Below are 57,671 nucleotides of genomic sequence, written 5' to 3' on the forward strand. Positions count from 1 at the left end.
GAGATTGCCATTAATCGCCAATTAAGATTTTCATTATGATTCCAAGTGTTAATTACTTTTCTTGTAGCTTCTAGACCTTGTAATTTGGCGAGATCTATTTCCTCTTGTACATCTTCTTCTAGCCACATATCCATTTCGGCTTTTTGTTGTTGTACTAATACACCTACTAAATCTCTTTACCACTTAACAGGAACAGTTATTCTTTCCCCTAACTTACCATCATCTAAAAATTGAATAGATATACTATCGTTTTTGGTTAGTTTCTCAAATAATACTTTATGTTTTATTTTAAACTCTTTTACCGTACCTATATGTAAAGTGTCTTTATTTTCTGCTAGCATTCTTTTTATATAAGACTTGAATTGTTTTTGAGTAGATTCTAATGAATCTAAACGATATCTTGAATATATTATATACTCATTAGAAGTATATGGAGTTATATTTTTCTTTAGATTATTCTTAACTTCAATTAGTTCTTTTCCTTTAGAAATATAAATATCTTCACCTATCCCTTTTGAATATGGAGTATACTTATAATCTATTGTGATAAATGATTTATTTAAAATTGATTTATTTTTTACGCTCAATCCTATTGGAATATTTATCCTAAAAATTTTTTTGTATTTTTTACCTAGTTTTATAACAACTGGATTTTTTTGTTCAAAAGAGGATAAAGATTCTTTTTTATTTGCACAGGCACTTAAAATAAATATAAGTGCATATATTAATGTTTTATTCATGTATAAAAATAGTTTCAATAATATAGTCCTTTTTGTCTACATTGAGATTTTTCATTTCTCTATATAATATCTCTATCTTAGAAATATCAGAAAACTCTAAATCATTTTCAAAATTCTCAAGTTTTTTAAAAGTATCAAAATCACCTCGTAACAATTTATTAGCTGTTTCATTTGAGATTGCCATTAATTGCCAATTAAGATTTTCATTATGATTCCAAGTGTTAATCGCTTTTCTTGTAGCTTCTATACCTTGCAGTTTGGCGAGGTCTATTTCCTCTTGTACATCTTCTTCTAGCCACATATCCATTTCGGCTTTTTGTTGTTGTACTAATACACCTGCTAAATCTGCAATAGGTGAAAGTGGACCGAAATCTAAAGGTAGGGGTTTTGTTGTGTCTAAATCTTCTCCAACAGCTTTGGTTAGGTTAAAAATATCGAAAACATGACCTAAATTTTTAACCATACCTAATACAGTAACACGTTTTCCGCTTTTAGAAAAATAATCGTATTGACTAATCCCTTTAGTTGTAATATGTGGTTTATTAACGTGTTTATAGCCAAAATCTTTTCCTTTTTGTACATTCTCGAAAGCCTCTCCTATATTGTCATAAATACGTTTGTATTCGTAAATTAGTCGTCTGCCTTTATACACTTTACCTAAATTATCGACCATATAGCCTTTTTTAAGTTTAGCAAAAGCAATTTTTTTAATTTGCTTTTCGGCTTGTTTTGTAGCTATTTCTAAGGCTTTATCTTTAATTTTTTTTGAAGCAAATTTCTTCCCAAATTCCATGAGTAACATTGGGTCTCCATTATAGTTAATAAATTCTGGTAGATTATGTGTAGGTGTTGGCGTTTTAAAATAAAGTGTTCTGGTAGATTGGAATACATCTAAATAGTTGTTTGTACTTTCTGGAAGGCTTTTTTCTAACTCATCTTTATAACTAACTTCCCAATACAATTCTATACTATGATCTAAAGGAACTGCATTGTCTTTATCATCTTGGATTAAACTATCCCAGTTTTCTTGTAAAATAAGTTCTACTGTGGCTTTGTTGTTTTTAACTGTGGCTTTTTTTATAACTTCTTCTTCTGGAAATTTTCTGTCGTCGGGATCTATAACATCTTTTAAAAGAGGTCCAAAAAATATATATGTACTATGGTTATAATCATATTCGGCAAGACTTAACTTTATTTTTTCGCCATCCTTAATATCTTTAGTTTCTACATGAAAATAAGCCGTTTTACCAAGATTAGATTTTCGCAAAGGTTTTTTTCCTTGTTTATCACTTGTCCAATACCCTTTAACTAGTTCTGGGTTCTTTTCCTCTTCTACTGCATTTACTGGCGATTTATATGTTTTATCTTTATCAGATTGTGTTAGCCACCAACCAAATATATTTTTGGTTGCTCCATTATTAATAATTTGGGTTGCAGATTTAAACTCTATATTTACAACGTTATTCGTTTCTTCATTTTTAATATTTTCCTTTACTGCATGAAAAACCTCTTTAAAATTAGAAATATAACTATCTAGTAGTTCTAGACTGCGTATGTTATAATCTTCATCATCATAAATATTAATGAAAACTTTTTTATAACTTTCACTATCTGTTGGATTTTCTAAGTCCCAGTTTTTATAGCGTTCGTCTATAGATAAAATTTCTTCTAAAAAACGCATGGTTTCATAATTGGCTTCTAAGGTTATTTTTACGCCACCGCCTAAAACCATTGTTTTGGGTTTACCTTTTTTATCACATTTTCGCTCAAACTTATAGGATAGTTTAAGAGGCGCTACTTGTAGTCCTAAATAAATTACTTCACATCTCATTTATATGCTCTTATTTTCACTCACAATTTTTCGTAAGTCTTATTGCCAAAAATAGAGTATATATCTTATTTACAAACACACTTTTACCTACAATTAAAATAATTAATGATTCTTAAATAAATACATATTCCTATTGAGAAGAAATAGATAATTATGCTATAATAATTTGAATAATATTAAAATTTAGTAATATAATACACAAACAAATACCTGTGATTATGGGATATAACGTAAATTAACATAAAACACTGTAATGACTTATATAAACTTACATGTTGTTATTACAATAATAATCTAATAGCCTCTTTTTTGTAGCTTAATTTTTAAGCTTTTTAATTTTTAATAATTTTTATCAAAAAACTCATTTATTACAATCTGTTTCTCATATGATACACAACATACAACTACTACTCCCCCAACCCTTTCAAAGAATCAATTTGCCTTTGGAGTCTTTCAATAGCTTCTGTTTTCTTATTTTCTTGTACTTGTTTCAATGAATCAATTACAGGAATAACCACTATAGAATCCATAGATTGTTGCATAACATCAATACTTTTAGTTTCTTCTTTAAAATAGTACCCAATGCCTTCACTAGAGCGCCATGCTTCATTTAATTGATCGTACACCGTTTTATCCCATTGGCTTGGGTGTTTTACATCAACCCAAACCACATCTCTGTATTCGCTATCTACTAAGGCTAAATCTGGAGTTGCCGATCCATCAAAATTATCTGATCCTTCTCGTACAGCAGAAATGGTACCTAAAAAAAACATACGCTTTCTTCCTGCTATGTCTTTAATATAAGGTCTAAACTCTACAGGTTTATTTACAGACCAATCAAATTCCTTACGAGATTCTATAACTTTTAATGGCATTGCAGAAACACCTGCGTAGCCTTGCTTTTTTGATGCATGATCGTAGTAATAGAAGTTATTACTACCATCTGCAGGTACAAATACACTATACGTTAAACTGGTACGCTCGTTTCCTACGGGCTCTAAACCAAACCAGTGGTATAAACCACTATAAGCATTGGTATCTGTGTCTGAAAAATTAAAATCGGTAACAAATGGTTGCTGATTTTGGTCGTCTGCTAGATCTGGAATTTTTACAGCGGTTTTCATATTCCAAGGTAAAGGATCGCTAAATCCTCCTAAAAACTTTAGAGATTCGGCTTGTAAACGCGATACTTTTTCTGCTAAGGTATTTTGCCCTATTAAATAAGGATAATTATTCATCTCTTCTGGACTTATATAAGTGCCTTTTCCTATTAAAATACGCTCTATATAATCGTTAAAATCATGTGCTCCGTTTTCAATAACCATAACACCTCCAAAGGTTGGATATGGAAATAAAAAACCTTTCCATTTAATTAGACTAACCACTTCTACCCATTTTCCAGAATCGTTTTTCATGTAATAGGTATCGCTAGGCTCTAAAGTGAATAACTGAAATATATTAAAACGCTGTACTACGGCATTATATGTATTTCTACTAAACTTTAAAGATTCGCCTATAGAAAAGGTTACTGGAATTCTATTTTCACTAGAAAACCTAGGAAATGGCGTGGTGCTGGATACTGCAAAAACTTCTTCGGTATTATCTGTCATACCTTGCCAAACATACTTTTCGGTAGGTTGTATGGCCATAGTCCATTTGTTTTCATTACCAACTCTTACTAAATGTGGTAAGGATACATCTTTGGTTTCTCCCACACTTTCGTTTGCCATAGAAAACACGTTACGTAACGGTTGGATGCGTTCGTTTTGGGTTAACGGTAATTCGTTAATTTCAATACGGTTTAAATTATTAAAAACATTGTAAGTTTTCATATAATCATACATTTTAAAATGCCAACCTACAGCATATAAAACACCAAAGAAAACAACTAATAAAGCTAAAATACCTAGTCGCCCTCCTGTGCTTGCAGATTTTCTAAACTTTCTTAAACCCAAAAACAGTACAAGACCACTTAATAAAATTATAAAGATGAATTTTCTAATGAATAACAATGCTGGTTGATAATCGTCTCGTAAAACAAATAATGCTATTAATAAAATTAAAGCAGCAATCACCGTTATTCTTTTTTGCTTCTTCCCTTTATTCCAGTAATTTTTTATCATTTTATTTTGTTTGTTATTGCTTAAATTTTAATGCTCTAAAAACTCTAGCAATTTATTTTCTGTTAATTTATATAAGAAATTTTTTTAGTCTTGCGCAAGATTAAATTATAACAATCCTTTGTCTTTTAAGCGTTCTCTAGCACTTTTCTCTTCTGTTTTTAGTGCTTTGTCTTCCTTTAAGGTTTCAACTGGAGACTCACTTACTTTATCGTCTCGCTTTAAATCTTCTATAAAATCTTTTCCTTTTTCAATGGTATCATGAACCATATCTTCTATTGAGTCTGATTTCTCTTCAATAACTTCGCTAGATTTTAATATGAAATTTGCTAAATAAGTACCTATTAGTGTCCCTACAATTAGTGTAGCAAATGCAGAAATACCATTATAGCCCATAAAAACAGCAAATGGTGTTAAAAACTGAATAATAAGACCTAATAACAAAAAGAAACTAACCACATAAATTAACCTTGGTAAAAAAGCTTGTTTGTATACAAAGCCTTTTTTATTTGTTGATTTCATTTGAAGTGCTTTGCTATTAAACAACTTATTAAAAAACCGATATATTTTATTGCCTTTAGATTCTCTCCAATACAAAAAGATTCCAAATAATATAGCTGCTATAAAAATTACTAATTCTAATCCCATATTTTTTCAATTTTGAAGTTATCCCTTCTTCACGCTACTTTATTAGTCTATAATTACTATATATTGTTACTAATGGTTTCTATAACCCATTCTTTAAATGAATCGTCCCAGGTTTTAAAACTATTATAAAAATCTTCTTTATCGTACCAATACCAGTATAAAACATCTTTTGGTGATATATTTACTAGTAACTTCCATATTAAATCTTGGTGTTTTGCTTCTAACGATGAATGTGGTTTATGTAAAGCTTCAAATAGTTTTATATCTACAATATCTGCTATTTTATATTGATTACTAGTTTCTAATTTTTCCAAATAACGCTCTACACCCATGACCTTTTTACGAGATTCAATATCTAATTTATTAAGGTAACTTTTATATAAAATAGGGTCACTTAAAATATCTCGTGTTGGATGTTGTAGGTCTTTTAAATGCAAAAACATCTCATATTTCTTAATACGTTCGTAACGTTTTGTTTTAACTTCTTTTTCTAGATTGTATTCAATAATCATATGGTCCCGTAATTTATCCATTAATTGGGGCTGATCGATATGGTAAATCAATACATCGTAACTTGTGTCTTTTATGGCTTCGTTATGCCATGTTTCATTTTCAAAAACAACTATTGGAGAAATAAAATCTCTTAATAGATACACGCCTCCAAATGCTTTAGTATAAAAGGAATCTGTTGTAAATTGAAGTTCGTGTAAATCTAAATCTCTATGACGTAAATCGCCATATTTTTTTGCTGATTCTAAAAGTTTTTTGTGTAATGTCTCGTCAATAAAATTATTTCCTTCATTAAAAGTATCAATCAACTCTAATTGTTGTTTTTTTACTTTTTCTAAATTATTAATAAGATGAAAACTTATGGTTACTTGATTGTATTTTAAAATATCTAATGGTTCGTAAAAAGCATCAATATTTTGATCGAAATCAATACAAATCGCACAATCTCTGGTAATATCTTTTATTTTATTGCCATGAACTTTAAATACAAACTTCATCATGTCCCTATCGAAAGTATGAAAGGGCGAATACACTGGTTTTCCTTTTTGTAATGGCGAAATAATAATACCATGCGGGTTGGCATCGCCATTATTTAAATATTTAAAATCTTCCTTTTCTTCTGCAACTTCTGGGCTCCAGCCCATACCGTCTATATGGAATGCTTTTAATTTTGTTTCTGTAAAGCCAAGTTTAACCAAGCATTTATTATAGCGTTCTACCAGCTTTCCGCTTACAGGAATAAGTTCACTTCTATATAAATTGGCTTCTTTTAGTTTGTTCATTTTATTATCAAGTTAAAAGGCTATAAATTAATAAATTTCATTTCTTTATTAATTTAACAAACCTAATGTCTTTATGACTAATTTTATTAATCTAATAACTTATGTATTTGTGCATACTGCAATAACACAATGGTTCTGGTATCTTGAATTTCGCCATTATTTAGCATTGTAATAACACTTTTAAAGGGCATTTCTAAAACTTCAATATCTTCATGTTCACTTTCTAAGCCTCCTCCTTCGTTTACCTTCATATCATCTGTATATTCACCTATAAAAAAGTGCATTTTTTCTGTTAAAACACCTGGAGATGAATATGCTTCAAATACTTTTTTCACATCTTTTATTCTATACCCAACTTCCTCTTCGGTTTCTCTAATAATACAGTCTTCTGGATTGTCTTTATCTAGCATACCTGCACAAATTTCAACTAAAAAACCATCTTTATTATCATTTAAATGAGTGGGCATTCTAAACTGCTTTGTTAAAATAATGGTTTTCTTTTGGGTATTGTATAACAAAATACCGGCACCATCTCCTCTATCGTAAACTTCCCTATCCTGTGTAACCCAATTGCCGTTAGTTAATTGATAATCGAATGTGAGTTTTTTTAGAATATAGTAGTTATCCGATAATAGTTTACTTACTATATTTTTAATACGTTTAATTGCCATTTCCAAAGGTTTCTCTTGCCTTTAAATCTATATTCATTTGGTTTACTCTTGCATCTACTTTTCGTTTAAAATCTGTATCTGCTATAGTTGCTACGTTATCTAAATAACGAACAACTTCTTGTCTTCTAATTTCTGAAAAATCTAAACCTTTCATATTTGCTTTCATTACTTCCTGAAGCATATTAAATTTGGTTTCGTAATTCTGTTTAAAATAAATTTCTGGATTTTCAAACCAATCTTCTTCTAAATTAAAATCGGTTAAACGTAATGATATTGCAGATTGAATATTTCTAATATCTCTTGAAGAGAAAAACGGAAATATACTCTGTATTTCTTTATATAATGTTGCATAAAACAAATGGCTATTTGTTTTATGTTTTAGTTCTGCTTTATCGTAAGCCTCTAATACACGAACTTCTGATGGTTTTTCGATAGCACTTAAAATATCTCCCATATTTTTTGCTAAACCTTGATCTTGCAAAAACGTATAATCATTAGGACTTGCCATATTCACAAAATCTGGCATAGTCTCTTCTAATTTACGCCACCATAAGTGATCTTGATCTAAAAAATCGTGTTCTGTTCTAGCACCGTCTATTTTAAAACGACCTTGAACACGAGAAATCACGGCTTTATCTAACATTTCTGGTAAATTGGTAAATAGACCTATAGAACTGTTTCCGTAGTTTACAGCATAAGCACCTTCTGTATATCTTAAAAAGACACCTATAACCTCTTTAACACCTGCTGATACACCTTGAGATGTACGTTCTTGCAAGTTGTTTTCGGCATCATCTATTGGTGCAAAAATTAATTTTGATGGATCTTGTAAAGGCTTCATCCATTCTACCATTTTTTCTGCCGATCCGCCTTGAAAGGTACTAATTAAAGTATCTGGCATGGGATGAAATAAAAATGGAATCTCTAAATTATCACAATGTTCTTTTAATCGTGTTGCAATAGCTGCAATAAGCATACTTTTTCCTGTTCCTGGAATTCCATACCCCATAAACACGGGCATGAAACCACCTAATTCTTGGAATGGGTTTTTCTTAGCTTCAAAATCGTAACTTAACATACGTTCTGTTAATCGGCGAGAAAAATGTTTTGCATCTCGATTACCTACAATTTGTTCGAACTCAATTTTATTAAATTCTACACTTTTTGCGGTTCCTGAAAAAACATTACTCCAACCTGAAATTGCAAATTCTGATTTTTCTAATTTATAAGTACGGTCTTCAATGGTTTCGGTATATTCTAAACTGCTTTTTCTAAGTTGTATTTCATCTATTAAAGCTTCAAAATATACAACTGCAAAATCAATTACATCTTTATCTGAGTTTACAATATCTGGATGCTCTAAATATTTATCAAAATAGAATAAACTACAAGCTATTCCTTTTAAAGGTGATAAGAAAGAAACTTCTGGAATGCCAGCAAACTTCTGTTTCATCACACTTAAATCGTCTGATGCATGTGGTTTTAAATGATGTAATATATGGTATGCTGTAGAAAATAACATGAAAGCGGTTGCGGTATGCATTTTACTTTCAAATTCTCGTTTTCCATTAGAATCTAAAGTCGATTTACGTTCATTTAAAGCCGATAAACCTGAGGCATCATAATAACTTTCTTTAATCCAAATACCTAATGCCAATCCTTCTTGAACAGCATATAATGTCTCATTTAAACGTTTTGGTAAGGCTACAGAATCTGGCAACAATCGCTTTTTTAATGCTAGAATAGTTTTAGAGACTGATGTTATTTCTATTGCTCCACTTCCGTTATTTGCTCTTGATAGAAACAGCAATATAGATTCGTCTTTAGCATCTTTGTCTTTATTTTTTGCTCTCTGGCCTTGCTCCCATTGTATACTTTTTAAATAGCCACTGGCTTCCTCTCGAAGCATATCTAATTCGTTAAGTTTTATTGGGAATGTTGAGTTATGTTCCATGTATTAAATTAAAAATTGTAGGTAAAAGTTATAGGTTCTATTAATTAAAACTTCGAGATTCTATTTAAATTCAACTCTTTTTTATTTCTAAGTTAGCTGTCTCAATTGGTGGTTTAGCTAATTTATTCATGAGTTTTGGTGTTTTATTATATAATAATTGGATAATTCTGTGCGGCGCTAATACATAACGTTGCTTTAAAATATCATCCCACTTTTGTAGTATTTGTTTATTGAAAAAGCTGCCTTCTTTAAATTCGCTGTCTGATTTAACTTCTTCTACCTTTAAAGAAATGGCGTAAGATTCTAACAGTATTTCTTTCTTAGCAATACCTTCTAATAGAGTGTGCGTTATTTCGTTTTCATCTTTTGCAAAAACGTTGTGTATAGGTCCCAAATCTATACGTTTAATTAATTTAGGAGATACTTTGGGTAATTTTCTATCTATAGCATATGCCATAGTATCTAGAGCCATGTCTCTATCTGCAGTTGTTTTTAAAACATTGTAAATGTCGTCTTTATGTTCTTCAATTTTATTGCCATCGTAATTAAAATACATAAAGCAAATAAAGGGACGATTGTGAGATACATCGTAAAAACTCCAGCTCGTCATGTAATCTGCATCTATCTTTTTGGGTGCCTTTATAATTTTCCCTTGTACAAACCTGTTAAATATGTGTTCTTTATTTACTGACGTATAGTAAATTATTGAGGCCGCTTGAAAAAGCTTGGCTTTTTTAATAGGTTCTTTTTTATGTAAAAGAGATTTTAAAAAAGATTCTTTTAGAGTGCTAATTGGTGTTAGTTTATCTAAATACTCATCGCGTAATTCTAAATCGTTAAATAAATATCTAAATTCTAGATAATTAGGAAGACCAGAATCTGTTAAATCGACTTTCATATTATCCTCTTCATCATACATATATTTAATACGCATAGCTTCTATAGAGTATAATAAAAGGTCGCAATATTGCTTAAATAATAATACCTCTTGTTTATTACAAAGCTTTTGCTGTTGTACAGCAACAATAAGTTCTTTAAAAGTAAAATCAACCATTTTATGATAGAATACATAATGCTCTTTGGAATCTAGTATTGCAGAATCTAATGGTGTTACTATGTGGTTTATGGACATTTATTTTAATTAAAAATGAACAATCAAAATTTAACAGATATTAATCAAATAGTTGTTGTATTAAATATTACAACATTGTTTATTTAACATGAATTTCACAAATACTATTTAAATAATACTTCTCCTTACGGATAGCTCAAGTTAAGAATTGAGGACTTATCGGAACTACTTTCTGAGAACCTTCTAATTTCGTTCAAGATAAATTTACTAAAAGTTTAACCTTCTTTTGCTTTTTTTAGCAAAAGAAGGAAACACTATAATTATTTTAAGACAATAAATCGTCTTCAGAGTCAGCAGGTTTTGGTTTTACTGCAGGCGCTCCTTTATCGCCTTCTCCAGAAGGTTGATTTGCATCGGCTTTATAATAATCTTCGAAAAGTTCTTTCATATCGATACCATAACGCTCTGCAAAATTCTTTTGTATTTGACCATCTTTAGCTCTTATTTCTTGTAAAGCCTCTGCATAACTACTGTAAACACCTTGCATTACTTTTTCGTGTACTGGAATATTATCCATCATATCTTGACGTGCTTTTGCGCTTGCTGTATGCATAGATGCTAATGTTTCTCCAATATGCTCATCTGTTTTCACACCTAAATGTTCTAAAATAGCTGCAAATTCTTGATCTGTTCTAGCTTTTAAGGCAACTACATAGCCATCATAATATTTTAAACGCTCTTCTGTATCAGACTTTAATTTAGCTCTATGTGTTTGCAAGTTGCTACGTAAAGATGTTAATACTTTAATTGTTAAATTATGTTTATGTACAAAACTATCTTTAGAGGCTGCTAGAGTTGTATATGCGTTTTTAAGTCCTTCTAACTCTTCTACTTTTTGCTCTAAAGCGGTCATTTTACCAATAGATTCTGAGTATTCTGTAGATTGTTTATCTGCTATATCTTCTAATTCTTGACGTGCTTGTTTTAGTAAGGCATATTGTGCTTCTAGTTTTTCTTCTACTTCTTTCTTTTTCTCTAAAGCCTTGGTATGATTTTTAGAAGCTTCTACTATAGCGTCTTTTAATTTCTCTTCTACTTCTTTTATTTCTACTTCACGGTTTTTTAATCGTGTTACTGCTGCTTGCGATTTATAAGATAGCTCACTTAACAGTGTTTGTATATCTGCACTTTCTATACGTTCTTGGAACATAGCTTTGGCTTTATTATCTGCCCCAGCTCTTACCTTTTCTGCTGTTTTAAGTGCTGCTTCTGCTTTTGCTATTTTACTTTTACGTCCCCAAAGGTTATTCCACCAGCTATCTGGTACTTTTTGAGCATCTTCTAATTCTATTTTTCCTCTTTCTACAGCTTTTTGAGCATCATCAATTACTTTTTGTTCTGTAGGGTTAAGGGCAGAGAATTTTTCAAAAATAATACCTACCTCGTCTTGATAATCTGTTAAATCTTTAATAGCATCTAAAAGGCTGGTTCTATCCTTTTCTGCCATATTTACTACATCATCCAAAGTTGCGTTTAATATTTTTTGACGGCTCTCTGGATCATCTTCTTGAGACAGTTTAGATTTCATAGTGTCAATGGCTTTTCCCCAATTAACGTCTACTTTTTCGGTTTTCTCGTTAGAATTAGTTTCTAGTAAATCAAAATCATCTGACATTTTGTATATTTTTTTTTATTGTTCAAATATTAGGTAAGCAATTTCGTTAAAATATCTCAATTTTAAAAGCAAACAAATATTTACTTTCGAGAGATTACAACTACACATTCAACAAGTTACATTTAATTTATTTTGCTCAATTTATTAGTATAAATAATTATATAAATGTTACATTATTTTACTCTTTTGTTAACTTTCTCTAAAAAAAGCTAATCAATATTCTAAAAATTGTAAAACAAATATTTTATTCTATATTTGGAAATCTATTAATCTAAATATCTCTCTTTAATTTATGTCTATAAATCAGTTAACTTCAATTGTTTTAGGCTCCTCTTTAATAAATAAATATAATATTTTGACTATACTTATTATAGTTATGGTCATTTTTGGAACCTTATTAATTTTTGGTATTAGAAAATCTTATAAACTAAAAAAAGATAATGAACGATTAACTAATTTAAACACCTCAACTCTTAATAAAAAGGAAACGTATAAAGATTTTACTGAAGGACATATGTATGATAACAAATAAAAAATGCGCTCTTTTGGAGCGCATTTTTTATTTACTTTATCTTACTAGTTTTTTATACTTTATCCGTTTAGGCATTAAATCTCCGCCCAATCGCTTTTTCTTATTTTCCTCATAATCTGAGAAGCTTCCTTCAAAGAAATAGACTTGAGAGTCTCCTTCGAAAGCTAAAATGTGTGTACAAATTCTATCTAAGAACCAACGGTCGTGACTAATAACAACTGCACAACCTGCAAAATTTTCTAAACCTTCTTCTAAAGCTCTTAGTGTATTTACATCAAGATCATTTGTTGGCTCATCTAACAACAGTACGTTTCCTTCTTCTTTAAGCGTCATAGCCAAATGCAAACGGTTACGCTCTCCTCCAGATAGAAGTTTTACTTTTTTATTTTGTTCTCCTCCAGAAAAATTAAAACGACTTAAGTACGCTCTTGAGTTTACTTCTTTTCCTCCCATCATTATCAACTCTTGCTCATCACTAAAGTTTTGCCAAATGGTTTTTTCTGGATCTATATTGGAATGCTTTTGATCTACATAAGCTAATTTAGCTGTATCTCCAACTTTAAACTCCCCTTTATCTGGAGTTTCTTCTCCCATAATCATTCTAAAAATAGTAGTTTTACCTGCACCATTAGGTCCAATAACGCCAACTATTCCTGCTTGTGGTAAGTTAAAATTTAAATCATCGTAAAGTAATTTATCATCATAACCTTTTGCTACGCTAGAAGCTTCAATTACATTAGTTCCCAAACGTGGACCATTAGGAATGTATATCTCTAATTTTTCGTCAAGTTGTTTTTGATCTTGACTCATTAACTTATCGTAATTTTTTAAACGTGCTTTTTGCTTAGTTTGACGCCCTTTTGTTCCTTGACGAACCCAATCTAACTCACGCTCTAATGTTTTTTGACGTTTAGAGGCTGTTTTACTTTCTTGAGCCATACGTTTAGATTTTTGATCTAACCATGACGAATAATTACCTTTCCAAGGGATACCTTCTCCTCTATCTAGCTCTAAAATCCATCCTGCTACGTTATCTAAGAAATATCTATCGTGGGTTACTGCGATTACTGTTCCTTTATATTGTGCTAAATGATGCTCTAACCAATGTACAGATTCGGCATCCAAGTGATTAGTTGGTTCATCTAATAATAACACATCTGGTTCTTGTAAAAGCAATCTACATAAAGCCACTCTACGTTTTTCTCCTCCAGATAATACACCTATTTTTTTATCGCCATCTGGTGTTCTTAAAGCATCCATAGCTATTTCAAGCTTCGTATCAAGTTCCCATGCTCCAGCTGCATCAATTTCATCTTGAAGTTCTGCTTGACGATTCATTAACTTTTCCATCTTATCTGGATCAGAATAGACTTCTTCCAGACCAAACATATCGTTAATTTTATTGTACTCTTCAAGGATAGCTACAGTTTCAGCAGCACCTTCACGTACTACTTCCATTACCGTTTTATCATCATCAAGCTTAGGCTCTTGCTCTAAATACCCTACTGAATAATCTTGTAAAAAAGTAACATCACCTTGAAAATTTTTATCAACGCCTGCTATAATTTTTAATAATGTAGATTTACCAGAACCATTAAGTCCTAAGATTCCTATTTTCGCTCCATAAAAAAAGCTTAAATAAATATTCTTTAATACTGGCGTATTTGCACCTTGAAATGTCTTGGTTAAACCAGACATTGAGAAAATTACTTTTTTATCGTCACTCATTGCTTTTTAATTATTTTCCTTAACCTATTTTTATTTTTTATTAAAACTACAGGTAATATTTTAGTGATGTAACTAAATACTGTAAACGCTTTAAACGCGTCCTTTTAAAGCATTGAAAACCCATGCTACGGCAAAAAAGCCAATACCAACAGCTCCAAAGCCATACCCTGCCACATCATCGTACCTAAAAGCTCCTAACGCTATTAATAAAAGGCCCATTAAAATCATTATCCATGTAGCCCAAGCTAAAACCGTATTTTTATTCATTGCCATAATCTATTCTTATTTTTTGGTAATTAGTTTAAAGGCAAATATCGTAGTTTTTAAATAAAAAAGCACCCGATTAGAGTGCTTTTTCCCATTAATCAATGATAAGATTTTAATTCATAGGTACTTCTATAATGATTATTTTAGAATTTTCATTTGCCTTAATAGAAATAGTTTCAATTTCTGAAACACCAATAGCGTCTTTTGATTTCAAAATAGCCTCATCAACTTTAACCTCGCCTTCAACAATAAACAAATAAAAACCATTGTTACTATCTTTAATAGTTAAGTCTATTGATTTTTCGGACTCTAAATTAGAACGATAAATATAAGCTTGCTGATTAATGGGCAACGCGTCTCCTTCCAGCTTATCTTTTGGAGCTACAACAGTTTGAAACTTGTTTTTTTGATTATTAGAATGAAACTTTCTTTGCTCATAATTAGGTTCGACTCCCATCTCTTGAGGAACGATCCAGAGTTGTAAAAAGTTAACTTCATCTATTTTACTATCATTAAATTCTGAATGTGTCAAACCTGTTCCTGCACTCATAACTTGTACTTCATCAACTTCTATAGCACGTGTATTCCCCATACTATCCTTATGTGATAATGCACCTTTTAATGGAATAGAAATAATTTCCATATTTTGATGTGGATGTGTACCAAACCCCATTTTAGGCTGCACAATATCATCATTTAAAACTCTAAGCGCTCCAAAATTCATACGTTCTGCATTTTGATAACTAGCAAAACTAAAAGTATGGTGTGATTTTAACCAACCGTGATTGGCAAATCCTCTGGTTTCTGATTTGTGAATTATTGTTTTCATAACATACTTCTTTTTAATATTAACTTACTGGAAGAAACCCCATTTTTCCCATTTGATAATCGCGCATAGCTTCCATTATTTCTGTTTGTGTATTCATAACATATGGACCGTATGTTGTTACGTTTTCTTTTAAAGGAACTCCAGATAGAAATAAGAGTTTACTGGTTTTATTTGCTTTTATTGAAAAACAGTCTCCGTCTTGATTAAACTGAATTAATTGATTTTTATTTAACTCTAAATTTTCATATTTATTTATTAAAACATCACCTTTTAGTAAATACACCATTGATTGATGCGATTCTTCTAACGACATATTATATGTTCCGCCCTCTACAGCATCAATCATATAAGCATTCACAGGTGTTTGCGTTGCTATTCTACCATAAACACCTTTTAACTCTCCTGCTATAATTTGAATATGTACTTTATCATCTTGAGAAGATATCACATTAAAATCATCATTTTTAGCATGCTGATAATTTGGTGAAATCATTTTTTTTGCTGCTGGTAAATTCAACCACAATTGAATACCTTCTAATATCCCTCCTTTTTGCACAAATGCTTTTGTTGGTGCTTCGGCATGAATAATCCCTCTCCCAGCAGTTGTCCATTGTACATCTCCTGCTTTTACAACACTTTTATTACCTAAGGAATCACGATGTAATTGTTCGCCTTGTATTAAAAAGGTTATAGGTTCAAAACCTCTGTGTGGATGCGGTCCTAAATCAAACGGATTATTTCGTTCTGAAATTTCATAAGGCCCATAATGATGTAGTAGCACAAATGGATCTATACCGTCTATATCCAGAGTAGGAACAGGTTGCCTCAATTTTATTGGCCCCATGTTAACAAAATGACTTTTTCCTATATGCTTTATCGTACTTAGTTTCATGATATTTATTTTTTAATTTCCATGAAGACAAATATCTTTTGTAATAAGCTAAAAGGATTGGATTATCATCTCATTTTATCTAGCAAATTACTTAATTGCTCTGCTTCTTCTTCTGTTAAATTCTTAATTAAAAAGTTATTAGGATTATCTTGTATAGCTTTCAAAATTAAATCTCCTTCTTTAGTAATCGCTATTTTAACGACACGCCTATCTTGCTTTGACGGCAAACGTTCTATATATTTTTTAGCACATAACTTATCCATTAAACGCGTTGCATTGGGAGAACGCTCAATCATTCTATTTTTTATTACCTGAACATTTAAAGGTTCTTTTGCTCCTCTTAAAATTCGTAAAACATTATACTGCTGAGGAGAAATCCCATAAGACTTAAAAAACTCAATTTGATTACTATTTATCCAATTAGCGGTATAAATAATATTGATTAACGCTTTAACTTTATTATTATCAAATTTTGAATTTATATCTTTTGAAATATCTCCCATTTTCAATATGCTTTAAATCGTTTTTATAGTGCTTTTTGAAAAGTATCTACTTGCTTAACTAATTTAGATTTCAATTCTTCATTAACAAGTTTATCTTCAGAAAAATTATCTCCAAAAAAAGGTAAACTAAAGTCTGCTACTATGTTTCCTCCCATATATGGGAAACGCCCTTTAGCAATCTCTAAAACTGTTGTTCCACCTCTTCCTCCTGGTGAAGTTGCCATAAGTAACATAGGCTTATCGCTCCAAAGCTTTCCATCTATTCTAGACATCCAGTCAAAAATATTTTTAAATACTGTCGCATATGCTCCATTATGTTCTGCTAAAGAAAGTATTATGCCATTTGATGATTTTATAGCTTCTAAAAACTTATGAGCATTTTCTGGTATACCATATTCGTTTTCATAATCTATACCATAAAGAGGCAATTCAAAATTGTTTAAATCTAAAACTTTAGTCTCAACATTCGTTACCAAACTAGCAGCATAAATTGCTAACTTTTTATTAATTGATGCTTTACTATTAGTTCCTGCAAAAGCTATTATGTTTTTCATTTTTATATGATTTTAATATAGCAAATATAAAAATAAAACATTTATTTTCCAAGGAAACTATTTCCGTGTAATCATTTTGTGATTTTATTAACAACATTACTATGAAAAACAATCTCAATGTCTAACTAAGAGTAAGTAATGTCCTCTTTTTAAGCTTATTTTAATTCATAATTGGTATAACGTTTTTTTATTCAAAAAAAAAAATCTTCTTTATATATTAAAGAAAAGGGAGCTATAAAGCTCCCTCTAAAAATAAAACATAAATGATACTATCTCTAACTCGATGGTCCATTATCTATCCTAGATTCCAAGACGGACTCTATTGAATTTGGTATATTTTCTAATAAATCGTAGCCTGTTAAACTTTCTATAGCATTTACAGAAGTTCTAAAACTTGTCCAATCTCTACTAATGTTTTGACTGTTAGGGACGTTTATAGCAATAACTCTTGTTGAGGTTGTTACTCTATTAATGTCATTAGTGCCATTAGGTAATATCAATGCTACTTTCCAAAAAGAACTTGGCACAGTAATTCTTCCACTACTAATTGTAGATGCAAAACCATTTCTACCAGTACCACCACTTCCTGCAACTCCTGCTATAATATGTATTTCATTACCTCTAGAGGTTAGAGATCTTAAATAGTTTTCGAAGCTATTCCAACTTTTTTGATTATTATCTGGAGATTGGGGTGCTATATTACTAACATAAAAAGTATTAGAATTAGATCCTGATGCATATGTTCTATCTCCAGATGGACATAAATGACCGCGATCGAAACCAGAACCAGTGTAATTGTTAGAACTAGGCTTAAAAAAACTATTTGGTAGTGCTGTATCACTTCTAAAACAATCACACCTAACGGTACTACCAATCCATGCACTACTTAAATGCCAACTTACCCAATTAGCCGTTCCTCTACTATTGTTATAAGATAAACTATAATCTGGTCTAGATAAATAGTAATTAGATGAGCTAGTACCTGCATTAGACGGATTACCAAATGTGATATTACTATCTCTTGATGGATTACCACTATCTCCACCACTATCTCCACCACCGGTAGCCCCCGTGGTAACTTCAAAATTATCTATATTAATACGATTAGAGCCTCCTGAAATTTTATAAATACCATAACGTACACTTCTCGTCTCGTTTACGTTAAAAGTTACCGTATTTAATCTAGTAGAGTTTGTATTTACAGTATTTCCTATGAAGAACCAATTAGCACCATTATCATATGATGCTACTAAACGCCAATTGGAACTTCCATCATTTCCATATTTAGCATGACGTATACTTATCTTTTTTACTCCATCATCCATGTTAAAGCTCATGGTAGCATGTCCTGTATTTCTAATTCTTATAGATTTAGAGCCAAATTTTCGGTCACTTGATAATACTCCAATTAAAGCATCAGATAGACTCCAACTACCAGAACTAAGGTTTACATTTCCAGTAGAGTAACTTTCTTTTTTTCCTGATTCATAAGTTTCAATAAATCCAGAACTTCTTCTAATAAGAAGATTATGCTCATGAGGTCCCTCATTGTCGTAAAAATTTGTTTGAACATCTATACTGCCATTAATCTCTAACGGAATAGATTTTGTTACTTCGTAAAGCGGTTCTTCATCTGTGTTACAACTAATTAATAATAACGACACAAAAATGAATGCTAAATAATAGTTAAAGTTAAAAAATTTCATAATAAATTAGATTGAGTTTGTAAAAAAAATCACGTAAATTTAGGATAAAATTCTCACTTTAATTATTAACTTCATAATAACAAAATGTTATGTAGTTGTTATAAATTAGCATCTTATGTAAATAATTAGTTTTATTTTTAAAATATTATTCCTTTATTTTTTAATATCATTAAAATTCCTTCTTTTTTGTATTTTCGTGCAAACAATACATACTAATGGATATCAACTTCAATAAAAACGAAGATCATAATAAACTCTTAATTTCAGAACTTAATAAAAGGCTCTCAAAAGTTAAATTAGGTGGCGGAAAAAGTCGCATTGAAAAATTACACAGTAAAGGTAAAATGACTGCCAGAGAGCGTATTGATTATTTATTAGATTCGAAGGCTAAATCTATTGAAATAGCTGCTTTTGCGGGAGAAGATATGTATAAAGAACATGGTGGCTGTCCTTCTGGAGGTGTTGTTATAAAAATAGGTTATATAAAAGGTAAACAGTGTATTGTTGTAGCTAATGATGCTACTGTTAAAGCTGGAGCTTGGTTTCCTATTACAGGTAAAAAGAACTTAAGAGCTCAAGAAATTGCCATTGAAAATAAACTTCCTATTATATATTTAGTAGATTCTGCTGGTGTATTTTTACCTCTTCAAGATGAAATTTTTCCAGATAAAGAGCATTTTGGACGTATTTTTAGAAATAATGCTATTATGAGTAGTATGGGAATTACGCAAATAGCTGCTGTAATGGGGAGTTGTGTTGCTGGTGGTGCTTACTTACCTATTATGAGTGACGAGGCTTTAATTGTTGATAAAACTGGAAGTATTTTTCTTGCAGGGAGTTATTTAGTAAAAGCTGCCATTGGTGAAAGTATTGATAATGAAACTTTGGGTGGTGCTACGACGCATTGTGAAATTTCCGGAGTTACAGATTATAAGGCTAAAGATGATAGTGATGCTTTAGATACGATAAAGAACATTATTGATAAAATAGGTGATTTTAATAAAGCAGGGTTTAACAGAACTGAAGTAAAAAAACCTAAGGAAAACCCTGAAGATATTTATGGTATCCTACCAAAGTCTAGAGCCGATCAATATGATATGTATGAAATAATCAAACGAATAGTAGATAACTCTGAATTTGATGAATACAAAGCGGGCTATGGACAAACCATTATTACTGTTTATGCCAGAATTGATGGTTGGGCGGTTGGTATTGTTGCTAACCAACGTAAATTGGTTAAAACAAAGCAAGGGGAGATGCAATTTGGAGGCGTTATTTATAACGATAGCGCAGATAAGGCTACACGTTTTATTGCCAATTGCAATCAAAAAAAAATACCTTTAGTTTTCCTTCAAGATGTTACTGGTTTTATGGTAGGTAGTAAAAGTGAACATGGCGGTATTATAAAAGATGGTGCCAAAATGGTAAACGCTGTTAGTAATAGTGTAGTTCCAAAATTTACCATAATTATAGGTAATAGCTATGGAGCTGGTAATTATGCTATGTGTGGTAAAGCCTACGACCCAAGGCTAATTATTGCATGGCCTAGTGCCGAACTTGCTGTAATGAGTGGTAATAGTGCCGCTAAAGTATTATTACAAATAGAAAAAGCTTCTCTTGAAAAAAAGGGAGAAAAAATTACTCCAGCAAAAGAGGCTGAACTTTTTGATAAAATAAAAAATAGATACGATAACCAAGTATCTCCATATTATGCAGCTTCCAGAATTTGGACTGATGCTATAATAAACCCTTTAGATACCAGAACATGGATTAGCATGGGTATTGAAGCCGCAAACCATGCTCCCATTGAGAAACCTTTTAATTTAGGAATCTTACAGGTCTAATAAAAAACTCCCCAACCTATTTTTATAATAACAAATGAAAAAAAGAAACATTCTTTACCTACTACTTACCTTAATTATTGGATTTATTTTATACCAGTTATGTGTATTTTATTTTGATAATAACGACAACATACAATCTATTTATTTAGTTCCAAAAGATGCTGTTTACCTTATTGAAACTCAAGAGCCCGTAGATAATTGGGAAGCAATTAGTAAAAGTGATATCTGGAAACATTTAAACTCCAATACTTACTTTAATGAATTAGCTGAAAGCCTTAATAAATTAGACACAATTTTTAAAGAAAAACAAGGTCTTTTTGATAAAATAGGAGACAGAGAAATATTAGTTTCTGCACATGTATATGCGCCACAAAAATATGATTTTTTCTATGTGGTAGATTTACAGAAAATAGCAAAACTTGATTTACTAAAAAACCATTTAAATACATTGGTTGATAGTAATTTTAAAGTAAGTAAGCGTAAATATCATGAACATGAAATAACAGAAATTCATGATATAAAAACACGTGAAACCTTATACATAAGTTTTATAAAAAACCAATTAATAGCATCTTATGTACACACATTAGTTGAAGCCTCTATAGATCAATATTTAGAACCAGATTTAGGGAGGAATTTTGATTTTATAGAAGTTAGAAAGCATGTGGGTTACGATGATATGTTTCGACTTTATTTTCAATATAAATACCTAGAAGACTTTATTAAAATATTCTCTAACGATACTGGTTACATTGGAAAATCCTTAAGTGAAAGTTTCGATTTTAGTGGTTTTAGTTTCGATTTAGATGATAATACCATTTTAGCCAATGGAGTTACTAACACCAACAATCAAGCTAATACATATTTACAAGCACTTCAAGAATCTGGAAAAAGCTCACGAAGCATTAGTGAAATTGCTCCAAAGCAAACTGCTTTATATTTAAGTTTTGCTTTTAATAGTTTTGATGATTTTTATACCAATTTTGAAACTATCCTAAAAGAAAACCCAGAGCAATTTAAAAGTTATTTAGATGGTACAGAACAAATAGAAAACTTTTTAAAAATTGACTTGAAAGAACATTTTATGAGTTGGATAGATGATGAAGTTGCGCTTCTCCAACTCCACTCTAGCGTTTCCCAATCTAAAAAAGATGTTGCCTTCGTTTTAAAAACAAAAAATAATGAGGATGCAAAACAGAATTTAGATTTTATTTTAGAACAAATACGTAAACGAAGCCCTGTAAAATTTAAAGAAGTTAACTATAAAGGGTATCCTATTAATTTTATGTCTATCAAAGGTTTTTTCAAACTGTTACTAGGTGGTTTATTTAAAAGCATTGATAAACCTTACTTTACTATAATTGAAGATTACGTTGTGTTTAGTAACCATCCAAACACTTTAAAAAGTATTATAAACACATATATAAGTAGTGAAACTCTAGATAATTTTGATGCTTACACAGATTTTGACGATAAATTTGATAACCAATCTAGTGTTTTCGCATATATTAATATGCCTAATCTTTATAATAGTACTTACCAATTTGTAAATGCTACAACCAAAAAACAAGTAAAAGCAAACAAAGATTATCTTATTTGTTTCCCTCAAATTGGTATTCAATTAACTCCTGAAAAAGACTATTTTGAAAGTAAAATAATTGTTGATTACGAAGATCCAGAGGTTGTTAAAGCTAAATATGCAATAACAGACAAAACAATCTCTAATAAAACAAGTAAAAACACTAAACCTATAGAGGTTACCGAAGACAATATAAATAAGAAAACAGTTTTTAATATTCCTGAAATTTACCCATCCGATTTAACTGCTAAAACCTTTACAAGAAAATATGCTAATGGAACTATTCGTTTTTCTGTTGAATTAAAAGATGGTTTAAAACATGGGCGTTACAACGAATATTACCCTAATGGTACACTTAAAATTTCTGGCAAGTACGCAAACGATAAACAGGTTAAAACTTGGAGCGTTTATAATTATCAAGAAGATTTGGTTTATAAAAAACGATTTTAGCCTTTTCTAAACCTTGTACAAATAAAAAAAGGAACGCGAGAGTGTTCCTTTTTTATTTAACAATACATCTAAAACCAATTATTAACCAACCTCAAAATTACTGACTTATTGTTTTAACCAACCTGTTAAATTCTGCTCTATATCCATCTTTATCTTCTCCTCTTCCTTCCTTTGCTAGCTTAATAACATCTTCTATTTTGGAGTTATTGTGGTATTTCGACAGCCTTAACTGCATACCAAATAACGCTACTGCAGATGCAAATTTTAAATCCTCAGATGCTTCTTGAACTTCATCTTTTTGAATATGCACCATCTCTATACTCTTATCTCCATCTGGCTTTTTATATCTAAATTTCACGGTAAACAATTCATCTGAATACGCTTGACCTACAGCAGATTTAGTATATTTTAAATCTGACACTTCTTTTAAATAATCACTTTTAGTACCTACAGGAATCACTTCGTATAAAGCGGTTACAGTATGTCCGCTACCTAACTCGCCCGCATCTTTAGTATCGTCTATAAAGTCCTCATCTTCCAACATTCTATTTTCATAACCTATTAGTCTATAAGCTTGAACTTTATTTGGGTTAAACTCCACTTGAATTTTCACATCTTTTGCTATAGTAAATAAAGTGCCTCCAAATTCTTTCCCAAAAACTTTTTGGGCTTCCTGCATATTATCAATATAGGCATGATTTCCATTCCCTTTATCTGCCAAAATCTCTAATTTTGAATCTTTATAATTTCCATATCCAAAGCCTAAAACCGATAAAAATACTCCGGACTCACGTTTTTTCTCTATAAGTTTTTCCATAGCTTTATCACTAGAAGCTCCTACATTAAAATCTCCATCGGTTGCTAAAATCACTCGATTATTCCCTTTCTTTTTAAAATGCTTCGCTGCCAATGCATAAGCCAATTCTATACCTTCGCCCCCAGCTGTTGAACCTCCAGATTGTAAGTTATCTAAAGCTTTCATTATTTTCTTTTTATCCTTTCCAGAAGTTGGCTCTAAAACAACTCCTGCAGCACCTGCATATACTACTATAGACACTTTATCCTTTTCTCTTAATTGATTTACTAATAGTTTAAAAGCCGATTTTAATAATGGTAACTTGTTTTGTGAGCTCATAGACCCTGAAACATCTATTAAAAAAGTTAAATTAGATGCTGGCAAGGCATCATTACTAAACGTTTTTCCTTGCAAGCCTACTTTAACAATTTTAGTATCTTTATTCCAAGGTGTTTTTGCTACTTCTGTATTTATAGAAAACGGATGTTTACCAACAGGTTGCGGATAATTGTAATCAAAATAATTAATCATTTCCTCTATTTTAACAGCATCAGGCTCTACAACTACGCCATTATTAATCATACGTCTAATATTACTGTATGATGCTTTATCAACATCTATAGAAAAAGTTGATAATGGAGAAATCGAGGTCCTTTCAAAACTATTTTCCTCAATAACCGTATAACTTTCATTATTATGAATTCTAAAATTCCCTTGATTTGTTGTGATAACAATACAGCCATTTTTAGCTATTTTTCCAAACTTCTTTTTCGCTTCAGATTTGTTATATTGTTTTTTATTGTCTATATCAGATTTAGGTAAGTTTTTAATAATATGATTATTTTCCTTTTTAATAGGCACACCGTCTACAATATATAAAGGTTCTTTAATCGTTTTATTTTTATGAGCGTTTGTTGATATTAAAATAATACCATTACTTGCTCTAGCTCCATATATTGCAGATGAAGATGAATCTTTTAGAACATCTATAGCCTCAATGTTATTAGGGTTTATTTGTTCTAAATTTTTATACGAACTAACCACACCATCTATAACCACTAAAGGTGCTCTATTTCCTGATACTGAATTTATACCTCTAATAAGAATTTGAGAATTAGGCTTACCACTATTATTAGCTACATTAACTCCAGCAACCTGACCTTGTAATGCCTTTACTATAGAGTTAGATTGAATTTGACTTGATAATTTATTATGATATGCCTTTTGTTTTTGGCGTTTTAATTGCGATTTTGAAAGCGATACCGAAGCTGTAACTTCTTTTTTATTTACAACCCCATATCCAACTATTACAACTTCATCAAGTTCTTGAGAATCTTCTTCCAATATAACAGAAAGCATAGTTTGTTTTCCAACTGTTACGTCTTTTGTAATAAAACCCAAATAACTAAATACTAAAATATCCGACTCTTTGGCTTTTATCTCATATACCCCATCAAAATCCGTTATAGCCATTACTTCGGTTCCTTTTATTTTAACATTTACTCCTGGTAATGGTAAGTTATCATTAACTGATGTTACTATACCTGAAATAATTCTTTCTTGCGCTTGCAACTGGATTGAAATCATCAATATAATGACCGCTTTTAATATTCTTTTCATAATAGCTGATTTATAAGTTTAGCATAAAACTACCTTTAAACTGTTTAAGAGAAAACCAACAATGAGTGAAGCGTATTTTTCGTTGAGTGAAGACATAAAAAAAGAGGCTTTTATAAAGAGGCTACTGAAAAAGTAATCGTATTTTGAAAACGCGAACTTCATTGTAAGAGATTTCACGAATTAATTTTGTGAAATCTCTTTTTGATTTTAAGCTTTTTATAATTCAATTTGCACTTTTATACTCTCTATTTTGGCTCAAATAATGCTTATTGCTTCCTTGGTCTTAATTTCTTTATTTTGACTAGCTTAATTTTAGAATTCTTTTCAAATTCACAGCAAATATTGTTAAAGCACTTTGCATTTGCATATTTTCTATACCATAAGATATAGCTTTAAAGTAATGGAGTACGATTTTATTTTTGCTCCTTCTTTATAACACCCCTCTTTTAAAAGGACAGCTTTTGCATTTCTCAACATCAAAATAATAAGTGATTACTTGATTTTTAGCAACATTCTTTTTGCCTTGTTTCACTTTTCTTATAGCTAAATGACCTGCTGGACAGACAAACATATCTGCATCTTTATTATAATCAAATTCATCTTCTTTTTTTCTAAAACCTTGGCAGATTGCTGGGTTTAACTTGGCTACAATTTTAATATCTTTTTCTTTGGCCAGTTCCAAATTCTTTTTGCCCGAATAGGCAGCATCCCCTATGACGGTGTCTACATCAATACCACGTTGTTCACTTTGTTCTATTAGCTCAGGTAAAATAGGACCATCTCCTTTTTTTCCTGAAGTAACAACTGCTCCTGTGATAATTCTCTCTTTAGTCATTGCCAAATGAGTTTTGTAACCAAAAAACGGGCTGTCCTGTGATTTGTGACCAATCTTTGCATCCTTATCTTTTGAAACAACATCTTGAGCCGCGTGTTCAATATCATCAACAGATTCTTTAAGTAAGTTCAATTTTTATTTTATTACTGGAACTTCACTAAGTGTAGGAGTGCCATCTAATAAGGTTCCTAATTCCTGGCAGTAAGCTAGTTCTTTTTCTAAATCATTGCCCTGATTCTTGACCGGCATTTTACCAACCCAATCTTCTTGATAGTTGTAAATTGATTTGCGTAGTTGTTTGGAACGCTCTCTTAAAACATCTATAGCTGAAATAGGGTTCGATTTTGATAAACTATGGGTAGCATCTACAATAATTGATCTGGATTTTATGATGCCTTGTTCAACAGCAATGCTAACTGTTCTATTGATAAGCATATCCAGCAAATTGGTGTCCTTTAAATGTTGCCTACGAAACTTAGTTAAAGACTTGGGGCAATAACATCTTCTTCGGGTAACATCTCTAAAAAGTATTTGAAGGACATGTCATAGCGTGAACGCTCAACTACATATACATCTGAAATGGTATAAATTACTTTTAGCAGAAGATATTTGAATAGTCTTATGGGACTTTCTGCTTTTCTGCCTTGAGTTTTAGAATATTTTGATTGAAGTTCTTCATAGATGAAATTAAAATCTATTAAATCATTGATACGCCTTAACAAGTTGGTACTTGGAACGATTAAATCATATAAAGAACTGTACTCGCTTAACCGAAGAGATTCCTGTTGAACTATCAGGAATACAAAATACAAAAAAAACGGCAAGTATCTAAAATACTTACCGCTTTTATTTAAGTTCGTGACTTTTTCAGTAGCCTCTTTATAAAAAGTCTCTTTTTTTAATGATGTTCCTGATTTAACAGGAATTTATACCTATTTAATTTCTGTACTAAAAGGAAATCTTAATTGAACACCTTTTCGTTGAGACATCGATTTTACTTCTTGAAGTAATTTATAAGTATCTTCCCCTAACTCTTCTTTCAAAATAGTTTCTTTAGCTTTTATTATTCCAAAATCTTGTAACATTTTATCAAAATCTTTTTCGAAAATTGGAAGTTCTTTAATTTTATAATCATTTATTTCGGCTGCTTCTGCAGCATATTTTAAAGCCAAGTCTAAACCACCTAATTCATCTACCAAACCATTATTTAAAGCATCAACCCCCGTCCAAACACGCCCTTGAGCGATTGCCTTGACATCATCTTGAGTTAAATCTGCTCTTCCATCTGCTACACGTTTAGTAAATAATTCATAAATATTAATAATACCTTCTTTTATAAAGGCGCGTTGTTTATCGCTTAAAGGTTCAAAAAAGCTATAAGTCACTGCATTTTCATTAGTCTTTACCTGTTCTGCATTAATTCCCATATTATCTGCTAAAGCTTTCCCATTAGGTAATACACCAAAAACACCTATGCTTCCTGTAATAGTTGTAGGTTCTGCTATAATTCTATCCGCATTACATGCCATATAATACCCACCAGAAGCTGCTAAATCTCCCATAGATACAATCACAGGTTTTACTTTTTTAGTAAGCTCTATTTCTCTCCAAATTAACTCACTAGCTAAAGCACTACCTCCTGGCGAATTAATACGTAATACAATAGCTTTAACTCTTTTGTCTTCTCTAGCTTTTTTTAATGAAGCATTCATATACCCATGGCCTATATTTTTTTCATCGCCTTCTCCGTAAATAATTTCACCTTCAGCATATATAACCGCTATTTTATTTTTGCTAGAATTTACTCTTAATTTAGTTGCTGCATATTCGGCATAACCAGCTATATCTATAATCTCTAAATCGTCTTTAGCCTTAATACCTACGGCATACTTTAGCGCACTTTTGTATTCATCGTAATAAGCAATTTCATCTATAAGCTTAGACTCTTTTGCTAAACGTGCATTTCTAGCAAGTAAACTGTCTGCTATTATATTTAATCTATCTTCCGAGATATTTCTACTTTCTGCAATGTCTTGTTTTATTTCTTTCCAAAGAGAATTTAAATACACAGAAATTTGCTCTCTGTTATCATCACTCATTTTATTATCTAAAAATGGCTCTACTGCACTTTTATATTTCCCAAACCTTATAACTTCCATTTTAAGGCCAGATTTTTCTTGAAAGTCTTTAAAATACAAGCGTTCTGATGATAAACCTTTAAATTCCATCATTCCTGCGGGGTTTAAATACACTGTATCTGCTACCGAACTTAAATAATAATCTTTTTGGGTATAAATATCTGCATAAGCTGTTATAAATTTTCCTGAGGCTTTAAACTTTAATAAAGCATCTCTTAATGCTTTTGTTTGTGATATTCCTGCATTAATAAAATTATTCTCTATTGAGATTCCTTTTATCTTACTATCTGTTGCTGCATAATTTATAGCATCAATAATATTAAATAATCCATTTTTCTTATTTTCATTTAAAAACGGATAATCTTTAAACTCTGTTTTACCAGCATAATCTTTTATAGGGAAATCTAATTTTAAATTTAAAATAGAATTGGATTTAACCTGAACGATTTCATTTGAACCCGATCCAAATAATAGTCCTATAATAAATAATCCTAAAAAACAGATCATGAGAAATACAAAAATCCCTGTTACTGTTGATAATACGCGTTTTATAAAGTTCATATGTTATTTTTTCTGTTTGTCTTAAAAAAGGTTTCAAAGTTACAATTAAACTTATAAATTTAATTGCTCTAGTGTTTTTTTACGTTGTATTTTTCCTGAAGAAGTTTCAATAAACTGAGGTACACTATAAACCTGTTTAGGTATTTCGTATTTATTTAATATCATGTCTTTTTTTATATTTTTTAAAATGACACTAATATTAATGTTTTGTCCTTCTAATACCAAAATAACTTGTTCTCCAAACTCCTTATGAGGTATTGATGTAACAAAAAACCGTTGTTTTATATTTTTTTGAAGTTTTATTTCTATTTGCTCAGGGAATATCTTTATGCCTCCAGAGTTAATTACATTATCGTAACGTCCTAACCATTCAAACTCTGTTTTAGAAAGTAGTTTAACAATGTCGTTAGTTATTATCTCTTTTTCTGAAAGTTTAGGAGCTTCAATTACCAAACATTCTCGTTCATCTTGAGAAATGATTACATTAGGTAAAGTCTTAAAATAGCTTTTAAAAGCTTGTCTCTGTCCTCCTTCTTCCAATAATAAGTTATTGTTTATTTTTTTAATAGCAATATGAGTCACCGTTTCGGTCATTCCGTAAGTCTCATAAATGCTAGATTCTATATATTGGATAGATTTTTTTAATTCGGGGGACATTGAAGCTCCTCCAACAATAATAGCCTTAATATGATTACAGTTTTTTAAAGAATTTTGCATCTGTAAAGGTATCATAGCACAAAAATCATACTTCTTATTGCTATTTAATTGTGGTCTTGATGTTGGTTCTACCAAATCTAATTCCAACCCAAGAACTAAAGCTCTTACAAGCATCATCTTACCTGCTATAAAATTTGAAGGTAAGCAATGTAATGCGCTATTTCCTGACTCCAATTTAAAAAAATGTCCTGTTGCTAAAGCCGAATTGACCATAGCTTTTTTTTGTATTGAAATAGGCTTTGGTTTTCCTGTAGAACCTGACGTATATACAATTACAAAGTTATTATTATCTAGCCAATTGCTTAAAAACTGACCTATAACTTGCTCATAAGGCTTTCCCTTTTCTACAAAGTTATTTGCAACTTTTAGTAAGCTTTCAAAAGTATAATGAAAACCATTTAGTTTAAACCTTGGATGTATTTTTTTATAGCTTAATATCACTACTTACTTCCTATTTCTTCTAAGGTTCTATAATCTTCTTTTTGTGGCTTAATGACTTCTCCAAACAATTTGTCTTTCCAATTTTTCCAATTGTATTTTTTAGAAAGTATAAAAAGTAGTATTGGAAAAACAACAAACACAGGAACAAATATTTCCATGACACCCATTTTTTCTGGATCCGACATATCTTTTAATATAGAATGTGTTTGAAAAGCGGTCCAATCTGCTGTTACCAAAAGTGCTGTAAACAAATTATTTGCGGCATGAAAACCTAAAGCTAATTCCATACCTTCGTCCATTAGTGTTAATATACCTAAAAACAAACCTGTACCAATATAATAAATCATAATAACTGATCCTAGTTTATCTACTTCTGGATTAGCTATATGTAGTAAACCAAAAACTAATGACGTTATTATTAAAGGAACCCATTTATTCTTAGCTACAATACCAATCCCTTGCATTAAATAACCTCTAAATAAGTACTCTTCAAAACTTGTTTGCAAAGGCACTAATATTATAGCTATAACACAAAGAATTAAAAACGGGACTAAATTAAAGTTTAACTGAAAATCTTCTGGATTAATATAGTAATGTACTAAAACAAAACTACTTGAGACGGTTCCCCAAACTAAAAATATGAACCAAAACCGTTTCCAATCAATCTTATCTCTTGTTGTAGTTAAATGCTTGATTGCTTGCTTGTGTAAAAACTTAACTGCTAATAATAGTAACAATAAACCTCCCGTAAAAGGCAATAACACAAATACTAAGTTTAAATTAGGCTCAAATAACCCCATAATATAACTTGCATCATTCATTTTAGATTGATCTATATTTCCTTTAACAGTCTCTATACCTATGGCTACAAAGTGTGGTAATGAAAAAATAAAAACTCCTGTAACTGCAATTATCACTCCTACAATGTAACGCCACCAGTCGTGTAAAATATTATAAGCTTGAGCTATATACATAGTTTATAAATTATATTTCCAATTAATAATTTTATTATATTGTAAGGTACCTCTTTTTACTTCTAACGGACTTTGAAAATTATTGGTAAATAAACTTCCTGTACCAAGCCCTTGTGGTAAATCACTATTCTTAGTGTAGGTATATTGCGCTATGGCATTAAGCCCTATATTACTTTCTAAAGCACTGGTAATCCACCAACCAATATCTTGTTTTTCTGCTATAATAGTCCATTCATCACTGCCTTTAAAACCTCCTACTAAACTAGGTTTTAGGATTATATATTGAGGTTTAATAGTTTGTAGCAATTCTTGTTTTTCTGTTACAGAAAACAAGCCTATTAATTCTTCATCTAAAGCTATTGGTAAAGGTGTCTTTTCGCATAATTCTGCCATTTCTTGAATTTGCTTCTGTTTTATGGGTTGTTCTATAGAATGCAAATCGAAATCTGATAACACTTTTAATTTTTCTAATGCTTCAGAGGGAGAAAATGCGCCATTAGCATCAACTCGTAGTTCTATATCTCTAGAATTGAATTCTTTTCTAATGGATTTAATAAGGTTAAGTTCTGTTTGAAAATTGATAGCACCTATCTTCATTTTAATACAAGAGAAACCAGCTTCAATCTTATCTTTTATTTGTTGTTTCATAAAAGCTTCACTCCCCATCCAAATAAGCCCATTTATAGGAATAGAATCATTGCTTTTTGAGAATTCTGAAGGAAATAATTCAAATGTATTTTGACTTTCTAAAGATTTAAAAGCCATTTCTAAACCAATCTGAATACTAGGAAATTCAATTAACTGAGGCAATAATTTATCTTGCTCTTCATTAATATGATTACAAAGCCATTTTAATTTATCTTCATAATCAGGCTTATCATCAATGGAAAGTCCTCTAAATAATCCGCATTCTCCTATACCTTGCTTGTTTTCTCTATTTAGAATAAGAAACCAAGTTTCTTTAGTTTTTAAAACGCCACGTGAGGTACCACTGGCTTGTTTGAAATTTAAAATGTATTTTTTATAAGATGCTTCTATCATCTATAAATCAATAAAAGCACCAATTTCTAAAAGCATCAAATCTTTATCCCTTTTAAAAAACTTTCGTTTTGCAGCTTCATGGTCTATTTCAATATACCCAAAGGTATCGTAGTGATATCCTAAAATCTTGTCGCATTCTACAAAATCACTTGCTAAAATAGCATCATCAATTCCCATCGTGAAATTATCTCCAATTGGTAAAATAGCCAAATCTAACTTGGTTTGTAATGGGATTAATTTCATATCAAAAGTTAATGCTGTATCTCCAGCTATATAAATATTTTTGTGCTCACCTTCAATAACAAAACCTCCTGGTTGCCCACCGTAACTACCATCTGGAAAAGAAGATGTATGAATAGCATTCACATATTTTACAGAACCAAACTCAAAATCCCATTTTCCACCGTGATTCATGGGATGGCCTTCAACGCCTAACTTTTCGTAATGTGATACTATTTCGAAATTTGAAATAACAATAGCTCCTGTTCTTTTTGCAATGGCTTCTACATCTACTATGTGATCTTGATGTGCATGGGTTACTAAAATATAATCTGCTTTAAGCGTATCTATATTAATTTCTGATGCTTTTGGGTTTGCAGATATAAAAGGGTCTACAAGTATATTAATATCATTAATTTGAATACCTAAACTAGCGTGACCGTAAAATGTGATTTTCATGAGTTAAAAAATTAAAATATTAAATTACAAAAGATCTAAAGTATATACCCTACTCCCATTAAAACAGCTAATAAAACAGTAGTTAGCGCTAATTTTTTTAATTCAGGGTCTAATAATTTAGGCTCAATATTCGTGTTTACAGTTTTTAAATGAATCAATAAAGGAACATAAGAAACCATAAAAATTAAGTTATAAGGTGATGTATAATATAGCACACCAAATAACCCAGATAATACGATAGCTAATATAATTAGAATATTATGATAAGTTCTAGAGTATTTTCTACCTAATTTTACGGCTAAAGTAATTTTATTAGATTTTTTATCTGAGTCTAAATCCCGCATATTATTAAGATTCAATACTCCTGCACTTAAAAGTCCTATTGTGCAAGCTGGTAAAAACGTAACAAAATCTATTTGTTTTGCAAATAAAACATAACAACCAATAACACTAACTAATCCAAAAAAAAGAAATACAAAAATATCTCCCATACCTTTATATCCATATGCATTATTACCCATAGTATATTTCATAGCTGCTACTACAGATGCTATACCTAAAGAAAAGAAAATTAGAGTTAGTAAAACATGCTTACTCCCAAAGGCACTAAAAATAAGCATAAGTGCTAGGGCTATAGAAATTAATACATTTATTTTAATAGCATTAAATAAATCTTTTGGTGTTATTTTTCCAGATTGTATGGCACGCTCTGGACCAATCCTGTCACCGTTATCTGTGCCCTTAACACCGTCTCCATAATCGTTAGCAAAATTTGATAGGATTTGTAAGCTTAAAGTTGTTAAAATAGCAAGTATGCATATACTCCATTTAAAAACGTCATTATAATAGGCTAAACATGAAGCTAAAATAATTCCTGAAACTGATAATGGTAGCGTTCTTAAACGCATGGTCGAAATCCAGATAGAAATGTTTTTCATCTGTTATATATTGTTTTTAGTTATTAAAAAAATAACATGTATGTCGTTAGGCTTTTTGGTAGCAAATTCGTGAGGCAGTTATCACGGTATCCATTTTTTATCAAAATTTGGCTTACGTTTTTCAAGAAAAGCGTTACGACCTTCTTTGGCTTCTTCAGTCATATATGCTAAACGAGTTGCTTCACCTGCAAATACTTGTTGTCCCACCATACCATCGTCTGTTAAATTCATTGCGAATTTTAACATTTTAATAGAAGTAGGTGATTTTGCTAATATTTCCTGAGCCCATTCATAAGCTGTACTTTCTAATGCTTCATGAGGTATAACAGCATTTACCATCCCCATTTCATAAGCTTCTTGAGCCGAATAATTACGTCCTAAGAAAAAGATTTCTCTGGCTTTTTTCTGTCCTACCATTTTTGCTAAGTAAGCAGATCCGTACCCTCCATCAAAACTTGTTACATCGGCATCTGTTTGTTTAAAAATAGCATGCTCTTTACTTGCTAGAGTTAAATCGCAAACAACATGTAAACTATGTCCTCCACCAACTGCCCATCCAGGAACTACAGCTATAACTGCTTTAGGCATAAAACGTATTAAACGTTGAACCTCTAAAATGTTTAAACGGTGATAACCATCTTCTCCTACATAACCTTGATGACCTCTTGCTTTTTGATCGCCACCGCTGCAAAATGAATATATACCGTCTTTAGTAGAAGGGCCTTCGGCAGATAACAATACAACGCCAATATTAACGTCTTCATTAGCATCATAAAAAGCATCATATAATTCACTAGTCGTTTTGGGTCTAAAAGCATTACGAACATTTGGTCTATTAAAAGCTATACGAGCGACACCATTACATTTCTTATACGTTATATCTTCGTACTCCTTAACCGTTTTCCAATTAACTTGACTCATATCTAATTATTTTGGTCAAAAATAAATTTTATTTCACTAATTCACTTATTTCAACTTGAAAATAATAGTTTATTTTAACTAACCTGAAAAAAATAAATATTCACACAACCTTAACTTATTAATAATTTCTATAAAAACACAAACATATATTCATCAAACGTTATCTAATCTTATCTGAATAATATAAATTAGAAGTGAATAATACGTACAAGTACGTATTGTTACGTGGTCTTTTATTTATTACCTTTGCGGTAAAATTAGTTTTTTAGTGTTAAAAACATTACAAACAATAGAATTTATAATTTTAGTTTTAAACCATTTAATTTGTTTAATATTTTTAAGCCCTAAAACCTATGTTATTAACAATCGCTATTTCTGTTTCTTTTCTTGTGATTATTAATTTTTTACTTTTAAAGTTTAGCTGTAATAAAACGGTTAAGGAAAATAAAATCGACAAAAAACCTGTCGTATTAAGACCTCATATGGTTCTCAAACCTAAAATAGAAGTACTTGCTCCTACTGGGAGTTAATTTACAAACTTTTATTGTTTTAAAACAATAAAGTTTTTATTTACTTGTATTTTTAAGTATCAAGTTAAAACTTAACTTTGTATTAACTCACCCTTAATTGTTATTTATATAAATAGATAACAATCCAATTACAAAATAAGTTTTTTTATTAAATAACATAAACTACCAAATAATTGGAGTATCATTATTCTGTTTAAGCAAAGAATTAGACTCACTAAAATGCTTATTACCAAACCAATAACCCCTATTAGCGCTTAAAGGTGATGGGTGTCCTGATGTTAATATTTTATGCTTCTTATTATCAATTAATTTCATTTTTTGTTTAGCATAACCACCCCAAAGTAAAAAGATAATATTATTTTTTTCGTCACTAATCGTTTTTATAACTGAATCTGTAAAAATTTCCCAGCCTTTCTTTTGATGGCTTCCCGCTTGGTGTGCTCTAACCGTTAAGGTTGCATTTAATAATAATACCCCTTGATCTGCCCAACGCATTAAATTACCACTTTTTGGATATACCACTCCTAAATCAGATTCTATCTCTTTAAATATATTAATTAATGACGGTGGATGTTTAATACTATCATTAACAGAAAAACACAATCCATTAGCTTGTCCATGACCATGATATGGATCTTGCCCAATAATGACAACTTTAACACCTTCAAAATGACAATGGTTAAAGGCATTAAATATTTGCTTTCCTGGAGGAAAACAAATGTGGTTTTTATACTCAAATTTAACAAAATCTATTAAATTTTTAAAATAGGTTTTATTAAATTCCCCTTCTAAATAAGGTTTCCAACTTTCGTGAATACTTACATCCATTTATATAAAATCTAAAATCATACTAAAATAAGACTATCTTTAATCTTGGTAAAATATATACATTGAAAAAATTAAAATTTCCAACCGCCCAAACCATATTATTAATTATTGCTGCCTTAGTAGCGCTTTTAACTTGGTTAATTCCTTCTGGAAAATATGATTCACTCTCTTATAACAAAAGTGAGAATACCTTTTTTAGAATTAATACAAAAGAAACAACTACACTTCCTGCTACACAAGAAACTTTAAACGCCTTAAATATTAAAATTCCATTAGAAAAATTTACTAATGAAGATATTAGGAAACCTATAAGTATTCCAAATACTTATAAAGAACTTAAACCACAGAAACAAGGTGTTTTAGCTTATCTTAAATCTCCTGTTAAAGGTATTATTGAGAGCGCAGATATTATTTTTCTGGTTTTAATTATTGGAGGTCTTATAGGTATTATGAATCAAACAGGTGCTTTTGAGGCAGGTATTTCTTGGTTAGCAAATACATTAAAGGGGCGCGAATATATTTTAATTATTCTAGTTACACTCCTTATAGCTATAGGTGGTACTACATTTGGTCTGGCCGAAGAAACCATGGCCTTCTACCCTATTCTTATCCCTATATTTTTAGCAGCTAAATATGATGCTATTGTTGCTTTAGCTTCTATTTATATTGGATCATCCATAGGCACTATGTGTTCTACTATTAACCCTTTTAGCTCTATTATAGCATCCAATGCTGCTGGAATAAATTGGACAACAGGATTAACAGGAAGATTTATTATGCTGCTTTTAGGTACGCTTATTTGTATTCTATATATTATTAGATATGCTCAAAAAGTAAAAAAAGATCCAACAAAATCTATTATTTACGACCAAAAAGAAGCTATTGAAAAACTTTTTGGTAATACAACAAATTCTAACCTTAAATTAACAAATCGTTTTCGGTTTATTCTTATCATATTCGGTTTATGTTTTGTGGTTATGATTTATGGAGTTTCTCAACTAGATTGGTGGTTTATTGAAATGACTACCGTGTTTTTGGTTGGTTCTATATTAATAGGTATTATAGCCAAAATTAAAGAACACCATTTTGTTGAAACCTTTGTAAAAGGTGCTGGAGACTTATTAGGTGTTGCTATTATTATTGGAATTGCCAGAGGTGTTACCGTTTTAATGGACGACGGGCTAATAAGCGACACCTTACTATATTATACCAGTAATATTACTAATGGCATGAATAAAGGTTTATTTGCCAATGCCATGCTATTTATTTATAGCGGATTATCTTTTTTTATTCCATCTTCTTCTGGAATGGCCGTTTTAACTATGCCTATTATGGCACCTTTAGCAGATGGTGTTGGAGTTGGTAGAGAAATAGTTATAAATGCATATCAATATGGTATGGGCTTATTCGCTTTTATTAACCCAACAGGTTTAATATTAGCTTCTTTAGCTATTGTAAAAGTAGGCTTTAATAAATGGCTAAAATTCGTAATGCCATTGGTTATTATTTTAACTGTGTTTACGATGTTGGTCTTAACTGTGTCTGTTTACTTATAGTTATTCCAAATAAACATAATCACTTAAGTAAGAAAATATCTAGTAAAATACAAAGATAAATTTGGTGTATAAAAAACAGAAAATTCTTCAGATGGAAGGATTATATATTCCTACTATAATATTACACTTTATTTAGGCTTAATGCCCCAATTAAAACCAATTGTTCAACACAGCTATTTTTATATAAATCAAGAATTCAATTCAAAATCTTAACTAACAGCTCCTTTAATAAATCGCCTTGAGGTACAGCACTAGCTCCTACACCTTTACTCTTTAAATCAAATTCTCGTAATATAGAAATTACCATACTTACTTTACGCATAGGATAATGTCTAGCTGCTGTTAAGTAGTCATTAACAAAATAAGGGTTCACTTTTAAAGCAGAAGCTACATGCCTTGGAGACTTATCACTTAACCCATGTAATTGAAGCAATTGCGAGAAAAAACTAAACAATAAAGATACCGTAACTACCATAGGATTATCTTTTGGGTTATCTGCAAAATAATTAACGATTTTATGTGCTTTAATAATATTTTTCTCCCCTATAGCTTTACGTAATTCAAAATTATTATAATCCTTACTAATACCTATATTCTTTTCAATATGCTCAGGTGTGATTTCTGTTCCTTTTGGTAAAATAATCTGAAGTTTTTCTAACTCATTATTTATTTTACTTAAATCCGTTCCTAAAAACTCAACAAGCATTTGAGCTGCTTTTGGAGAAATAGTATACTTTTTTGGTGTTAATACTCTACGAATCCAGTCGGCTACCTGATTTTCATAAAGCTTTTTACTCTCGTAAACCACTCCCGTTTTTTTAAGAGATTTATATAAGGCCTTACGCTTATCTATTTTCTTATACTTATAATTAACAACAAGCACCGTAGTAGGCTGTGGGTTTTGCGCATAAGCAGCTAATTTCTCTATAGTACGAGATAAATCTTGAGCCTCTTTAACAATAACCACTTGATATTCCGCCATCATAGGGTATCGCTTAGCATTACTAACAATCTCATCTATTGCTACATCTCTTCCATACAAAACCATTTGATTAAATCCACGCTCTTCTTCTGCTAAAACTGTTGTTTCAATAAAATTTGAAATCTTATCAATATAATAAGACTCCTCTCCCATTAAAAAATAAATAGGTTTTAAATTGCCGTTTTTTATATCTGTAACTAATTGTTTGACTTCGTCCAAACTATTTTAAATTTTCAAATTATAAACTCTAAGCTCCAAATAAGAATGATAATTTATTAGGATTTAGCGTTTGAATATTGCGATTTCTGGTTTTGTAGTTTAACTTTGAAAAATAAATAGATGCACCTTGCAAGAGCTTAATTTTCCAAAATTTTCGTTTCGATTCAAAAATAATGAAAATAAAATTTCTATTTTCGATAGCATTCGTAAAAAATTTGTGATTTTACAACCCGAAGAATGGGTACGCCAACACTGCGTTCAGTTTTTAATTGAAGAAAAAGGATTTCCTAAATCTTTAATAAATGTAGAAAAAGAACTAACCATTAACAATTTAAAAAAACGCTATGATATTGTTATCTATAATCCAGATGGAAGTATACATTTAATGGTAGAATGCAAAGCTCCAAAAACAACTATTAATCAAAATACTTTCGATCAAATAGCACGTTATAATTTAAAGTTAAACGCCACCTATTTAATGGTTACAAACGGATTAAATCATTACTATTGTCAAATGGATTTTGAAAATGAATGTTATCAGTTTTTAAAAGACATACCTAATTATAACATAAAACAATGAATATTCAGCTTACCAATTGCAGTCACCTGAATAATAAAGTACAATAAATAAACCAATAAATTTTTAGTCTAAAATTGAAATTAGCCGTAGTCATATTAAACTGGAATGGAAAGCAGTTATTAGAACAGTTTTTACCATCTGTAATAACACATTCTAAAGAAGCCACTATATATATTGCCGATAATGCTTCTACAGACGATTCTATTGCTTTTGTAAAAGCAACTTATCCGTCTATACAAATTATTAAGAATAAAGAAAATGGTGGTTATGCTAAAGGCTATAATGATGCTCTAAAACAAATAGAAGCCGATGTATTTTGTCTTTTAAATAGCGATGTTGAAGTCACTAAAAACTGGCTACCTCCTATTATTAATGTTTTTAATAAAGATTTAAATACAACTATTATTCAGCCAAAATTATTAGACTTTAAAAAGAAAGATTATTTTGAGTATGCTGGTGCTGCAGGCGGTTTTTTAGATAAATATGGTTACCCTTATTGTAGAGGTAGAGTTTTTAACACCATAGAGAAAGATACTGGACAATATAATGATACCACCGAAATATTTTGGGCATCTGGAGCTTGTTTTTTCATAAGAAGCACCGTTTTTAAACAGTTAAACGGATTTGACGAGTACTTTTTTGCTCATATGGAAGAAATAGATTTGTGCTGGCGGGCAAAAAATTTAGGGTATTCTATAAAATATATTGGAGATTCCGAAGTTTATCATGTAGGTGGTGCCACATTAAATGCTATTAACCCTAGAAAAACATACCTAAATTTTAGAAACAGTTTATTCTCTCTCACTAAAAACGCTAAAGGACTATTATTCAGAATCATACTAACACGTCTAATTTTAGATGGTATTGCTGGAATAAAATTTTTAATTGAATTTAAACCAAAACATATGTTAGCAGTCTTAAAAGCACATTTTAGTTTTTATTATCATTTAAAACGATTACTAAATCAAAGAAAATCTAATACAAATAAAAAAAAATATTATGGCACGACATCCGTAGTATTTGATTACTTCGTAAATAAAAAAAACGATTACAAAAGTTTATAATAAGCCGTTAGAAAGTTTTGTTAAAATGTTAAAACTGGCTATTTTTTATATATTTTTGCCTAACGTAGAATAGAAAAATTAATCCTTAAAATAATTATGAAAAAAGTTTTATTACTTAGCGTATCCGCAATGATATTATTAAGCTCATGTGTCTCAAAAAAGCAATTTGCCGATCTTGAAGCGAAACAAAAAGAAACTGAAGATTTGTTAAATTCTGCAACTGTTAAACTTAATTCTTGTTTATCTGATGCTGCAGCTGCTAATGCTCGATTAGAATCTATGAAAGAGCGCCTTTCAGATTTACGTAAAAGTAATGACGCTTTTACAGAATTAACATCTAAAGGAGCTACTAACCTAGAAAAATCTTTAGAAACTCTTAAAGAAAGAGATTTAAAAATAACACGTCTACAAGATGCCCTTACTAGAAAAGACAGTGTTACTTTAGCTTTAGTAACAAGCTTTAAACGTGAAGTTGGTATTAACGATCCAGATATTGAAGTTAATGTAGAAAAAGGTGTTGTATTTATTTCTATTGCTGATAAATTATTATTTAAAAGTGGAAGTTACAACGTAACAGATAAAGCTAAAGGTGTGCTTACTAAAGTTGCTAAGGTAATAAACAGTAAGCCTGAATTTGAAGCGATGATTGAAGGACATACTGATGATGTGCCTTACAGAAAAGCCCCATTATTAGATAACTGGGACTTAAGTGTAAAACGTTCTACGTCTATTATTAGAGTATTACAAGAACTTGGTGTAAACCCAGGTCAATTAATTGCTGCTGGACGTAGTTCTTATGTACCTTTAGTAGAAAATACTACTCCAGAGAACAAATCAAAAAACAGACGTACTCGTGTTGTAGTACTTCCAAAAATCGATCAGTTTTACGACATGGTTGAAAAAGAAATGAAGAACCTTGAAGCTGGTAATAACTAACCTACTTCAATATTCATAAAGAAAAGCTCAACTTTTAAAGGTTGGGCTTTTTTTATGCCTAAAATTCAAACTATCACCTTCTTCCCTATTCTATAAAAATATTAATTATATAGCTGACATAGGTTGTCAGTCCTTCATTTTAATTTTGTCTCTAATCAAAACTATACATCATATGAAACACGAATGGAGAAAAAAGGAAAAAACAGTTTACATACCAAAAAACAAACCTAAGTTAATTACTATTCCAGAATATCAATTTATAACATTAAGCGGAAAAGGAAATCCCAACAGTCCTTTTTTCTCTGAATGTATAGGCGTATTATACAGAGTCGCTTATGCTATAAAAATGAATCTGAAAACCTTAAAAGAAGCACCTAAAAACTATAACGATTGGACAGTATACCCATTAGAAGGGATTTGGGACATTACCGAAAAAGCTAAACAAAATTTTAACGGACAAATAAACAAAGACGAGTTAGTATTTAATTTAATGATAAGACAACCCCATTTTGTTAGCGACAAATACTTTAACGATATGTTAGAGTTTACAAAAATAAAAAGCCTCACAGCCTTTTAAACGAGGTTAAATTTGATAAAATAACTGATGGAAAATGTATTCAAATGCTACATATTGGGAGTGAAGTTGTGAATTGCTTTCAGAATTGTATTTTTACTTAGCATTCACAGTACATTGTAGTAAGGAATTAACCACTACATTGTTGTGAATTGCTTTCAGAATTGTATTTTTACTTAGCATTCACAGTATTGGCTTTTCTATTCTAGCGAGGAAATAGGTTGTGAATTGCTTTCAGAATTGTATTTTTACTTAGCATTCACAGTACTTCACCTTTAATGTTAGATTCTATAACGGTTGTGAATTGCTTTCAGAATTGTATTTTTACTTAGCATTCACAGTAGATAGCAGAAATAAAATGCTACCAACCTAGTTGTGAATTGCTTTCAGAATTGTATTTTTACTTAGCATTCACAGTTTAATTGATAAGCTTCATTGCCTAATGGTGTTGTGAATTGCTTTCAGAATTGTATTTTTACTTAGCATTCACAGTTCCGTTCCTCTTCGAGTGCTTCCTCAATTTGTTGTGAATTGCTTTCAGAATTGTATTTTTACTTAGCATTCACAGTATACAAGAGTATTGATTGGGGTCAGAATACGTTGTGAATTGCTTTCAGAATTGTATTTTTACTTAGCATTCACAGTATTATATTGCTGTAAAGCTACCTCTGGAGGTTGTGAATTGCTTTCAGAATTGTATTTTTACTTAGCATTCACAGTTGGGTCTATTGGATTCCAACTAGCCAAATCGTTGTGAATTGCTTTCAGAATTGTATTTTTACTTAGCATTCACAGTCTCTGGATAGGCGTTATCTTTTCCGTTCGTGTTGTGAATTGCTTTCAGAATTGTATTTTTACTTAGCATTCACAGTTGATACGCCACCGTTAAGGCAATCAAATAGTTGTGAATTGCTTTCAGAATTGTATTTTTACTTAGCATTCACAGTGTAGCTGTGGATATTCAACGTGGAACAGATGTTGTGAATTGCTTTCAGAATTGTATTTTTACTTAGCATTCACAGTCATCTGAAAAGAAAACTGCTACTGCTGCTTGTTGTGAATTGCTTTCAGAATTGTATTTTTACTTAGCATTCACAGTGCTGTAATAATACATTTAAATTCTGGGTATGTTGTGAATTGCTTTCAGAATTGTATTTTTACTTAGCATTCACAGTTAAAATTATTACTTACAACGTGCTACAGAGTTGTGAATTGCTTTCAGAATTGTATTTTTACTTAGCATTCACAGTTGGCTTATGTTTGATCTACTCGGAATAGATAGTTGTGAATTGCTTTCAGAATTGTATTTTTACTTAGCATTCACAGTTGTAAAAACTTCTTGTCCTTTAAGCTTATTGTTGTGAATTGCTTTCAGAATTGTATTTTTACTTAGCATTCACAGTTTTTGCGGTTGTACCTACAGCTATGTACTGTTGTGAATTGCTTTCAGAATTGTATTTTTACTTAGCATTCACAGTACAGGGTTACGTAGCACCTTAAGAACGTAAGTTGTGAATTGCTTTCAGAATTGTATTTTTACTTAGCATTCACAGTAAGGAAAACCTCCCGACTAGCGACGACCTGTTGTGAATTGCTTTCAGAATTGTATTTTTACTTAGCATTCACAGTAAACACAAAATAAGGACACTAGCGAGAATAGTTGTGAATTGCTTTCAGAATTGTATTTTTACTTAGCATTCACAGTTAAAACAGCTCAGTTCGTGGTGTGGGATTTGTTGTGAATTGCTTTCAGAATTGTATTTTTACTTAGCATTCACAGTTCTATAGCGGAACTAAAATCATATAAGCTGTTGTGAATTGCTTTCAGAATTGTATTTTTACTTAGCATTCACAGTTTCCTTTAATTCTGGAACATCTGGAAACGGTTGTGAATTGCTTTCAGAATTGTATTTTTACTTAGCATTCACAGTATATCGACACTTAAATAACTGATATACTGAATGTTGAGTGTTTAATTAGAATCTACAATTTTATTGCTTTTTATAGGCTTAAACGCTTTTTAATCAAATATTTAAATTTCTAAAAAAGTTCTAATTGTTGTGAAGGTTTCTCCAGTTCTGTTGGTTTTTGCCCATAAAACAATTGCATCATCCCAAATTGTTTGTCTGTTATTTGCATGACTCCTACTTTACCATATTCTGGCAAACTCTTTTTAACACGTTTTGTATGTACTTCTGCATTTTCACGACTAGCACAAAACCGCATATAAATACTAAACTGAAACATAGTAAAACCATCGTCTAACAAGTTTTTTCTAAACTTGGTAGCCCGTTTTCTATCTGTAGCCGTTTCTGTTGGCAAGTCAAAAAATACTAATACCCACATACTTCTATATTGATTTAATCGTGAAAACCTGTCACTTTTCATAATACTATATCTACATAAAAAACCATCCCCCTTTAAAATACGGGCTTAAATCACACAAATTCTGGGTATAGCACTTTTCTGCTTATGCCAGAAAAACATTGGTATAAACTATTAGTAGTTCTACTCATGGCTACCATTAGTGGGCTTTTATTGCCATCAATAAGCACATCCATTACTGGTAATTGCAATAAACTTGTTTTTAATGCCGTTGTTAACACTTCAAAAGGTTCATTAGATTTTACAATATCATAGACTAAAACATCTACAAAAACACGATAGGGTTCCATAATATCATCAGCTAAACAAAAAGCATTATATTTATTATGATGAAATATACCTACCGATGGTAACATACCGCTACTTACTAAAGCACGAGCAGTTAAGGCTCTTAAAATAGCATATCCATAATTTAATAGGTTGTTAGGGGCTAAACCATGTTGTCCTCTTATAAAATTTTCAATACCAAAAATATGTTTCCAATAATAAACCGCTGCCCGACTTTCATGATTTTCTGTATCGCCACTCTTTACCTCTAAAGCCCATTTATACATTTTTCTAGCAGGAATTCCCTGCTTATCCATAAAGCTTGCTTGATTTTCTATTTTTGAACTTATAGTTTGTTGCCATAAGTTTTTTTGCAAGGGTATACTAGCTTGCAATTGATGTTTAATACGTTCTGTCTGTTCGCTATGCCCTACCAAAGGTTGTAATAAACTTATGGGTAAATGGTAGCTATCACAGCTAATTATTGCTGCTTTATTTTGAATAAGCTTAGCCAACAAACCATTACTTATAGTTATTTGTTGATGTTCTAGCACTAATATGCCAATATCCTCAATAGGTACTGTTTTGGGTGGTGTACTTTCCTCTGGATAACTAACTACTAACTGTTTATTTTTTGTACTCAAATAGGCTGGGGTACCAAAAAAGAGGGTTCGCTTTATCATCTTATAACGCTTATAATATTACCCAATCTATCCATTTTTAATTTCCAGCATCTATCTTTTATCATAATGCCATCAATAGACTTTTCCATTTTATTTAAAGCAGAAAACTCTACTTTATTTTGAATAGGTTTTGAAATAGTGTTATGAACAAAAAAGCATTGATAGGTTGAACAACTTACTGTCTTATATATTTTTTCTACTTGCTTTTTGTTTAAATTATTAAAATTAACTAATGATGGATTATCTATTTCTTCATCTGTTGGAACATATACCAAATCATTAGGTGATAATGAAAACAAGAACTTTCCTTTTGTATGGTTTACAGGAACTGGTGTTCGCTCATTTTTAGGTAAATTAGATACCTGTTTTTGATGTTCTATAACTTCATTTAAGGGTATTGTTTCATACACTCGTTTTTTATCTTTTTCATTCAAATAAATGGCAAAAAACAGATTAGTTCCTTTAGCTGCTTCAACATACTTATCTTTTTTATTTCCTGAATTGCCAACTTTAAATCGACTACCTATTTCATATAATCTTACTTTATAAATAGGTTGATGATTTTTTCCTTTGTTTAAAACTTTAATATTTTTATTTAATTCTTCTACGCCATCTGCATTAAAAGCCAAATCAAATTTTTCTTTTCCTTTATCGTCTAAATAATTATTTAAATGCCTTTCAAGAATTTTTTGAATACTAATATCTGTAATTTTATCAAGTTGCTTTCTCGTTTTTATTTCAGATAAAGAAACTCTTGAAGCTGTTGCAATTTTCCCCTTTGGCGTGGGAATATTTAATTTACCAGAAACAGTTTCTTTATGCATTGGCTTTCTTATTGCCCAATTATCGCCTTTGGTTTGTTTTACTAATACTTTTTTAAGTTGCCCCTCCTTTTCAGCCCATTGCCATGTTTTGTTATTGGTTTTATTAATAACTCTTGTGTTTTGCTTAAAACTAATAATGGTTTTTTCTAAAACAGATTTCGCTTCTACAGGAAAACCATCCCAGGGATGCTTAAAAAATTTGGTGTAATGGTTTTTATCATTCTTAATTAGCAACAAGTCTCTTAATCCATAATTCTTTTTTTCTGCATTTAAGGCATTTAAATAATTGATATGATTTCTAGTACAACAAGCAATTACCAAAGCATCTAAAGCGTGGTGTCTATGGTCTATTCGCTTTTTTGAAAACCCTTTTGAAATTTCGTCTGGAACTTGTACTCTAAAAGCATTTATTTTTGTATCCCAATATCCAAAATTATTAGAATTAGTCATGGTATTTAAACGTTGAAACCTTGAAGCTACCAATTCGTTCCATTTATCATTTAACCCCCAATCTTGTTTAAGTTTTGAAGTTATAGCACCTGTTACTGGAACTATATGTTTTGTAGTTACTTCCTGTTCGTCTTCTTCTCTAACCAAATTACCTAAAAGACCTTTTATAAATTTACTAATATACCTGCTATCGTTTAATTGACGATTTATAAAGCCTTCGGGAATCTCTTCACTTAATAATTTTTTAAGTTTATTTTTATTTTTTTTGAAATATTGATTGCAATGTTTTTCATATTGCTCTAAAGTAAATATTTCAACCGTTTTGTTTTTACCTAAAGATACTTTCTCTGTACCGTGTTTTTTTATAAACTCATAGGCTGTTTGGTTATCTTTTAATTGATTTACCTCACTTTCACAAATTATTTTATTACTTAGAGAATTATCAAAATAAAGAGATTGAGGTATAATGTGTTCTATTTGATAATCGGTAGTAAATAATTTACTCATTGGAATAGTTTTTCCTGTGTACGGCGAAGTATAACCTTGTTCTAACCATAACTTGTATTTTATTATTTCTGCTTTAGTTGGCGAACTATTTTTTCTTATTTTTTCAATAGCATCATCAACTACATCTATGCTTTGATATATACCTTCTTCATAAATTTTCAGAATTTCTTGTTGATTTCGCGAATATGATTTAACCTCTTGGACACCTTCATTTTGTAATTCTTTTAAAATTTCTTTGATTCTATGATTTGTATTTTCGTTTTCTGTAACTCGATTAGTCGATGCTTTACGCTTGTAGGCAGGGTTTTTCATTTCTCGTCCTAACTCTACATGAATTTCATTAAAAAAGGATGCTTTTCCTTTTCCATAATATTGCCAAATATCCCTTACTGTTCTTAATGTTTCGGTGACCACTTGTTCTACAATTGGGTTTCGCAAACTATGCTGTTTAAACCCTTCAAGATATTTATTAATATCGTCTGGAGATTTCCAATACGCTATACTATTGACTTCAGAATGGCGATTATAAACCAAATAACAAGCTTGATAAGTATTAAGCCCTTTTAAAGGGTTTTTATCTTTAAAATCTATAAAGCTTTTTAATAATTGTTTTTTAATATCATCATCTGTAATCTTTTCATCTATTTTATCTTTATTAAAATCGATACCTTTTAATCGCTCTATAATACTATAAGCACGATCTTTAACCTCTTGTTTTATCTCAGATTCATTCCAGTATTCACCCATTCGCATTAAAGGCAATAGCCTTTTAATCGCTTTTTCTGAATAAGCAGCATACTCATTTTTAAATGGAGGAAATCGCTTAAAATTTTCTACAAATGAATCTATATCTATGTTATTCTTTATAGCAAAATTCTTTATTGCTTTTTCATACTGTATTTTATCTTTTACAGAATATATAATGTGCCATAATTTTAACTCTGTTTCTGAAGTAAAAAATAGATTTAAATCAAGGTTTTTTACTTTTTTTAATCTTGATATAAGTTGTGATTTGGTTTCATTACAAGGATATTTTTTATCTTCTACGTAATTCCATCTATAATTATTTTTTTTTCCCTTTTCTATCTGTTTATTATTAATAAAAAACTGAATGATTTGTTTTTGTTCGATCTCTTTTTTAATGTTTAAAAAATCAAATAATTCTACCCAATCGGCTTCCGTCTTTAATAAATCACTGGTTATATCATGGTCTATAAGATTTCCTTTTACATCTTCTTTTTGGTAAATTTTTAGGTTTTTTAAAAATTGCCATAATCTAAATTCTTGAAACAAAGGGTGCGATTTTGAAATGGCTTTTAGAGGTTCCTTCTGCCAAATTTCATTTTCTTTATTGGTAACTTTATTAAGTACCGTTTTTTTAAACAGCCTTGTTTCATATTGACATCCAGAAATAGTAGATTTTTTACTTTTTAAAGGTCTTTGATAGAAAATAATATCATCGGTAAACAAATATTCAAAACCTTTGCTTTTAATATTATTTTGATGCGCCTCATTTCTTGGGTATAGCTCTTGGATACATGTCTCATATAAGGTTTTGCTTTGTAATTCTGGATGGTGTTTTAATTGTTCTTTTATAATTTTAATAAATTCTTCTTTATAAAATTTTCTTTCAATAGTTTTTACAAGTTTTCCTTTAATTTTTTGTTTAGCATTTTGTAAAAGTGTCTCATATATATATTGTCCAACAGTATGTTTTGAAATCTCTACATCTTGCTCTGTTTTCTTTTTGATAGCAATCCAATCTTTTTCTGAATCTACTGCCCTAAAATTTCTTTTAACATTGCCTGCTTTATCTAATTTTAACGAACCATCTTTTTCTTTATTAGTCGTTACTATAAATTCTTTATTTTTTCCAATCCAATTGTCTAATGACTCTTTACTCTGCCTCTTATAAACCCAATCATTTTCTAAAATCACATTGTACCAAGTTCCTCTGGCATTTTTATCTTCAGTTTCTTGGACCTCTACTACTTTCAATGAATAAAAATCTTCAATTTTACTTTCATCTAATACGTCTTCTCCCCTTAACTGATAATAACCTCTTTTTTGATTGAAATTGAGAATTATCCATGCTAATTCTTCTTTTTTTATTTTTTGAGATAATGCTTTTTTACGTAAATAATAAAGCGTCCAATCGTAAGGTATTTTGGTTTCTATACCATTTTCTCTTTTATAAAATAGTTGGGGTTGGGTTTGTTTAAACTCTTTTACCATTTCCTTAAAAGAATCCATAAAAATAAATTCATGCCTACCTATTTGATTTTTAGCATAATTCAATTTCTCTTCAACATTTTCTTTAAATTGACCTAGTTTTTTTTCAAAATCAATTGCGTTTGAATAGTGCTTTGGTAAAAAATCTAAAATATTCAAAACTCTATGGAGTCGCTCTCTTCTAAGCAAGTTACGTTGATTCAATCTACGAACACCACGGTAACTAGTACGTTCTGCTGTTTGAGATATCGAAACTCCTGAATCGAATTTCCCTAGTATATCTTGACTCATTGGAATAATTCGACTACCCAAGCCATTTATTTTTCCTTGTTTTTTTTCGAAATCAGATTCTATTAACGCCCAACCAATCGAGTTTGTTCCTAAATCAAGTCCTAATATTTTCTTCATTTTTATATTTTTATCTAATTTAAATTCTTTAATAATTATTCTATTACGTAAAACCGTAATTAGGTTATTATCTTTTTTATATATTTGTAAAACAATTCTGAAAAGCAATTCACAATAAGGATTATTCCGTTGTGAAAACATACAAAGCGGTTCTTAACGAATCGCTTTTTTATGTTGTATAAAAACCCTTAAAAACAATATAAGAAAGAACTTTCAAGTCATTTCATTTTTTTAATAGAAAATTCTATAATTTTATTTATATAAAAACCACCTACTTTATTAAAAAACAAATCTCATGAAACTAAAATATATCATATTTGCATCTGTACTTTCACTTTTCTCATGTAAAGAAGCACAAAAAAACACAACCGATTTTAACAAAAAAGAGGAGTCCATTAGTGTAAACAAAACCACTGCATCTGATACATTGGAAAAAAAAGAACCTGAAAATTCTATTGGAACAGATGCGTTAAAAAAGGATGCGGTAGATCATTATATTTGTTATAAAGACGACAAAAAAGCGGAAAGAGTAATTTGGATAAGTTTTACAGAAAAAAGTAGAGCTATTCAAGTAAAATACAAAGGACAAAACACAGCTATTGATTTAGTTTTCGTTAAAGAAGAATTTATTAAGGGCGGTGCACACCCTACCATTATAACATATTACAACGAAATACATGATGGCAAGTTAAATGGAGAATATAAATTAACACACTCTGGAAATTGGGATTACGTTAAATATATTAGAGGAAAAGATGGTAAGAAATTTAATTTCACGATAGATCACAATTCAAATTCTTACCGAAAATCTTCGTGTTTTTAATTAATATAATACTATTCTATAAATTTAGAATAATCGATAAAAAGGATACGAATAAATAAAAACTCAGTATTAAATTGCAGATAACCCAATACTGAGTTTTTATTTTATCACCAATTCCCTTATACATTACTATTCTTTAATCTTGAAGTACTTCAATCCTAAAATTGGAAGAAACACTTAAGGCATTTGGACCAGTAACAGCGCTTATATCGTTAGGTGTATCTGTGTGAGTTTCCCAAACATCTTCACTATAATTATAACTTGCTCTAAGATAAACAGCATCGTCTACTCCAAATTGAATGGTAACATTACCTGATAAGGACAATGTAAAGGTCTTTCGCACTCCTCCAACTGTAAATGTTTCATTAATTACTCCTTCTGAGTAAATTGTCCATTCTTGATTTTGTGTAGGATGCGTAGTATTGTAAATAAAAAGTGTATTATTACGTGCCATTTTATTTTAAAATTAGTAAATGTATATATTACAAATCTACCTTTAATATAAGCCAGAAGTATGAGTGGATATACTCATTTCAAAACACCAGTACAAACACCTAAAAACTAATGTATCAGTAAATTAATACAAAAAAACACGATTTTTTCACTAATGGGTATATTATATAAAGAAGCTCCTTTCTTTGGGTATAAAAATAAAAACAACAATCTAATAAACGTTATTTTCCTAATAGAGCTCCTGCTTACACAAAAACTAAAAAATCTCTAAATTTCCTTTACCTTCCCTAACAATAATAGGTTCATCTTCAGATAAATCTATAACTGTAGAAGCTTCATTATCCCCATAACCACCATCTATAACTAAGTCTACCAAATTACCCCACTTCTCTAAAATAAGCTCAGGGTCTGTGGTGTATTCCAAAACTTCATCTTCGTCGTATATGGAAGTAGAAACTATAGGGTTTCCTAGTTGTTTAACAATCTCTATAGCAATATTATTATCTGGTACACGTATACCTACCGTTTTTTTCTTTTTAAAAGGGTTAGGTAATGTTTTTGCCCCAGGAAGAATAAATGTATAGGGCCCTGGAAGAGCCCTTTTTAATATTTTAAAAACCGAAGTATCTATTTGCTTAACATAATCGCTTAAGTTACTTAAACCATGACATATAAAGGAAAAGTTAGCTTTTTCTAGCTTAACGCCTTTTATTTTAGCAATACGCTCTAAAGCTTTTATATTAGTTATATCACAACCTAAACCATAAACGGTATCTGTTGGGTAAATAATAAGTCCACCATTTTTTAGAATTTTTACAACCCTATCTATCTCTTTAGGATTAGGGTTATCTTCGTATATTCTAAAAAATTTGGCCATTATCCTATAACTTCAAGTTTAGCAAATCTTAATAATAATTTTTTAACTCCACCATGCTGAAAATTAATTTCAGCTTTAACATCGGCACCAGCTCCTTCTATTTTTAAAACCTCTCCATTACCAAACCTAATATGTTTTACTAGACTTCCTACAGCTAATTCACTATCAAATAAATTAGTATTGGTATTACTAGCATCAATAGCTGTAGTTTTTGCCACTGGTTTTAAGTTTTTAGGTGTGGTAACTTGGAATTTTTCTGGTTCTTTTTTTGCAGCAGTACCTCCCTTTTTTAATACAGGCTTTTTTGCTGGCTTATATCTAATCTTATTAGGGTTAACTATTTTACTTTTAGAGTCTCCAAATATATCGGCACTTAGCATAGGGTTAATACGACGTTCTTCGGTAGGTGTTAAAATCTCTAAAAATTCGTCGTCAATTTCTTCAATAAAACGACTAGGTTCAGAATCCACTAGTTTCCCCCAGCGGTAACGCGATAAAGCATAGGTTAAATAGGCTTGTTTTTCGGCGCGAGTGAGTGCTACGTAAAAAAGTCTACGCTCCTCCTCTAGTTCGCTTCGCGTATTCATACTCATAGCACTTGGAAATAAATCTTCTTCTAACCCAACTATAAATACATGATTAAACTCTAATCCTTTTGCCAAGTGAATGGTCATTAAAGCAACATGATCTACATCTCCCTTGTCGGCATCTAAATCTGTTGCTAAAGCTACATCTTCTAAAAACTCAGCTAAAGAATCGGAAGCATCTGCTAGTTCCATTTGTCCTTCAACAAAATCCTTGATACCATTTAACAGTTCTTCAACATTTTCTAAACGAGTAATTCCTTCTGGTGTACCATCTTTATTAAATTCACGCATTAAACCACTGGTTTTCGTAACGTGTTCGGCCAAATCGAAAGCATTTGCCGTCTCATTCATTACTTGATAACTTTTAATCAAAGTAGTGAAATCGCTTAGCTTCCTTTTAGTACCTGCATTAATTTTAATATCAACCTTATCTAGGTTTTCTAATAATTCGAAAATGGTTTTTCCATAACCATTAGCAGCTACCATTAATTTATCTATAGTGGTTTGTCCAATACCTCTTGGCGGGTAATTAATAACACGCTTTAGGGCTTCTTCGTCTGATGGGTTTAAAATTAATCTTAAATAAGCAGTGACATCTTTAATTTCTTTACGTTGATAAAATGACAAACCGCCATAAATACGATATGGAATTTCTCGTTTACGTAAAGCATCCTCCATTGCTCTCGATTGTGCATTGGTACGGTATAATATAGCAAAGTCACTATTTTGTAGCTGGTTATTCATTTTTGTTTCAAAAATAGTACTAGCTACATAACGCCCCTCGTCTCCATCTGTTAAAGAGCGATGTACTTTCACCTTACCACCTTCATCATTAGCTGTCCAAACAACTTTATCTAATTTAGTTTCATTATGTTCTATAACTGAGTTAGCTGCATGTACAATATTTTTTGTAGAACGGTAATTTTGCTCCAAACGGAAAAGCTTCACACCATCATAATCCTTTTGGAAATTTAAAATATTACTAATATTTGCACCACGGAAGGCATAAATACTTTGAGCATCATCTCCAACAACGCATATATTTTGAAAGCGATCTGCTAATGCTCTAACTATTAAATATTGAGAATGGTTGGTATCTTGATACTCATCAACCAATATATATCTAAATCGATCTTGATATTGAGCTAAGACTGCTGGGAAACGCGTTAACAATTCATTAGTTCGTAATAACAAATCATCAAAATCCATACAGCCTGCCTTAAAACAGCGATCGACATATTCTTTATATATCTCTCCCATTTTAGGTCTACGAGCCATAGCATCGGCTTCTTTTAATTCTGGATTATTAAAATAAGCTTTTACTGTAATTAAACTATTTTTATAAGAGGATATTCTGCTGTATATCTGCTTTGTTTTATAGATATCCTTATCTAAGCCCATTTCTTTAATAATCGATCCCATTAAACGTTGAGAATCCTGTGTATCATAAATGGTGAAATTACTTGGAAAACCTAAATGGTGTCCTTCAAAACGCAATATTTTTGCAAATACTGAGTGAAACGTTCCCATCCATAAATTTTTAGCTTCACCAGAGCCTACAATAGTAGAAATACGCTCTTTCATTTCTTTAGCTGCTTTATTGGTGAAGGTCAATGATAATATATTAAAGGCATCTACACCTTGATTCATCAAATAGGCAATACGATAGGTTAAAACCCTAGTTTTACCAGATCCTGCTCCTGCTATAATAATCATTGGTCCATCCTTCTGAATGGTGGGCTCTAATTGTGCTTCGTTTAACTGACTTAAATACTTCTCCAAACTACATCTAATTTTATGATGTGAAATTAAGGATTGTTACGCGTTTTATTAAGTAGAATTATTAATAATTATAAACAATTAATTTAATACCAACTTAACTATAAAATGCTGCATGCTGATGCATTCTTTTTAAGTCTAAATCCCTTGTTCATGAACTCTGTAACGATGTCATGCCATTTAATTACGGTATTTTTAGATTTAAATCAATTTTGCCTTAATAAAATATTTTATAATTAAAGTTGGTGCTACTCGAGTTCCGCTATAGAATAACTTAAAAATAATCCTAAGTAAACATAAAAAATCATAAAATTTAAAAGGTAAAACTGCATTTTTTAGAACGCAACCTTCCTTAAATATAATTAAATTGATGGAAGATCATTGAAGAAACAAAGTGTCCTGTGTTTTTATGGAAAAGGATATATTAATTTACATATCCAAAAAGAGAAGTTCTTACTTTTGATATACTAAAGCTTATTATTTATCCTTTTTTTTTAATGGTTAATTAAATGAGAAGTATAGCTCGTTTAATTAATCTTGGAATTAAAAGTTCATAAGTCAACAAAAAATTAGGTAATAAAACGTTCTAAAAAACAATTAAAATTTTTGTTTTTTAGAACGTTTTTTATTTATATACTATTCAATAACTATTTTTTTAACAGCCTTTTTATTACTTGAAGTAACTGTTACAAAATAAATACCAGAAGCTAATCCTTTTACAGAAATAGTTTGAAGTTGAGATGCATTCTTAACAGACTTAACTTCTACACCTAAACTGTTTACTATTTTAATAGTACTATTTTCTGTTGATTTTATAGTAATATCTTCAGTTGTAGGGTTTGGGTAAACGTTAAAATTGAAAGCTTTTATTTCATTAACAGAAAGTGATCCATTAGTGTTATCAAAACTAATATCATCTACATAAAATAAAGCGTTAGTACCTACAACATTAGCAGGCCTAACTTGTAATCTTATACGGTCTCCGTTTGAGATATTGGTATCTGAAGCTGCACTTCTTGAAAATGATGTAGAAACAGAAACCCATTTACCTTTTTCTACACCTGTAAGATCAACATCAATTCGCCTAAAAGGTCTTTCAAGCAATACTGTAAGTGTATTTACAGTTGTACCTGGATCAATCCAAACATTCATATTTATTTTATTAGCACCTGCAGGAATATCTAGTGATCCAGGAGGCGAAAACATAGTTTGGTTTACAGTTATTGCAGCTGTTTGTTTATAACGAAGGCTAAAGTCTCCAGTATTAGGTTTTTCATCCTCCATTCTCCATGTAGAACTTCCTCCTCCAGGAAACCAGTTTCTACTTCTACCACTGAAATGAAAAGGCCCTTCGAATCCTAAAGCATCAAAATCGCTACCAGATAATAATTCTTTTTGCCAGACACGTACGTAATCAATTTTAAACTCTGCTGGAGATGTTAAGTCTTGTTGAACAGGTAAACCATACCATTCAAAAACCTCGCTATCTAACCATAGTTCTTGAGGGAAATCCCAGATCCATTTTATATTTTCGTTATTCTCTATATCTGTTCTTGTTTTAGTTTCTAATAAGATACCATTAAAATATATTTTCATGTAATCTTTATCCCACTCAAAACCATAAACAAAATAATCACTTGCTGTTCTTTCAACTAAAGTATGTTCTGTCTTATAACTATCAACAGTTCTATCTGGGTATCTTGTTATTAAATTTGTTCTATAACGTCTTTCAAGGCTTTCTACTCTATTTTTAGGGTTTCCAATAGGTCTTTTTCCATAATTTTCGGTCATATCAATTTCAGATTGATACCCTGTAGTCCAAAAAGCATTGGTAACAGGAGCATCGGCAGATTGGCACCGTATTTCCATATATCCGTATTTGAAAAATTTCTCACTCATAATACAAGATTGAGTAATAGGATGACTTTTCCCCACTCCTCCATAAGGTGTTCCTTCATGAGATTCATTAATAAAAGTAAAACTTGGCTCCCATTGTGACATTAATATTAAATCGCCACTTTCTACTTTTACATTATGTGAAACAAATTGACCAGGAGCTCTCCCTTTCCATTTTTGTCTATAATCATTGTTCTCTCCAAGAATCCACCATTTAGCTTTATCTAACTCTGAACCATTGAATTCATCACTCACTTCTGGATTAAAAATCCATCCTTCTGTATTACCAGGATCTGATAATGGAAAATTTTGGGCTTTAGAACTTACTGCTCCTAATAAAAAAAAAGCAAAAAGGCATAAACTTTTAAAATTTGTTATTCTCATTTTAATTAAATGTGTTAATAATAGATTAGGGATACTTTAAATTTTTTGTAATAATCAAATTTATAGACAAAAACTAAAATGCACTAATTATTCTAATTAATTAACCAAACATTAACAAATAGCTTATTATATTATTATATCATCAATAAAAATAATAAAACATTACACAAATAACAAAAACACTAATTAAAACACGTAAGACAAAAATGTCACGTTTAAGTATTTAATAGACAACACTACGTAGGTTAATACATCTAAATTATAGGTATAAGAAAAATTTCGATTTTATTTTATCTAAAAAAAAACAAAATCATGCATTTAGCTTCATCATATTTTCTTTTAATGAAACCAAAAAAACTTGAATAATAATTGTAACGAAAACCAAATTTTAATACCTAATTATAAATTAAAGCGTCTTTATTCTAATTCAGATTATTTTAATCTAAAAAGACTTCATTAATTTTTATATAAAAACAGATTATGTTTACTTTTGACTTAAACGATTTTCAAAAAATATGAATACAGTATTAATTTTTTTATCAAATATTTCATGGTGGGTATGGATTATAATAGTATTACTAATAATAGCGCTTAGAGATATTATTCAAAAAAAACATACCATAAGTCATAACTTTCCTATTGCTGGACATATTCGTTATATTTTTGAGAGTATTGGTCCAGAAATGCGCCAATATTTCGTTGCTAATAACAGAGAAGAATTACCATTTAATCGTATAGAACGTAGTTGGATTTATGCTTCTGCTAAAAAAGAAAATAACTACGAAGGCTTTGGTACAAATAGAGATATACACCAGCATCAACATATCTTTATTAATAATGCTATGATGCCCTATACACTACCTGACAATCATCCAAATAAAATTGACAAAAGTTTTTTACCATGTGCAAAAGTTATGGGGGAATTTAGCAAACGTAAAAGACCATATCGTCCAGCTTCCATTATTAATGTTTCTGCAATGAGTTTTGGATCACTTTCTGCTAAAGCGGTTGAATCGTTAAATAAAGGGGTTGAAATGGCTGGTGCGTATCATAATACTGGAGAAGGTGGGTTATCACCTTACCACAGTAATGGTGGAGATGTAGTATTCCATTTTGGAACAGGCTACTTTGGTGTACGTGCAGAAGATGGTGGATTTTCTATGAAAAAAATGATAAAATTAGTTAAAAACAATCCATTTATTCGCGCTATTGAAGTCAAACTATCTCAAGGTGCTAAACCAGGGAAAGGTGGTGTACTACCTGGCTCAAAAATAACTAAAGAAATTGCTAATATTAGAGG

Annotated in this window: 44 protein-coding genes, 1 pseudogene and 1 CRISPR repeat array (2 of these 46 only partly in view); of the genes and pseudogenes, 10 read left to right on the top strand and 35 right to left on the bottom strand. The window is 30.5% G+C overall.

Annotation, left to right across the window (positions count from 1 at the left end; all coding sequences use genetic code 11):
- The 10 genes from A8C32_RS09165 to A8C32_RS09210 all read right to left on the bottom strand — a co-directional run.
- Window positions 1-134, bottom strand: the start of a protein-coding gene (locus A8C32_RS09165) for a hypothetical protein (RefSeq protein ID WP_069830121.1). Its footprint begins 172 nt before the window's first position; only the first 134 of its 306 coding nucleotides appear in the window; the start codon lies at window positions 132-134; its stop codon lies beyond the left edge, outside the window.
- Window positions 135-176: 42 nt separating this feature from the next.
- Complete coding sequence (locus A8C32_RS09170) at window positions 177-740, bottom strand: hypothetical protein (RefSeq protein ID WP_069830122.1); 564 nt, start codon at window positions 738-740, stop codon at window positions 177-179.
- Window positions 733-2,571 (bottom strand): type VI secretion system tube protein TssD, encoded by a 1,839-nt coding sequence (locus tag A8C32_RS09175; protein WP_069830123.1) that lies wholly within the window; start codon window positions 2,569-2,571, stop codon window positions 733-735. Before A8C32_RS09175 ends, A8C32_RS09170 begins: the two co-directional genes overlap by 8 nt.
- 407 nt (window positions 2,572-2,978) lie before the next feature.
- Window positions 2,979-4,694 (bottom strand): hypothetical protein, encoded by a 1,716-nt coding sequence (locus tag A8C32_RS09180; protein WP_069830124.1) that lies wholly within the window; start codon window positions 4,692-4,694, stop codon window positions 2,979-2,981.
- A 105-nt stretch (window positions 4,695-4,799) separates the two neighbouring features.
- Window positions 4,800-5,339: a hypothetical protein gene (locus A8C32_RS09185; RefSeq protein WP_069830125.1), complete on the bottom strand. Its 540-nt coding sequence runs from the start codon at window positions 5,337-5,339 to the stop codon at window positions 4,800-4,802.
- A 56-nt stretch (window positions 5,340-5,395) separates the two neighbouring features.
- Complete coding sequence (locus tag A8C32_RS09190) at window positions 5,396-6,631, bottom strand: DUF6638 family protein (RefSeq protein WP_069830126.1); 1,236 nt, start codon at window positions 6,629-6,631, stop codon at window positions 5,396-5,398.
- 86 nt (window positions 6,632-6,717) lie between these two features.
- Entirely contained in the window at window positions 6,718-7,302 is a 585-nt protein-coding gene (locus A8C32_RS09195) for an NUDIX domain-containing protein (RefSeq protein WP_069830127.1), read from the bottom strand.
- Window positions 7,292-9,256, bottom strand: a complete 1,965-nt coding sequence (locus A8C32_RS09200) for an AAA family ATPase (protein WP_069830128.1) — start codon at window positions 9,254-9,256, stop codon at window positions 7,292-7,294. The genes A8C32_RS09195 and A8C32_RS09200 overlap by 11 nt, the downstream gene beginning before the upstream one ends.
- A 70-nt stretch (window positions 9,257-9,326) precedes the next feature.
- Window positions 9,327-10,388 (bottom strand): hypothetical protein, encoded by a 1,062-nt coding sequence (locus tag A8C32_RS09205; protein WP_069830129.1) that lies wholly within the window; start codon window positions 10,386-10,388, stop codon window positions 9,327-9,329.
- Window positions 10,389-10,653: 265 nt separating this feature from the next.
- A complete protein-coding gene (locus tag A8C32_RS09210; RefSeq protein ID WP_069830130.1) occupies window positions 10,654-12,003 on the bottom strand; it encodes a glycosyltransferase family protein in 1,350 nt (449 codons plus the stop codon).
- A 355-nt stretch (window positions 12,004-12,358) separates the two neighbouring features.
- Here A8C32_RS09210 and A8C32_RS09215 point away from each other — a divergent pair, with 355 nt between their 5' ends.
- Window positions 12,359-12,535: a hypothetical protein gene (locus tag A8C32_RS09215; RefSeq protein ID WP_240491718.1), complete on the top strand. Its 177-nt coding sequence runs from the start codon at window positions 12,359-12,361 to the stop codon at window positions 12,533-12,535.
- A 36-nt stretch (window positions 12,536-12,571) separates the two neighbouring features.
- Here the strand turns inward: A8C32_RS09215 and ettA are convergent, their stop codons facing one another.
- The 7 genes from ettA to A8C32_RS09250 all read right to left on the bottom strand — a co-directional run bounded on the left by ettA (window position 12,572) and on the right by A8C32_RS09250 (window position 19,014).
- The gene (ettA, locus tag A8C32_RS09220) at window positions 12,572-14,263 is read right to left on the bottom strand and encodes an energy-dependent translational throttle protein EttA (protein WP_069830132.1); all 1,692 of its coding nucleotides are present in this window, start codon (window positions 14,261-14,263) and stop codon (window positions 12,572-12,574) included.
- Window positions 14,264-14,353: 90 nt separating this feature from the next.
- Entirely contained in the window at window positions 14,354-14,530 is a 177-nt protein-coding gene (locus A8C32_RS09225) for a CAL67264 family membrane protein (protein ID WP_093455625.1), read from the bottom strand.
- Window positions 14,531-14,642: 112 nt separating this feature from the next.
- Entirely contained in the window at window positions 14,643-15,359 is a 717-nt protein-coding gene (locus tag A8C32_RS09230; RefSeq protein ID WP_069830134.1) for a pirin family protein, read from the bottom strand.
- Between the two features lie 19 nt (window positions 15,360-15,378).
- Window positions 15,379-16,251 (bottom strand): pirin family protein, encoded by an 873-nt coding sequence (locus A8C32_RS09235; RefSeq protein WP_069830135.1) that lies wholly within the window; start codon window positions 16,249-16,251, stop codon window positions 15,379-15,381.
- 65 nt (window positions 16,252-16,316) lie between these two features.
- Window positions 16,317-16,754 (bottom strand): MarR family winged helix-turn-helix transcriptional regulator, encoded by a 438-nt coding sequence (locus A8C32_RS09240; RefSeq protein ID WP_069830136.1) that lies wholly within the window; start codon window positions 16,752-16,754, stop codon window positions 16,317-16,319.
- 23 nt (window positions 16,755-16,777) lie between these two features.
- Complete coding sequence (locus tag A8C32_RS09245; protein ID WP_069830137.1) at window positions 16,778-17,308, bottom strand: NADPH-dependent FMN reductase; 531 nt, start codon at window positions 17,306-17,308, stop codon at window positions 16,778-16,780.
- A gap of 275 nt (window positions 17,309-17,583) precedes the next feature.
- Entirely contained in the window at window positions 17,584-19,014 is a 1,431-nt protein-coding gene (locus tag A8C32_RS09250) for a DNA/RNA non-specific endonuclease (protein WP_069830138.1), read from the bottom strand.
- A 215-nt stretch (window positions 19,015-19,229) separates the two neighbouring features.
- Between A8C32_RS09250 and A8C32_RS09255 the strand changes: the two genes are divergently transcribed.
- Both A8C32_RS09255 and A8C32_RS09260 read left to right on the top strand, forming a co-directional pair.
- Complete coding sequence (locus A8C32_RS09255) at window positions 19,230-20,858, top strand: acyl-CoA carboxylase subunit beta (protein WP_069830139.1); 1,629 nt, start codon at window positions 19,230-19,232, stop codon at window positions 20,856-20,858.
- A 34-nt stretch (window positions 20,859-20,892) separates the two neighbouring features.
- Window positions 20,893-22,887, top strand: coding sequence for a DUF3352 domain-containing protein (locus A8C32_RS09260; RefSeq protein ID WP_069830140.1), 1,995 nt, complete (start codon window positions 20,893-20,895; stop codon window positions 22,885-22,887).
- Between the two features lie 97 nt (window positions 22,888-22,984).
- Here A8C32_RS09260 and A8C32_RS09265 read toward each other — a convergent pair whose 3' ends face one another.
- The 10 genes and pseudogenes from A8C32_RS09265 to A8C32_RS09310 form a co-directional block, all read right to left on the bottom strand.
- A complete protein-coding gene (locus A8C32_RS09265; protein WP_240491719.1) occupies window positions 22,985-25,303 on the bottom strand; it encodes a VWA domain-containing protein in 2,319 nt (772 codons plus the stop codon).
- A 301-nt stretch (window positions 25,304-25,604) separates the two neighbouring features.
- Window positions 25,605-26,935 (bottom strand): annotated as a pseudogene (locus tag A8C32_RS09270) (IS1182 family transposase).
- Between the two features lie 135 nt (window positions 26,936-27,070).
- A complete protein-coding gene (gene sppA / locus A8C32_RS09275; RefSeq protein ID WP_069830141.1) occupies window positions 27,071-28,837 on the bottom strand; it encodes a signal peptide peptidase SppA in 1,767 nt (588 codons plus the stop codon).
- 51 nt (window positions 28,838-28,888) lie between these two features.
- On the bottom strand, window positions 28,889-29,995 hold the full coding sequence (locus A8C32_RS09280) for an AMP-binding protein (RefSeq protein ID WP_069830142.1): 1,107 nt from the start codon (window positions 29,993-29,995) through the stop codon (window positions 28,889-28,891).
- The gene (locus A8C32_RS09285) at window positions 29,995-30,969 is read right to left on the bottom strand and encodes a CPBP family intramembrane glutamic endopeptidase (protein WP_069830143.1); all 975 of its coding nucleotides are present in this window, start codon (window positions 30,967-30,969) and stop codon (window positions 29,995-29,997) included. The genes A8C32_RS09280 and A8C32_RS09285 overlap by 1 nt, the downstream gene beginning before the upstream one ends.
- Before the next feature lie 3 nt (window positions 30,970-30,972).
- The gene (locus tag A8C32_RS09290; RefSeq protein WP_069830144.1) at window positions 30,973-32,010 is read right to left on the bottom strand and encodes an o-succinylbenzoate synthase; all 1,038 of its coding nucleotides are present in this window, start codon (window positions 32,008-32,010) and stop codon (window positions 30,973-30,975) included.
- Window positions 32,011-32,688, bottom strand: coding sequence for a metal-dependent hydrolase (locus A8C32_RS09295; protein WP_069830145.1), 678 nt, complete (start codon window positions 32,686-32,688; stop codon window positions 32,011-32,013).
- Between the two features lie 35 nt (window positions 32,689-32,723).
- A complete protein-coding gene (menA, locus tag A8C32_RS09300; protein WP_069830146.1) occupies window positions 32,724-33,626 on the bottom strand; it encodes a 1,4-dihydroxy-2-naphthoate octaprenyltransferase in 903 nt (300 codons plus the stop codon).
- 81 nt (window positions 33,627-33,707) lie between these two features.
- Window positions 33,708-34,547, bottom strand: a complete 840-nt coding sequence (locus A8C32_RS09305; protein WP_069830147.1) for a 1,4-dihydroxy-2-naphthoyl-CoA synthase — start codon at window positions 34,545-34,547, stop codon at window positions 33,708-33,710.
- A gap of 692 nt (window positions 34,548-35,239) precedes the next feature.
- Window positions 35,240-35,905, bottom strand: a complete 666-nt coding sequence (locus tag A8C32_RS09310; RefSeq protein WP_069830148.1) for a uracil-DNA glycosylase — start codon at window positions 35,903-35,905, stop codon at window positions 35,240-35,242.
- A gap of 62 nt (window positions 35,906-35,967) precedes the next feature.
- Here A8C32_RS09310 and A8C32_RS09315 point away from each other — a divergent pair, with 62 nt between their 5' ends.
- Window positions 35,968-37,461, top strand: coding sequence for a YfcC family protein (locus A8C32_RS09315; protein ID WP_069830149.1), 1,494 nt, complete (start codon window positions 35,968-35,970; stop codon window positions 37,459-37,461).
- Between the two features lie 196 nt (window positions 37,462-37,657).
- Here the strand turns inward: A8C32_RS09315 and holA are convergent, their stop codons facing one another.
- Window positions 37,658-38,662, bottom strand: coding sequence for a DNA polymerase III subunit delta (gene holA / locus A8C32_RS09320; protein ID WP_069830150.1), 1,005 nt, complete (start codon window positions 38,660-38,662; stop codon window positions 37,658-37,660).
- Window positions 38,663-38,789: 127 nt separating this feature from the next.
- Between holA and A8C32_RS09325 the strand changes: the two genes are divergently transcribed.
- From A8C32_RS09325 to A8C32_RS09340, 4 genes are all read left to right on the top strand, one after another.
- On the top strand, window positions 38,790-39,242 hold the full coding sequence (locus A8C32_RS09325) for a type I restriction enzyme HsdR N-terminal domain-containing protein (RefSeq protein ID WP_069830151.1): 453 nt from the start codon (window positions 38,790-38,792) through the stop codon (window positions 39,240-39,242).
- 74 nt (window positions 39,243-39,316) lie between these two features.
- On the top strand, window positions 39,317-40,306 hold the full coding sequence (locus tag A8C32_RS09330; RefSeq protein ID WP_069830152.1) for a glycosyltransferase family 2 protein: 990 nt from the start codon (window positions 39,317-39,319) through the stop codon (window positions 40,304-40,306).
- A 96-nt stretch (window positions 40,307-40,402) separates the two neighbouring features.
- Window positions 40,403-41,242, top strand: coding sequence for an OmpA/MotB family protein (locus A8C32_RS09335; RefSeq protein WP_069830153.1), 840 nt, complete (start codon window positions 40,403-40,405; stop codon window positions 41,240-41,242).
- Between the two features lie 172 nt (window positions 41,243-41,414).
- On the top strand, window positions 41,415-41,819 hold the full coding sequence (locus tag A8C32_RS09340) for a GyrI-like domain-containing protein (protein ID WP_069830154.1): 405 nt from the start codon (window positions 41,415-41,417) through the stop codon (window positions 41,817-41,819).
- 65 nt (window positions 41,820-41,884) lie between these two features.
- A CRISPR array of direct repeats spans window positions 41,885-43,747; the repeat unit is 46 nt; unit sequence GTTGTGAATTGCTTTCAGAATTGTATTTTTACTTAGCATTCACAGT.
- Window positions 43,748-43,856: 109 nt separating this feature from the next.
- Here the strand turns inward: A8C32_RS09340 and cas2 are convergent.
- From cas2 to cas9, 3 genes are read right to left on the bottom strand one after another with little or no spacing between them, the layout of a single operon-like run.
- On the bottom strand, window positions 43,857-44,204 hold the full coding sequence (cas2, locus tag A8C32_RS09345) for a CRISPR-associated endonuclease Cas2 (RefSeq protein ID WP_069830155.1): 348 nt from the start codon (window positions 44,202-44,204) through the stop codon (window positions 43,857-43,859).
- A 50-nt stretch (window positions 44,205-44,254) separates the two neighbouring features.
- On the bottom strand, window positions 44,255-45,151 hold the full coding sequence (gene cas1 / locus A8C32_RS09350) for a type II CRISPR-associated endonuclease Cas1 (protein WP_069830156.1): 897 nt from the start codon (window positions 45,149-45,151) through the stop codon (window positions 44,255-44,257).
- Window positions 45,148-49,572 (bottom strand): type II CRISPR RNA-guided endonuclease Cas9, encoded by a 4,425-nt coding sequence (gene cas9, locus A8C32_RS09355; RefSeq protein ID WP_069830202.1) that lies wholly within the window; start codon window positions 49,570-49,572, stop codon window positions 45,148-45,150. The genes cas1 and cas9 overlap by 4 nt, the downstream gene beginning before the upstream one ends.
- Before the next feature lie 295 nt (window positions 49,573-49,867).
- Between cas9 and A8C32_RS09360 the strand changes: the two genes are divergently transcribed.
- Complete coding sequence (locus A8C32_RS09360; protein ID WP_069830157.1) at window positions 49,868-50,395, top strand: hypothetical protein; 528 nt, start codon at window positions 49,868-49,870, stop codon at window positions 50,393-50,395.
- Between the two features lie 136 nt (window positions 50,396-50,531).
- Here the strand turns inward: A8C32_RS09360 and A8C32_RS09365 are convergent, their stop codons facing one another.
- The 4 genes from A8C32_RS09365 to A8C32_RS09380 form a co-directional block, all read right to left on the bottom strand.
- The gene (locus A8C32_RS09365; protein WP_069830158.1) at window positions 50,532-50,849 is read right to left on the bottom strand and encodes a hypothetical protein; all 318 of its coding nucleotides are present in this window, start codon (window positions 50,847-50,849) and stop codon (window positions 50,532-50,534) included.
- A 255-nt stretch (window positions 50,850-51,104) separates the two neighbouring features.
- Entirely contained in the window at window positions 51,105-51,725 is a 621-nt protein-coding gene (locus A8C32_RS09370; protein ID WP_069830159.1) for an L-threonylcarbamoyladenylate synthase, read from the bottom strand.
- The gene (locus tag A8C32_RS09375; protein ID WP_069830160.1) at window positions 51,725-54,094 is read right to left on the bottom strand and encodes an ATP-dependent helicase; all 2,370 of its coding nucleotides are present in this window, start codon (window positions 54,092-54,094) and stop codon (window positions 51,725-51,727) included. Before A8C32_RS09375 ends, A8C32_RS09370 begins: the two co-directional genes overlap by 1 nt.
- Window positions 54,095-54,727: 633 nt before the next feature.
- Window positions 54,728-56,371, bottom strand: coding sequence for a T9SS type A sorting domain-containing protein (locus A8C32_RS09380; protein WP_069830161.1), 1,644 nt, complete (start codon window positions 56,369-56,371; stop codon window positions 54,728-54,730).
- Between the two features lie 515 nt (window positions 56,372-56,886).
- Between A8C32_RS09380 and A8C32_RS09385 the strand changes: the two genes are divergently transcribed.
- Window positions 56,887-57,671 carry the 5' portion of an FMN-binding glutamate synthase family protein gene (locus tag A8C32_RS09385; protein ID WP_069830162.1) on the top strand. Its footprint extends 769 nt past the window's final position, so 785 of the gene's 1,554 nt are visible here — the first part of the coding sequence; the start codon lies at window positions 56,887-56,889; its stop codon lies off the right edge, out of view.

The organism is Flavivirga aquatica, from assembly GCF_001747085.1.
GTDB classification, from domain to species: Bacteria; Bacteroidota; Bacteroidia; order Flavobacteriales; family Flavobacteriaceae; genus Algibacter_C; species Algibacter_C aquatica.

Excerpts from the sequence above, each read along its gene's own strand:
- A8C32_RS09365 (WP_069830158.1), bottom strand. The coding sequence starts at position 50,849 with ATGGCACGTAATAATACACTTTTTATTTACAATACTACGCATCCTACA.
- A8C32_RS09360 (WP_069830157.1), top strand. The coding sequence starts at position 49,868 with ATGAAACTAAAATATATCATATTTGCATCTGTACTTTCACTTTTCTCA.
- A8C32_RS09195 (WP_069830127.1), bottom strand. The coding sequence starts at position 7,302 with ATGGCAATTAAACGTATTAAAAATATAGTAAGTAAACTATTATCGGAT.
- A8C32_RS09245 (WP_069830137.1), bottom strand. The coding sequence starts at position 17,308 with ATGAAAAACATAATAGCTTTTGCAGGAACTAATAGTAAAGCATCAATT.
- A8C32_RS09340 (WP_069830154.1), top strand. The coding sequence starts at position 41,415 with ATGAAACACGAATGGAGAAAAAAGGAAAAAACAGTTTACATACCAAAA.
- A8C32_RS09185 (WP_069830125.1), bottom strand. The coding sequence starts at position 5,339 with ATGGGATTAGAATTAGTAATTTTTATAGCAGCTATATTATTTGGAATC.
- A8C32_RS09235 (WP_069830135.1), bottom strand. The coding sequence starts at position 16,251 with ATGAAACTAAGTACGATAAAGCATATAGGAAAAAGTCATTTTGTTAAC.
- A8C32_RS09335 (WP_069830153.1), top strand. The coding sequence starts at position 40,403 with ATGAAAAAAGTTTTATTACTTAGCGTATCCGCAATGATATTATTAAGC.
- menA (WP_069830146.1), bottom strand. The coding sequence starts at position 33,626 with ATGAAAAACATTTCTATCTGGATTTCGACCATGCGTTTAAGAACGCTA.
- ettA (WP_069830132.1), bottom strand. The coding sequence starts at position 14,263 with ATGAGTGACGATAAAAAAGTAATTTTCTCAATGTCTGGTTTAACCAAG.
- A8C32_RS09305 (WP_069830147.1), bottom strand. The coding sequence starts at position 34,547 with ATGAGTCAAGTTAATTGGAAAACGGTTAAGGAGTACGAAGATATAACG.
- A8C32_RS09260 (WP_069830140.1), top strand. The coding sequence starts at position 20,893 with ATGAAAAAAAGAAACATTCTTTACCTACTACTTACCTTAATTATTGGA.
- A8C32_RS09200 (WP_069830128.1), bottom strand. The coding sequence starts at position 9,256 with ATGGAACATAACTCAACATTCCCAATAAAACTTAACGAATTAGATATG.
- A8C32_RS09240 (WP_069830136.1), bottom strand. The coding sequence starts at position 16,754 with ATGGGAGATATTTCAAAAGATATAAATTCAAAATTTGATAATAATAAA.
- sppA (WP_069830141.1), bottom strand. The coding sequence starts at position 28,837 with ATGAACTTTATAAAACGCGTATTATCAACAGTAACAGGGATTTTTGTA.
- A8C32_RS09230 (WP_069830134.1), bottom strand. The coding sequence starts at position 15,359 with ATGAAAACAATAATTCACAAATCAGAAACCAGAGGATTTGCCAATCAC.
- A8C32_RS09210 (WP_069830130.1), bottom strand. The coding sequence starts at position 12,003 with ATGTCAGATGATTTTGATTTACTAGAAACTAATTCTAACGAGAAAACC.
- cas1 (WP_069830156.1), bottom strand. The coding sequence starts at position 45,151 with ATGATAAAGCGAACCCTCTTTTTTGGTACCCCAGCCTATTTGAGTACA.
- A8C32_RS09380 (WP_069830161.1), bottom strand. The coding sequence starts at position 56,371 with ATGAGAATAACAAATTTTAAAAGTTTATGCCTTTTTGCTTTTTTTTTA.
- A8C32_RS09310 (WP_069830148.1), bottom strand. The coding sequence starts at position 35,905 with ATGGATGTAAGTATTCACGAAAGTTGGAAACCTTATTTAGAAGGGGAA.
- A8C32_RS09255 (WP_069830139.1), top strand. The coding sequence starts at position 19,230 with ATGGATATCAACTTCAATAAAAACGAAGATCATAATAAACTCTTAATT.
- A8C32_RS09225 (WP_093455625.1), bottom strand. The coding sequence starts at position 14,530 with ATGAATAAAAATACGGTTTTAGCTTGGGCTACATGGATAATGATTTTA.
- A8C32_RS09295 (WP_069830145.1), bottom strand. The coding sequence starts at position 32,688 with ATGAAAATCACATTTTACGGTCACGCTAGTTTAGGTATTCAAATTAAT.
- A8C32_RS09180 (WP_069830124.1), bottom strand. The coding sequence starts at position 4,694 with ATGATAAAAAATTACTGGAATAAAGGGAAGAAGCAAAAAAGAATAACG.
- A8C32_RS09190 (WP_069830126.1), bottom strand. The coding sequence starts at position 6,631 with ATGAACAAACTAAAAGAAGCCAATTTATATAGAAGTGAACTTATTCCT.
- cas2 (WP_069830155.1), bottom strand. The coding sequence starts at position 44,204 with ATGAAAAGTGACAGGTTTTCACGATTAAATCAATATAGAAGTATGTGG.
- A8C32_RS09175 (WP_069830123.1), bottom strand. The coding sequence starts at position 2,571 with ATGAGATGTGAAGTAATTTATTTAGGACTACAAGTAGCGCCTCTTAAA.
- A8C32_RS09170 (WP_069830122.1), bottom strand. The coding sequence starts at position 740 with ATGAATAAAACATTAATATATGCACTTATATTTATTTTAAGTGCCTGT.
- A8C32_RS09250 (WP_069830138.1), bottom strand. The coding sequence starts at position 19,014 with ATGAAATTTTTTAACTTTAACTATTATTTAGCATTCATTTTTGTGTCG.
- cas9 (WP_069830202.1), bottom strand. The coding sequence starts at position 49,572 with ATGAAGAAAATATTAGGACTTGATTTAGGAACAAACTCGATTGGTTGG.
- A8C32_RS09285 (WP_069830143.1), bottom strand. The coding sequence starts at position 30,969 with ATGTATATAGCTCAAGCTTATAATATTTTACACGACTGGTGGCGTTAC.
- A8C32_RS09265 (WP_240491719.1), bottom strand. The coding sequence starts at position 25,303 with ATGAAAAGAATATTAAAAGCGGTCATTATATTGATGATTTCAATCCAG.
- A8C32_RS09290 (WP_069830144.1), bottom strand. The coding sequence starts at position 32,010 with ATGATAGAAGCATCTTATAAAAAATACATTTTAAATTTCAAACAAGCC.
- A8C32_RS09370 (WP_069830159.1), bottom strand. The coding sequence starts at position 51,725 with ATGGCCAAATTTTTTAGAATATACGAAGATAACCCTAATCCTAAAGAG.
- A8C32_RS09205 (WP_069830129.1), bottom strand. The coding sequence starts at position 10,388 with ATGTCCATAAACCACATAGTAACACCATTAGATTCTGCAATACTAGAT.